53 protein-coding genes and 1 other RNA gene (1 of these 54 only partly in view) are annotated in these 57,671 nt (G+C 37.9%); 41 read left to right on the top strand and 13 right to left on the bottom strand.

Going from position 1 to position 57,671, the window contains the following annotated elements; genetic code table 11:
• The 3 genes from BMSHG_RS18640 to BMSHG_RS18625 all read left to right on the top strand — a co-directional run.
• A protein-coding gene (locus BMSHG_RS18640) for a DUF2515 family protein (protein WP_019155983.1) crosses the window boundary here: on the top strand, window positions 1-1,016 show its 3' portion. Its footprint begins 13 nt before the window's first position; 1,016 of the gene's 1,029 nt are visible here — the last part of the coding sequence; the start codon falls outside the window, past its left edge; it ends in the stop codon at window positions 1,014-1,016.
• Between the two features lie 373 nt (window positions 1,017-1,389).
• The gene (locus tag BMSHG_RS26515) at window positions 1,390-1,662 is read left to right on the top strand and encodes a hypothetical protein (protein WP_019155981.1); all 273 of its coding nucleotides are present in this window, start codon (window positions 1,390-1,392) and stop codon (window positions 1,660-1,662) included.
• Between the two features lie 64 nt (window positions 1,663-1,726).
• The gene (locus BMSHG_RS18625) at window positions 1,727-2,086 is read left to right on the top strand and encodes a YppE family protein (RefSeq protein WP_019155980.1); all 360 of its coding nucleotides are present in this window, start codon (window positions 1,727-1,729) and stop codon (window positions 2,084-2,086) included.
• Window positions 2,087-2,120: 34 nt separating this feature from the next.
• On the opposite strand, the gene yppF is transcribed toward BMSHG_RS18625, so the two are convergent.
• On the bottom strand, window positions 2,121-2,324 hold the full coding sequence (gene yppF / locus BMSHG_RS18620; protein ID WP_019155979.1) for a YppF family protein: 204 nt from the start codon (window positions 2,322-2,324) through the stop codon (window positions 2,121-2,123).
• 262 nt (window positions 2,325-2,586) lie between these two features.
• Between yppF and BMSHG_RS27775 the strand changes: the two genes are divergently transcribed.
• Window positions 2,587-3,117 (top strand): YppG family protein, encoded by a 531-nt coding sequence (locus tag BMSHG_RS27775; protein ID WP_019155978.1) that lies wholly within the window; start codon window positions 2,587-2,589, stop codon window positions 3,115-3,117.
• Window positions 3,118-3,174: 57 nt separating this feature from the next.
• Here BMSHG_RS27775 and BMSHG_RS18610 read toward each other — a convergent pair whose 3' ends face one another.
• Window positions 3,175-3,642 carry an Hsp20/alpha crystallin family protein gene (locus BMSHG_RS18610; RefSeq protein ID WP_019155977.1) on the bottom strand — a complete coding sequence of 156 codons (468 nt, stop codon included), beginning with the start codon at window positions 3,640-3,642 and terminating at the stop codon, window positions 3,175-3,177.
• Between the two features lie 211 nt (window positions 3,643-3,853).
• Here BMSHG_RS18610 and hcp point away from each other — a divergent pair, with 211 nt between their 5' ends.
• Window positions 3,854-5,143: a hydroxylamine reductase gene (gene hcp / locus BMSHG_RS18605; RefSeq protein ID WP_019155976.1), complete on the top strand. Its 1,290-nt coding sequence runs from the start codon at window positions 3,854-3,856 to the stop codon at window positions 5,141-5,143.
• 53 nt (window positions 5,144-5,196) lie between these two features.
• Here the strand turns inward: hcp and BMSHG_RS18600 are convergent, their stop codons facing one another.
• Window positions 5,197-5,889 (bottom strand): Crp/Fnr family transcriptional regulator, encoded by a 693-nt coding sequence (locus BMSHG_RS18600; protein WP_019155975.1) that lies wholly within the window; start codon window positions 5,887-5,889, stop codon window positions 5,197-5,199.
• A 188-nt stretch (window positions 5,890-6,077) separates the two neighbouring features.
• Between BMSHG_RS18600 and BMSHG_RS18595 the strand changes: the two genes are divergently transcribed.
• The 12 genes from BMSHG_RS18595 (at window position 6,078) to BMSHG_RS18545 (ending at window position 21,929) form a co-directional block, all read left to right on the top strand.
• The gene (locus BMSHG_RS18595) at window positions 6,078-8,342 is read left to right on the top strand and encodes a DEAD/DEAH box helicase (protein ID WP_019155974.1); all 2,265 of its coding nucleotides are present in this window, start codon (window positions 6,078-6,080) and stop codon (window positions 8,340-8,342) included.
• 26 nt (window positions 8,343-8,368) lie between these two features.
• On the top strand, window positions 8,369-9,640 hold the full coding sequence (locus BMSHG_RS18590) for a ribonuclease H-like domain-containing protein (protein ID WP_019155973.1): 1,272 nt from the start codon (window positions 8,369-8,371) through the stop codon (window positions 9,638-9,640).
• Between the two features lie 381 nt (window positions 9,641-10,021).
• Window positions 10,022-10,585 carry a DUF1273 domain-containing protein gene (locus BMSHG_RS18585; RefSeq protein ID WP_019155972.1) on the top strand — a complete coding sequence of 188 codons (564 nt, stop codon included), beginning with the start codon at window positions 10,022-10,024 and terminating at the stop codon, window positions 10,583-10,585.
• Window positions 10,586-10,686: 101 nt separating this feature from the next.
• On the top strand, window positions 10,687-10,998 hold the full coding sequence (gene gpsB / locus BMSHG_RS18580; protein ID WP_019155971.1) for a cell division regulator GpsB: 312 nt from the start codon (window positions 10,687-10,689) through the stop codon (window positions 10,996-10,998).
• 70 nt (window positions 10,999-11,068) lie between these two features.
• Window positions 11,069-11,476, top strand: an RNA gene (rnpB, locus tag BMSHG_RS27770) — RNase P RNA component class B.
• Between the two features lie 455 nt (window positions 11,477-11,931).
• On the top strand, window positions 11,932-13,662 hold the full coding sequence (locus tag BMSHG_RS18575) for a putative bifunctional diguanylate cyclase/phosphodiesterase (RefSeq protein ID WP_026073528.1): 1,731 nt from the start codon (window positions 11,932-11,934) through the stop codon (window positions 13,660-13,662).
• Window positions 13,663-13,672: 10 nt separating this feature from the next.
• Entirely contained in the window at window positions 13,673-14,815 is a 1,143-nt protein-coding gene (locus tag BMSHG_RS18570) for a THUMP domain-containing class I SAM-dependent RNA methyltransferase (protein ID WP_019155969.1), read from the top strand.
• 64 nt (window positions 14,816-14,879) lie between these two features.
• Window positions 14,880-15,056, top strand: coding sequence for a hypothetical protein (locus BMSHG_RS28300; RefSeq protein WP_019155968.1), 177 nt, complete (start codon window positions 14,880-14,882; stop codon window positions 15,054-15,056).
• Window positions 15,057-15,156: 100 nt separating this feature from the next.
• Entirely contained in the window at window positions 15,157-17,079 is a 1,923-nt protein-coding gene (locus BMSHG_RS18560; RefSeq protein WP_019155967.1) for an ATP-dependent DNA helicase, read from the top strand.
• 153 nt (window positions 17,080-17,232) lie between these two features.
• Complete coding sequence (locus BMSHG_RS18555; RefSeq protein ID WP_019155966.1) at window positions 17,233-19,041, top strand: sigma-54-dependent Fis family transcriptional regulator; 1,809 nt, start codon at window positions 17,233-17,235, stop codon at window positions 19,039-19,041.
• Window positions 19,042-19,185: 144 nt separating this feature from the next.
• Window positions 19,186-20,382, top strand: coding sequence for an iron-containing alcohol dehydrogenase (locus BMSHG_RS18550; protein ID WP_019155965.1), 1,197 nt, complete (start codon window positions 19,186-19,188; stop codon window positions 20,380-20,382).
• Between the two features lie 89 nt (window positions 20,383-20,471).
• Entirely contained in the window at window positions 20,472-21,929 is a 1,458-nt protein-coding gene (locus BMSHG_RS18545) for a CoA-acylating methylmalonate-semialdehyde dehydrogenase (RefSeq protein ID WP_019155964.1), read from the top strand.
• 62 nt (window positions 21,930-21,991) lie between these two features.
• Here the strand turns inward: BMSHG_RS18545 and BMSHG_RS18540 are convergent, their stop codons facing one another.
• Genes BMSHG_RS18540 through BMSHG_RS18525 form a run of 4 tightly spaced genes read right to left on the bottom strand, consistent with a single transcriptional unit; the run spans window position 21,992 to window position 24,026 of the window.
• On the bottom strand, window positions 21,992-22,309 hold the full coding sequence (locus BMSHG_RS18540) for a metal-sulfur cluster assembly factor (RefSeq protein WP_019155963.1): 318 nt from the start codon (window positions 22,307-22,309) through the stop codon (window positions 21,992-21,994).
• 12 nt (window positions 22,310-22,321) lie between these two features.
• Complete coding sequence (locus BMSHG_RS18535; protein WP_019155962.1) at window positions 22,322-23,566, bottom strand: hypothetical protein; 1,245 nt, start codon at window positions 23,564-23,566, stop codon at window positions 22,322-22,324.
• 14 nt (window positions 23,567-23,580) lie between these two features.
• Entirely contained in the window at window positions 23,581-23,787 is a 207-nt protein-coding gene (locus BMSHG_RS18530) for a DUF2249 domain-containing protein (RefSeq protein WP_019155961.1), read from the bottom strand.
• Entirely contained in the window at window positions 23,784-24,026 is a 243-nt protein-coding gene (locus tag BMSHG_RS18525) for a DUF2249 domain-containing protein (RefSeq protein WP_019155960.1), read from the bottom strand. The genes BMSHG_RS18530 and BMSHG_RS18525 overlap by 4 nt, the downstream gene beginning before the upstream one ends.
• Before the next feature lie 181 nt (window positions 24,027-24,207).
• On the opposite strand from BMSHG_RS18525, the gene BMSHG_RS18520 reads away from it, so the two are divergent.
• The 3 genes from BMSHG_RS18520 (at window position 24,208) to BMSHG_RS18510 (ending at window position 27,080) form a co-directional block, all read left to right on the top strand.
• Window positions 24,208-24,441 (top strand): DUF2249 domain-containing protein, encoded by a 234-nt coding sequence (locus BMSHG_RS18520; RefSeq protein ID WP_019155959.1) that lies wholly within the window; start codon window positions 24,208-24,210, stop codon window positions 24,439-24,441.
• A 159-nt stretch (window positions 24,442-24,600) separates the two neighbouring features.
• The gene (locus BMSHG_RS18515; protein WP_019155958.1) at window positions 24,601-26,118 is read left to right on the top strand and encodes a carboxypeptidase M32; all 1,518 of its coding nucleotides are present in this window, start codon (window positions 24,601-24,603) and stop codon (window positions 26,116-26,118) included.
• Window positions 26,119-26,177: 59 nt separating this feature from the next.
• On the top strand, window positions 26,178-27,080 hold the full coding sequence (locus tag BMSHG_RS18510) for a DMT family transporter (protein WP_019155957.1): 903 nt from the start codon (window positions 26,178-26,180) through the stop codon (window positions 27,078-27,080).
• Between the two features lie 228 nt (window positions 27,081-27,308).
• Here the strand turns inward: BMSHG_RS18510 and BMSHG_RS18505 are convergent, their stop codons facing one another.
• The 4 genes from BMSHG_RS18505 to BMSHG_RS18490 form a co-directional block, all read right to left on the bottom strand.
• Window positions 27,309-28,964, bottom strand: a complete 1,656-nt coding sequence (locus tag BMSHG_RS18505) for a b(o/a)3-type cytochrome-c oxidase subunit 1 (protein ID WP_019155956.1) — start codon at window positions 28,962-28,964, stop codon at window positions 27,309-27,311.
• 3 nt (window positions 28,965-28,967) lie between these two features.
• Entirely contained in the window at window positions 28,968-29,444 is a 477-nt protein-coding gene (locus BMSHG_RS18500) for a cytochrome c oxidase subunit II (protein WP_019155955.1), read from the bottom strand.
• A gap of 22 nt (window positions 29,445-29,466) precedes the next feature.
• Window positions 29,467-29,616, bottom strand: coding sequence for a hypothetical protein (locus BMSHG_RS18495; protein WP_019155954.1), 150 nt, complete (start codon window positions 29,614-29,616; stop codon window positions 29,467-29,469).
• A gap of 307 nt (window positions 29,617-29,923) precedes the next feature.
• Window positions 29,924-30,127, bottom strand: a complete 204-nt coding sequence (locus BMSHG_RS18490) for a hypothetical protein (RefSeq protein ID WP_019155953.1) — start codon at window positions 30,125-30,127, stop codon at window positions 29,924-29,926.
• A gap of 511 nt (window positions 30,128-30,638) precedes the next feature.
• Here BMSHG_RS18490 and BMSHG_RS18485 point away from each other — a divergent pair.
• Window positions 30,639-31,412 carry an SDR family NAD(P)-dependent oxidoreductase gene (locus BMSHG_RS18485; RefSeq protein ID WP_019155952.1) on the top strand — a complete coding sequence of 258 codons (774 nt, stop codon included), beginning with the start codon at window positions 30,639-30,641 and terminating at the stop codon, window positions 31,410-31,412.
• A gap of 60 nt (window positions 31,413-31,472) precedes the next feature.
• Here BMSHG_RS18485 and BMSHG_RS18480 read toward each other — a convergent pair whose 3' ends face one another.
• A complete protein-coding gene (locus BMSHG_RS18480) occupies window positions 31,473-31,931 on the bottom strand; it encodes a chemotaxis protein CheX (RefSeq protein ID WP_019155951.1) in 459 nt (152 codons plus the stop codon).
• A 317-nt stretch (window positions 31,932-32,248) separates the two neighbouring features.
• Here BMSHG_RS18480 and BMSHG_RS18475 point away from each other — a divergent pair, with 317 nt between their 5' ends.
• The 15 genes from BMSHG_RS18475 (at window position 32,249) to BMSHG_RS18400 (ending at window position 51,264) form a co-directional block, all read left to right on the top strand.
• Window positions 32,249-33,337, top strand: a complete 1,089-nt coding sequence (locus tag BMSHG_RS18475; RefSeq protein WP_019155950.1) for a type III polyketide synthase — start codon at window positions 32,249-32,251, stop codon at window positions 33,335-33,337.
• Window positions 33,337-33,894, top strand: coding sequence for an isoprenylcysteine carboxyl methyltransferase family protein (locus BMSHG_RS18470; RefSeq protein WP_019155949.1), 558 nt, complete (start codon window positions 33,337-33,339; stop codon window positions 33,892-33,894). Before BMSHG_RS18475 ends, BMSHG_RS18470 begins: the two co-directional genes overlap by 1 nt.
• A 296-nt stretch (window positions 33,895-34,190) precedes the next feature.
• Window positions 34,191-37,844 (top strand): dynamin family protein, encoded by a 3,654-nt coding sequence (locus BMSHG_RS18460; RefSeq protein WP_019155948.1) that lies wholly within the window; start codon window positions 34,191-34,193, stop codon window positions 37,842-37,844.
• Window positions 37,845-37,871: 27 nt separating this feature from the next.
• Window positions 37,872-38,603 carry a nucleotidyltransferase domain-containing protein gene (locus tag BMSHG_RS18455; RefSeq protein WP_019155947.1) on the top strand — a complete coding sequence of 244 codons (732 nt, stop codon included), beginning with the start codon at window positions 37,872-37,874 and terminating at the stop codon, window positions 38,601-38,603.
• A gap of 7 nt (window positions 38,604-38,610) precedes the next feature.
• Window positions 38,611-38,808, top strand: a complete 198-nt coding sequence (locus BMSHG_RS18450) for a hypothetical protein (protein ID WP_019155946.1) — start codon at window positions 38,611-38,613, stop codon at window positions 38,806-38,808.
• On the top strand, window positions 38,792-39,619 hold the full coding sequence (locus tag BMSHG_RS18445) for a sulfurtransferase (RefSeq protein WP_019155945.1): 828 nt from the start codon (window positions 38,792-38,794) through the stop codon (window positions 39,617-39,619). The genes BMSHG_RS18450 and BMSHG_RS18445 overlap by 17 nt, the downstream gene beginning before the upstream one ends.
• Before the next feature lie 155 nt (window positions 39,620-39,774).
• The gene (locus BMSHG_RS18440; RefSeq protein ID WP_019155944.1) at window positions 39,775-40,983 is read left to right on the top strand and encodes an MFS transporter; all 1,209 of its coding nucleotides are present in this window, start codon (window positions 39,775-39,777) and stop codon (window positions 40,981-40,983) included.
• Between the two features lie 520 nt (window positions 40,984-41,503).
• Window positions 41,504-42,493: a bile acid:sodium symporter family protein gene (locus tag BMSHG_RS18435; RefSeq protein ID WP_019155942.1), complete on the top strand. Its 990-nt coding sequence runs from the start codon at window positions 41,504-41,506 to the stop codon at window positions 42,491-42,493.
• A 24-nt stretch (window positions 42,494-42,517) separates the two neighbouring features.
• Window positions 42,518-43,708, top strand: a complete 1,191-nt coding sequence (locus tag BMSHG_RS18430; protein ID WP_019155941.1) for a pyridoxal phosphate-dependent aminotransferase — start codon at window positions 42,518-42,520, stop codon at window positions 43,706-43,708.
• A complete protein-coding gene (locus BMSHG_RS18425) occupies window positions 43,705-44,754 on the top strand; it encodes a hydroxyacid dehydrogenase (RefSeq protein WP_019155940.1) in 1,050 nt (349 codons plus the stop codon). Before BMSHG_RS18430 ends, BMSHG_RS18425 begins: the two co-directional genes overlap by 4 nt.
• Window positions 44,755-44,981: 227 nt before the next feature.
• Window positions 44,982-47,111: a hydantoinase/oxoprolinase family protein gene (locus BMSHG_RS18420; RefSeq protein WP_019155939.1), complete on the top strand. Its 2,130-nt coding sequence runs from the start codon at window positions 44,982-44,984 to the stop codon at window positions 47,109-47,111.
• A complete protein-coding gene (locus BMSHG_RS18415; protein ID WP_019155938.1) occupies window positions 47,080-48,732 on the top strand; it encodes a hydantoinase B/oxoprolinase family protein in 1,653 nt (550 codons plus the stop codon). Before BMSHG_RS18420 ends, BMSHG_RS18415 begins: the two co-directional genes overlap by 32 nt.
• Window positions 48,733-48,783: 51 nt before the next feature.
• Complete coding sequence (locus tag BMSHG_RS27185) at window positions 48,784-49,518, top strand: 5-oxoprolinase subunit B family protein (protein WP_019155937.1); 735 nt, start codon at window positions 48,784-48,786, stop codon at window positions 49,516-49,518.
• A complete protein-coding gene (locus BMSHG_RS18405; RefSeq protein ID WP_019155936.1) occupies window positions 49,506-50,459 on the top strand; it encodes a 5-oxoprolinase subunit C family protein in 954 nt (317 codons plus the stop codon). Before BMSHG_RS27185 ends, BMSHG_RS18405 begins: the two co-directional genes overlap by 13 nt.
• Window positions 50,460-50,496: 37 nt before the next feature.
• Window positions 50,497-51,264, top strand: coding sequence for a LamB/YcsF family protein (locus BMSHG_RS18400; protein WP_019155935.1), 768 nt, complete (start codon window positions 50,497-50,499; stop codon window positions 51,262-51,264).
• 67 nt (window positions 51,265-51,331) lie between these two features.
• Here BMSHG_RS18400 and BMSHG_RS18395 read toward each other — a convergent pair whose 3' ends face one another.
• Window positions 51,332-52,081: an IclR family transcriptional regulator gene (locus BMSHG_RS18395; protein ID WP_019155934.1), complete on the bottom strand. Its 750-nt coding sequence runs from the start codon at window positions 52,079-52,081 to the stop codon at window positions 51,332-51,334.
• A gap of 225 nt (window positions 52,082-52,306) precedes the next feature.
• Between BMSHG_RS18395 and BMSHG_RS18390 the strand changes: the two genes are divergently transcribed.
• The 5 genes from BMSHG_RS18390 (at window position 52,307) to BMSHG_RS18370 (ending at window position 57,622) form a co-directional block, all read left to right on the top strand.
• Window positions 52,307-53,329: a TRAP transporter substrate-binding protein gene (locus BMSHG_RS18390; protein WP_019155933.1), complete on the top strand. Its 1,023-nt coding sequence runs from the start codon at window positions 52,307-52,309 to the stop codon at window positions 53,327-53,329.
• A gap of 127 nt (window positions 53,330-53,456) precedes the next feature.
• Window positions 53,457-54,014, top strand: a complete 558-nt coding sequence (locus BMSHG_RS18385; RefSeq protein WP_235776411.1) for a TRAP transporter small permease subunit — start codon at window positions 53,457-53,459, stop codon at window positions 54,012-54,014.
• 39 nt (window positions 54,015-54,053) lie between these two features.
• Entirely contained in the window at window positions 54,054-55,352 is a 1,299-nt protein-coding gene (locus BMSHG_RS18380; RefSeq protein ID WP_019155931.1) for a TRAP transporter large permease, read from the top strand.
• 50 nt (window positions 55,353-55,402) lie between these two features.
• A complete protein-coding gene (locus BMSHG_RS18375) occupies window positions 55,403-56,365 on the top strand; it encodes a 2-hydroxyacid dehydrogenase (RefSeq protein ID WP_034659117.1) in 963 nt (320 codons plus the stop codon).
• A 36-nt stretch (window positions 56,366-56,401) separates the two neighbouring features.
• A complete protein-coding gene (locus tag BMSHG_RS18370) occupies window positions 56,402-57,622 on the top strand; it encodes a pyridoxal phosphate-dependent aminotransferase (protein ID WP_019155929.1) in 1,221 nt (406 codons plus the stop codon).
• The last annotated feature ends 49 nt before the right edge of the window (window positions 57,623-57,671 follow it).

The raw sequence follows: 57,671 nt of genomic DNA, 5'->3' as shown, positions 1-57,671 counted from the left end.
CTGTCAAAGTGTTTGAATTATCAGCTACTGAAAGAAAGATAATACACTCAATTCAGGACCTTGTAAAGCGAAACAACATTGATAATATTGCGCGGACAGAGGCTTATCTTCGTTATTTTCAAGAAAATCAAGAGATTAAATGGTCCTTTTTAGCTCATATGGTGTCTCGCAATGCAGGATGGAATATGTGTGACTTAGAAGGAAAATGGTTTCCAAAAGTCATTAGTAAGCATGAACGAGACGTTTTATTTCAAACATATGAAAAAGCAAATTGGCTTATATTTCAAGATGCGTTCCCTCAACTCCTTCTCTATCAATATTCGACGAAAAATAAGGAGGCTATGTTTCACCTTCTTCCATTTTTTCATGTTTCCAAGTTTATGGAGCAAGAGTGGAAGTACTACTGGCATTCGAAAGATCATGTACGAATATTAATAGCATTAATCATTAATGAACAAAATATGATTCAAAAACCAGTTATTGACAACCCCTTTTATAGAAAGAGTGTTTTTCGTACATCTTTATTTTCCTTCCAAGATTGGTTTCATTATAGTTGTGTCTTATTGCCTACAATACACGGCGAATTATTTGGTGCAAGCGTAAGTGGTTTTCGTTTTGTCGATAAAAGAATTGACTTAGGAAAAAGACTTGCCGCCATTCTTTTTCATAAAAACCTTTATCCATATTTCTATGAATTTGCAAAGAAAACCATACATACTGGTTCACGTGATGATTATGAACAGTATCTATATGACTATCCTAGAAGCAAGACCACACCTTTAAGGGAGTCGTTCCCAGTCATAAATCATTCCGATGAACGTTTTAAAGATTGGTCAAAGCTAAAAAAAATAAAGCCAAAATGGTTTTCGCATACGATTCACCATCGGCATCCAGTCGTCATTACGAAATGGTTTAAGGGAAAGCAAAAAACTTTGCATAAAGCCATTTTAATGAAGGAAATGTTCGTGAGGAAGTTACACTTTCATAAAAGGGAAGAAGAGATGATGGAGGATTAGACAATTCTCCATCATCTCTTCTTAAGTGGGTGTTATGTTGATGGTCTGTCTGGTCCTTCAAGTTTCTTATCGCCAAAGCCTGCTTTTGATTCCTCAAGTTTTTTCGGCTGAGCATTTGTTTGCTTCTTTTTCTTTTTCATTATTTAGCACCTCCATTTTTAGTGTGTTCAAACACGTACATTTCATTCATGTCGAATTAACGACAAAACCGTAAGAAATAGGACTATCTTTGCCGAATAACAACTAGTTTTGTCAATGTAGAAGGATGTATTTGATGAAGGGAGAATATAGTGCATATACATTAACGAAAATTCGAAAAAACGACCTTTAAAATAAGGAAAATGGTGAAGATAAGTAGGAGGAGGTAAGTAACATGGAAAAGGAACATGTACAGAAGGAAGAATTACTTGAAAAGTTAACGGAAATTTATGACCAGTTAGAGGAATTAGAAAAAACATTAGATACAAATTTAGCAGAAAACCGAAACAAGATACTAAATGATCAATTTTCAAGATTAATGAGCCTGGATAGTCGAATTACAAAACTTGAAAATGCTTTTGATAATGGTCCACTGCAATTTATTGAGAAGAGACGAAAGACGAGTTTAACTCAAAGCTCAAACATGAAACTTGAACTTGGTTACTAATGGAAATACAATAAAAATAAAGTGGCTTTTAGCTACTTTATTTTTTTGTAGGAGGAAAACAAGTTTGAATGAGACTTTATTAGAGTTGACCGAAAAGTTATTAGCATATATTGAACAAATTTCCGATAAATTTGAAGAGGTAAAAGAAACAAAAGTAAAGGGAGACTTTTTTCTTGAGGTGAAACCTTTTGCAGATGAAGTAAACGGAGTAAAAGAAGAGTGGCATCATTTGGCGGTAAAGTGGATTGAGGAGAATAAACCGAAGTATTTACATGTTAAACAAATTGAGTCGACATCAGAGCAAATGGAATTACTCTCAGTTCAAGCGTTTTTCCCTGATACGAGTAGGACCCGTTTTATCAATTATTGGCAATCTGCCCGTTTTATTTTAACGAGTCTTAAAGATTTGTTAAAGGGATCATAAAAAGGGAGAATGTGACAATTCTCCCTTTGAAAAATTAATACTGGGATTGGTTCTCGGTCTCTAGTTGAGGCATTTTTGCACCTTGAGATTCAAGCTCACGAACTAGTTTTTTATACTCACTCGACGTTATTTCATTCGATACATATGCCTTTTTAGCGAAATCTAATAATTCGTTGACGTCTTCAGTTTGATACTGCTTGTGGATTGAAAACTTTTCTTTCAGCTCGTGAACCAACATCCATATTCCTCCCTTTTTTCTTACAAATGCTTTTCCTATTTCTATGATTAATCGTATCATGAAATGAAACGGTCCTTTAATTTTTCTAAAATTGAAACTTCCGACAGTATATCTCATTGTTTGACAAGTTTTTCTAAAGACATAGAGAAAGACGACAATAGTCACAACATAGGCTGATCTATCATAAATTATCATGATGGATCAGTCTTATTTTGTTTAATTAGTCATTAAATACAGTTGAAGGTAAGGAGGGGAGATATAGATGTTTGGTCAAGTAAATTCAAATCATGTTTATCATCAAGCTAGTGTTCCATCCACATGGTCAATGGAGCAAGGGGGCGGGAATCCGATACGAAATCAAAACTATTATTACACACCATATGCGAATCAAGGGTGGCAGCCTTATGGACAAATGTATCAAAGCCAACAACAATACCCTTATGGACAGATGAACACTGGCCAATATCCTCCGCCCCAAGGAGAAGTACCATTTGGACAGGAGCAAACCTATCCTGTTGAGTCTATTTTACAAAATCCTCTTCAACCTAAGAAAAATCAAGGAGGAATGAATCCATATATGGGATATACGAACCCATATATGCATCCTTACCCAAAGCAAGGAATGGGTGGGAATCGACCACCTTCAGGAATAAACTCGTTCATGAACTCGTTTAAACAACAGGATGGATCATTAGATTTTAATAAAATGATTGATACAGCTGGCCAAATGATGAATGCAGTAAATCAAGTTTCTGGTTTGGTAAAGGGCTTAGGAGGAATATTTAAGGTGTAGTTATATAAAAACATAAAAAATACGACCTCAGTGCGGGTCGTTTTTTTATATGAAATATTACTCACCATCAGTAATAAAGATTTGTTTTCCTCTTGGTTTTGGTACGCGAATTTCTAATAGTCCATTTTGATAACTGGCTTTGACATTTTTTTCGTCAATTACATGTCCGAGATAGATGTTACGACTTAATTGTTGTGTCGATTGACTCTTTTTGTAAGTATTCTTTATTTCATCTTCTTCGATGACCATTTCGACGTTTTTTACGGAAATGTTGATAGAACGTTCAAGAATATCAATATTGATTTGCTCTTTTTTAACTCCAGGTAGTTCAGCTGTAATGATGATGTTCTCATCCAATTCCTTCACTTGGACAGGAAAGTTGCTAAAAGGTAGTTGGAAAAATTCGTCCATGCTTTGGAGAAAACCCTTCACTGGTCTTTTGTGAAAAAAATCATTCATGAGATTTCTGAAATCACCGAATGGATCTTGAAAATGGTCCGGCTCTTTAGGAAGCTTCGAAGACATGTTGAACAACTCCTCTTTCAAAAAATGGTCAGTATAGTGTATTCAGATGAGGCGGAGCTGTTCATGATTTCTATAAGCGTGTAAGAAAGATACTTTAAAGAGTGTAGGGGCAAATTCTGAACGTTTTATGAAGTGTGATTTGGCTCACTTGATCGCAACTAAATGAAAGTTATATTGATACCGTAATGTAAAGAGAGAGGGGAATTGCGCAATGTTTTGTTATCAATGTGAACAAACACCTACAGGTGGATGTAAGGTCATTGGAGTTTGTGGAAAAGATGAAACGATCGCGAGTTTGCAGGATACCATTATTTTTGGCTTAAAAGGAATTGCTGCTTACCGTACCCATGCCAATCAATTAGGAGCAACGGATGCATTTGTTGATGCAACAACACATGAAGCACTATACATGACATTAACAAATTCGAATTTCAATGTGCAAGAACATATTGAGATGGCAATGAAAGTAGGAAGATCAGCAGTACGAATGATGGAAGTTCTAGATGAGGCTCATACAAAGAGATTAGGAATCCCAGAACCGATTAGAGTCTCACAAAATAAGGTTGAAGGAAAGGCGATCATTGTGACAGGTCACAATCTATTCGCACTTGAGGAGCTTTTAAAGCAAACAGAAGGGAAAGGGATTAACATCTATACCCACTCTGAAATGTTACCAGCCCATGGCTATCCAGCTTTGAAAAAGTATCCTCATTTAAAAGGAAATCTAGGGAAGGCTTGGTATGACCAACGAAGATTATTTGAAAAATTCAACGGTGCTATTCTTGCGACGACAAATTGTGTAATGCCAATAAAAGGAAGTTATGCGGATAGAATGTTCTCTTATGAAGTAGCTGGACTTGAAAATGTTCAAAAAATTATCGGTGATGATTTCACTCCATTGATTGAGAGAGCGTTAGAGTTACCTGAAGCTTATATTGATTCGGAAGAAACATTATTAACTGGTTTCCATCATGAAACCGTGTTAGGGCTTGCTCCAGAAGTGATAGCCGCTGTGAAGGAAGGAAAGATTAAGCGTTTCTTTGTCATTGCAGGCTGTGATGCACCAGGTAAAGGTGGAGAATATTACCGTGAACTCGCCACTTCATTACCACCAGAAACCGTAATTTTGACCACTTCTTGTGGCAAATTCCGTTTTAATGATGTAGATTATGGCACAGTTCCAGGAACGGACATTCCTCGTTATATAGACCTCGGACAATGTAATAACTCTGGTTCGACGGTGAAGATTGCTAAAGCGTTAGCAGACGCATTCGAATGTGAAATAAACGAATTACCAGTTAGCATCGTCCTTTCTTGGTTCGAGCAAAAAGCGGTTGCGATTCTACTTGGGTTATTCAGTTTAGGAATCCAAGATATCCGAATTGGTCCAAAACCACCAGAATTCATCTCAGAAGGGGTCATGAACGTTCTTCAAGAAACCTTTAATTTGAAGCTAATTGGAACAGCTCAAGAAGATATGGCAGAAATGCTTGCCAAATAATAAAAACGTTCTCTTAAAAAAATCCACCAGTTAACAGGACTGGCGGATTTTTTTTATATTAATTCGTCCATTAGCGTATCTGGATTAAGTAGAAAGTTTCCTTTTTCATCGACTTCGATTGTACCTTCTTTTTTCATCTTCGTTAACGTTCGGCTAACGGTTTCACGAGTTGTTCCAATCATATTCGCTAAATCTCTATTTGTGAATTCCCCTTTTAAGAGAATAGTGCCATCTTCTAATTCCTTCCCGTGATTCTTTCCTAATCTAATCAGGAGCTTGACAATTTGTTCATATGTATTATTGATAATTTGTGATTCGAGTCTCTCTTGTAATTCAACAATTTTTTCCCCAAGAACTTTAAATACTTTAATCGAAAGTAATGGGTTTTCAATTAGAACATTTTCAAACTTAGAAATCGGGACCACAACTAATACTGCGTTCTCCACGACTTCAGAAAAAGCCGGATATCCTCCTTTTCTAAAGAAGCCAACATGTGGGAACATTTCGCCCTTTTTTAAGAATGCGACAATCTGTTCTTTCCCTGTGACATCACTTTTATATATTTTAATTTTGCCATCATAAATAAAATAAACATTTTCTAAAGGATCGTCTTGCATAAACACATAAGTTCCTTTTTTCCATTCTCTTGAAATGGAAATATCAACGATTTTGGCTAACTCATCCTCATTTAAATCACGAAAAAGCGTAAATTTTGATAAGATTTCTTTTATATCTTCCTGTCTCATACTACACCTCGAATTTAAGTCATCTCCCTCTATTGTACATAAAAAACATCCTCATTTCTAAAATCTTTAAGGCTGATTTCTTACAAATTTACTTCGAAAAAATTTGGTAATAAAAATATCAATCAAATCTCTTTTTCTACGAACGTTTATTCGATACAATAAAGAGATAACTAGTAGAGGTGAAAGCAATGAAGGTGCGAAAAAACCTACAGCATTTTTTAGAGGAATTAAAGCTAGAAGAAAATGTTAAAGAAAATATTGTCCATTGGCATACAATCGAAGAAAAGGAAGCTAAAACTGTCGAAATGCCTTTTCATATCAACGAGAATTTAATAGATGCTTTGCAAAAACGAGGCGTTAACGAATTATATACCCATCAGAGATCTGCCTTCGAAGCTGTACAGAGTGGAGAAAATATTGTTGCCGTAACGCCAACTGCATCTGGAAAAACACTCTGTTATAATCTACCAGTCTTGCAAGCTATTACCGAGAATCCTCAGGCAAGGGCTCTTTATATTTTTCCTACAAAAGCGTTAGCTCAAGACCAAAAAAGTGAAATTAATGAGCTTATTGGGGAAGCTGATCTCATGATTAATAGCTATACATATGATGGAGATACTCAAAGCTCGATTCGAGAAAAGGTTCGTAAAGCAGGACATATCGTCATTACAAATCCAGATATGCTACACTCAGCCATCCTACCGCATCACACGAAATGGGTATCTTTATTCGAGAATTTAAAATATGTCGTCATCGATGAACTTCATATTTATCGAGGTGTATTTGGAAGTCATGTCGCGAATGTCATTCGAAGATTGCAGAGGATTTGTCGATTTTACGGAACAGATCCAATATTTATCTGTACATCAGCAACCATTGCCAATCCGTTAGAGCTGGCAGAAAATCTGACAGGGAAGAAGATGACGTTAATCGATAATAATGGTGCACCGAGCGGAAAGAAACATTTTCTCTTTTACAATCCGCCAATTGTCAATAAGCCGTTGAATATTCGTAGAAGTGCTACTTTAGAGGTACGCAAACTGGCAGGGGAGTTGTTGAAGAATCGGATTCAGACGATCGTCTTTGCCCGGAGCCGTGTAAGAGTAGAAATTCTTTTAACCTATTTACAGGAATTAGTCAAAAATCAACTCGGCCCGAAGTCCATTCGTGGTTATCGAGGTGGGTATTTGCCGACTGAAAGACGTGCGATTGAAAAGGGACTACGTAATGGGGATATTTACGGTGTTGTTAGTACGAATGCATTAGAGCTTGGCGTTGACATTGGACAGCTTCAAGTGTGTATCATGACAGGATATCCAGGTTCGATTGCAAGCTCATGGCAGCAAGCAGGCCGGGCAGGGAGAAGACATAGCGAATCGTTAGTGATTATGGTAGCGAGCTCAAGTCCATTAGATCAATATATCATTGAGCATCCCGATTATTTTTTTACGAAAAGTCCTGAAACGGCAAGAATCAATCCAGATAATCTTATTATTCTTATTGATCATATAAAATGTGCCGCTTACGAGCTACCTTTTAAAAAAGATGAGCGTTTTGGTGCATTCGAAACAGAGGAAGTATTAGAGTATCTCGTAGAAGAAAGAGTCCTTTATCAACGAGGCGATAAATGGTATTGGATGAACGATTCCTTTCCCGCTCATAATATTAGTCTTCGTTCGGCTTCACAGGAAAACATCGTCATTATTGATCAATCAAATGTAGCCCATGTAAGAGTAATAGGGGAGATGGACCGTTTTTCTGCCATGACCCTATTGCATGAGGAAGCCATTTATCTTCACCAAGGAGTCCAATATCAAGTAGAAAAGCTTGATTGGGAGGAGAAGAAGGCTTTTGTTCGCGAGGTAGATGTCGATTATTTCACAGATGCCAATCTTGCTGTAGAACTTAAAGTGCTTGAAATCGATAAGAGTCGTTCGATAAATCATACAGAAGTTGCCTATGGTGATGTGAGTATTTTGGCGAAGGCGACGATTTTTAAAAAAATTAAATTTGATAGCCATGAAAATATCGGTTCTGGTCCAATCTTTCTTCCAGAGGAAGAGCTACATACGAGCTCTGCATGGATCTCGATTGAGGATAGTCTAGAGTTATCCGAATCAAGAATGGAGCAAGGGCTAATCGGTGCAGCTCATGCCTTGCGCTATATCGCTCCTATTTTTGTGATGTGTGATTCAGGAGATATTCATGTTGTGCCACAGGTGAAGGCGGTACACAATGAGAAACCAACGATCTTCTTTTATGATCGTTATCCTGGTGGGATCGGGTTAAGTGAGAAAATCTATGATGGGATCGAAAGTGTGCTTAAAGAGGCTAGAGGAATGATTAACCGTTGCCAATGTGAAAGTGGTTGTCCATCTTGTATTGGCACAGATCCAACGAGTGAACATGCCAAATATGATGCATTGCAAATTCTGGAACGATTTTTAAGGTGACGGAGTTAGAAGAGGGAAGTGTGAACATGTCTTTTCGTAGTAAGTTGAATCGCCTAAAACCGCATATACGAAGTGAAAAAACGGAAGAAATAAAGACTCCTTTACAAGGTGAGCAGTTGGAGGGAATGGTTCCACATCAAGAGCAATGGGAAAGAAATTTTGTTAGCCCTTACTATTATGATGGTGATTTTTGTTTGATCCGTGAAAAGGAATATCCGTTGGAACAAAAGTATGGGAGATATACTTTTGCTCAATTTCTAGAAGCGGTTCAAGCTTGGAATCAAACGTCTGTTCAGCATCCGTTGTCCGCTAATGGTTATTGTCATGAACAATTATTTTTCTTTGATACAGAGACAACAGGGTTAGGTGGCGGAACGGGGAATACGATCTTTCTACTAGGTTATGCCTCAGTTAAAAATGATAAGGTTATTTTGCGGCAGCACTTCCTTCCTCATCCAGGAGCAGAGGTACCCTTGTATCAAAGCTTTCTTGAGAGCATCGATTATCGAACACTCGTGACCTATAATGGCAAAGCATTCGATTGGCCACAGGTGAAAACAAGACATACACTAATAAGAGAACTTGTACCGAAGCTACCATCCTTTGGCCATTTTGATTTATTTCATGGGGCGAGACGATTATGGAAACATAAATTAGACAGGCTTAAACTATCAATTGTAGAAAAAGAAGTACTTGGAATTGAACGGGAGGAAGATGTACCTGGTTATCTTGCACCGATGATCTATTTTGATTTTGTTGAAACAGGTAATCCAGATGGAATGCTTGGTGTTTTGCAGCATAATGAAATGGATATATTGTCTCTTATTACATTGTATACTCATATCACCTTCCAGCTTTTAAATATTGATCAATCCAGAACAGTTTCAGAAGGCTACGAGGTGGGACGTTGGTATGCCTCATTAGGAGAAAGAGCAGGTGCATTAGAAAATCTTTCTTTAGTTGCAGAAGGGTCAGAAGATAATGCTTTAAAGGCAAAATGGGCCCTCTCTTTGGAACACAAAAAAATAAAGCAATGGGATTTGGCGGTTGCTCTTTGGCAAGAACTTGCCGATGCTAACAGCAAAAATATGGCAGTACAGGCTAGTATTGAGCTAGCGAAATACTTTGAGCATCGACAAAAGAATTTGCAGCAAGCTCTCTCATATTCTGAGCAAGCCCTTTGTATTTTGCAAGAAAAAAGGGCGTTGTGGAAAGAGAAGGATACTACTATATTTGCCGAAGTAGAAAAACGGATTGAACGAATTACAAAAAAACAGCGGCGAAGAAAAAACCACTAATTCCCTAGTTGTCTATTCACTTCGACACAGTTACAATATATATTGTGTGGTTAGCTTACAAGAGCTTGCTAATCAATAAAAATTAAAGTGAGTGAAGAGCATTGCAAAAGGTGATTTTACTTTTGTTTTTTATTGTCATTGGTCTAACAGCGATTATTTTTTCTAATATTAAACACTATGCGTTGTTTTAAAATAAGGATCCAGATTTTAGGATCTTTTTTTACATAGGATCTTTCAATACGGATTGGAATAGTCCTAATGCCGACGATTCCGATTTATACGTAGCACCGTACCACAGATGGAATAAGCAAGCTCTTTTCACTGTTATTTTGTAGCACAAGTAATTTGTAAAGAGCTTTTACATAAGGAGTTTCTAATATATTGAGTAAGGTAGCGGTTATTTCGGGATATAAGCCACATGAGCTTGGATTATTTAGTCATAATGATCCTAGCATTGAATACATTAAATTAGCGATAAAAAAACAATTGCTTTCACAACTTGATGAAGGACTAGAGTGGGTTATCGTTAGTGGCCAGCTAGGGACTGAACTTTGGGCAGCAGAAGTTGTTTTTGACCTACAGCTTGAGGGATATGACGATTTAAAACTTGCAGTGATTACCCCATTTTTGAATCAAGAGGAAAACTGGAAGGACGAGAAAAAAGAGTGGTATGAGTCTATCCTGATTCAAGCCGATTTTGTAGATTCGATTACGAAAAAAAAGTACGAAAATCCTTGGCAGTTTCGTTTGAAAAATCAGTTCTTAGTGGAAAAGAGTGATGTCCTAATTCTTTTATACGATTCTGAAAAAGACGGGAGTCCTAAATTTTTGTATGAAACCGCTCGGAAATATCAAGAGAATCAACCTTATGACATTCATTTAATTGATTTTTACGATCTTCAAGCCATTGTTGAAGAAGAACAGATGAAAAAGAGCGATTTTTAATGAAAAGACGGTAGAAAATGCCAAAATAGAAAAGAAAAATTGACAAAGTTGCATATTTTTGAAAAAATAATGATAACGATTGGCGTTTAGAGGTGAATAATTTGCATTCAGATAAAATTAAATTAACGGCAAAAGAAATTTTGGAAAAAGAGTTTAAAACAGCAATGAGAGGCTATAAACCTGAAGATGTAGATAAATTTCTAGATATTATCATCAAGGATTATGAAACGATGCAAGCAGAAATTGAAGAGCTGCAACAAGAAAACATCAGGCTCAAAAGGCTTGCGGAGGAATCGGCCAAGCGTCCAGCTCCTGCACCTGCACCACAAACAACGGGTACAACGAACTTCGATATATTAAAGAGATTATCGAATTTAGAGAAGCATGTGTTTGGAAGCAAGCTGTACGACTGATAGAAATTGAAACAATAATTTCCATTGCTATTCTTTTCATTCTTTCATATAATAATGCTTGTAGTTAATAACGTTCGGGTAATCGCTGCAATAAGTTTTGGCGAATTGTAGAGGAAAGTCCATGCTCGCACAGGCTGAGATGTCTGTAGTGTTCGTGCCTAGCGAAAAAATAAGCTAGGGCATTAAGGAAGAGGCCTTGCTTCTTCTTTTTTGACGGCAGGGAAAATGCCTAAGTCATTTATGATATGGCATGAATACCTTGAAAGTGCCACAGTGACGGAGCCTCCTCAGAAATGAGTAGGGTGGAACGAGGTAAACCCCACGAGCGAGAAACCCAAATTATGGTAGGGGCACCTTCTTTAAGGAAATGAACGAGAAAGAAGGACAGGTTCATTGTAATCTGTAGATAGATGATTACCACCGGAGTACAAGACGAAGGTCGTTTGCAGTACGAAGGAACAAAACATGGCTTACAGAACGTTATTAAGGACTTTAATACATTATTATAAAGTGAAAATGACTTGTTTGGAAAGCTCTCCACTTTGGGGGGCTTTTCTTATTGCTTTAGGAAATTATAGATTTCGCAGTTGTGTATAACTTTGTTACGAAGTGTATCTACGTCTAGCTTCAGCGCCTATCGCCTAACAAACTTCAGTTCCCCTCCCTACGATAAGTCAACCAAGAATTGCTATCGCAATTCAGGTTTCCTATATCTCAGTCGAGGCCCTTCCAGTTATGTACGGCGATGTTCAAGGCGCTTGCGCTTTTGTTCTGTATATTAAAAATTTGACTTTTTAATATAAATGACATACATATCTTTTATATTAACTCCGCATCTATGATTTAATAGAGATTGAATAGTAAAAATACAGCAAAGTGGATTCAGCAATGGGGGTTTTTTGTGTGGCTGAGAACAAAACTGGTTATTACTCGATGAATGATACTATTATTAAGGAGATGCCAAAACAAAAAGACGTTGAAACTGAAAGGCAAATCGCTGCCAAAGTATTAGAAAACATTAGTGAAGGTGTTATTGTTACAGATATAAAAGGGAATATCCTTGCTGTCAATCCTGCTTTTGAAAGTGTAACAGGTTATTTGGAAGCAGAAGTGATTGGACATAACCCCCGTATGTTTCAATCGGGAATTCATGGTCCAAGCTTCTACCAGGAGATGTGGAATAGTGTTTTGACATTTGGAAAATGGCAGGGGGAAATTTGGAATAAAAAGAAAAACGGGGATGTCTATCCCGAATGGATTACGATCAGTTCGATTAAGGATAAGTTGGGCGAGGTGACAAATTTTGTTGCCGTTTTCTCAGATATTACCGATCGAAAGCATGCAGAAGAAAAACTAAGGCAACTTGCTCATTTTGATTCTCTAACAGGAGTTGCGAATCGATACACATTGAACAAGCATTTGAACAGCCTAATTGAAACGGCATCAAAGTATAATCAGCAGTTAGCTGTTTTGTTTTTAGATTTGGACCGGTTTAAACAAATAAATGATACCCTCGGACATAACTATGGGGATCTGCTCTTAAAGGAAGTTTCTTTTCGGCTAAAAGGTTTAATTAAGAATAAGGATTTAATCGCAAGACTTGGTGGAGATGAATTTGTCATCGTCCTCTCAAATATTAAACATCCAAAAGAAGCTGTCAGTGTAGCAGAAGATGTCGTAGAAGCTCTTTCTTCATCATTTATTCTCAATCATCATGAAGTGTATGTAACGACCAGCATTGGAATCAGTTTGTTCCCACTTGATGGAAGTTCGCTCGAAACACTGTTACGAAATGCGGATAAAGCAATGTATAAAGCAAAATCCAATGGGAAAAATCAGTTTGAACTCTATCATGAAGAGATGCATAATGACGAATCGAAACAAATGAAAATGGAAGTTCATCTGCGGAAGGCTCTTGAACAAAATGAATTTTTCCTTGTCTACCAACCACAGATTAATCTAAAGACAGGAAATATTATTGGGATTGAAGCGTTAATTCGCTGGAAACAACATAATCAAGAGGTTATTCCACCATCTCAATTTATTCCATTGGCAGAAGAAACAGGATTAATTGTACCGATAAGTGAATGGGTGATGAATCAGGCGTTTTCGGATATACAAAAGATTCATTTACGTGGACATTCTAAAATGATGGTAAGTATTAATATATCTGCACTTCATTTTAATCAAGATCATTTTTTGAAATCAGTGGCAACGACTTTGCAGCATACAAACGTCCATCCACATTCAGTTGATTTTGAATTAACAGAGAGTATGATTATGCCGAACGCCTCAGAAACAATTACCAAACTGGTTAAACTTAAAAAATTGGGAATTAAGCTCTCGATTGATGATTTCGGGACGGGCTATTCCTCTTTAAGTTATTTAAACCGCTTTCCGTTGGATACACTGAAAATAGACAAAAGTTTTATTAAGAATATTAATAAATATCATGATGATTCAAGCATCGTAGAGGCAATTATATCGATTGCCCATCGATTGAATTTATCTGTGGTTGCGGAAGGTGTAGAAAGCAAAAAACAAATATCCTTCTTGAAAGCAGGAGGCTGTGATCATATACAAGGATTTTATATAACAAAACCACTCCCATTTGAGGAACTGCTCGACTTTCTTGAATATTGGGATGAAGATCAAATAAAATAAGGGTGAAAAAATGTCTAAATATCAATTAATTGCCACATCTGCAATGGGGTTAGAAGCAATAGTGGCAAAGGAAGTTAGAGAACTAGGTTATGATTGCGAGGTTGACAATGGGCGAATTAATTTTCACGGTGATGAGCTTGCCATTGTTCGGAGCAATTTATGGTTAAGAACTGCAGATAGAATTAAATTAGTAGTAGGTGAATTTAAGGCAACGACCTTTGATGAGCTGTTTGAAAAAACAAAGGCAATGCCATGGGAACAATTTCTCCCTGAAAATGCTGAATTTCCTGTTTCAGGGAAATCAGTCAAATCAAAACTGTTCAGTGTGTCAGATTGTCAGGCGATCGTAAAGAAGGCGATTGTAGAACGACTTAGAAAGCAATATAAAAAAACGACATGGTTTGAGGAAAATGGTCCACTTTTTAAAATCGAAGTCTCATTATTAAAAGATAAAGCGCTGTTGACCATTGATTGCAGTGGTGCGGGGCTTCACCGTAGAGGCTACCGTATTGGACAAGGGGAAGCACCCATTAAAGAAACGTTGGCAGCAGCTTTAGTGCTATTAACGAATTGGAGCCCTGATCGACCTTTTGTTGATCCATTTTGTGGATCTGGTACGCTGCCGATTGAAGCTGCGTTAATAGGTCAAAATATCGCTCCTGGTTTCAATAGAGAGTTTGTTTCAGAACAGTGGGGTTGGATATCAGAAAAACGGTGGGAAGAAGGGAGAATGGAAGCGGAAGATCTCGCCAAGTATGACCAGCCTATCGATATTACCGGAACAGATCTCGATCATCGAATGGTCAAAATTGCTAGTGAAAATGCAATTGAAGCTGGACTTGCTGATTTGATTGCCTTTAAGCAAATGCAAGTAAAAGATTTTACAACAACAAAGGATTATGGAGTCATTGTCGGTAACCCGCCTTATGGGGAGAGACTTGGCGACAAAGAGGCAGTGGAAAAAATGTATCGCGAGATGGGACAAGCTTTTGCTCCATATGATACATGGTCTGTCTACATGCTTACTTCAAATGAAAACTTTGAAGCTTGCTACGGAAAACCAGCGACAAAGAAAAGAAAGCTATTCAATGGCTTCATTAAAACGGATTACTACCAATATTGGGGGAAAAGACCACCAAGAAATAAGGATTAAGGTATAAACCAAGCATTGATAGAATAGAATACTATTGTCATTAATTGGATTTGGAGGAGTGGCAATGAGATATTCTACTATTGATTTTAATACGATTGAACGTGCTTTATCTTACTCGATTGAAGCTCTTGGAAATGAGCAAAATGAAGAGCTCCAATCACCAGCAATCGAAGAACTTGTGAATGCGAAAGAAGAATTGAAACGTGCGTTGTCATATTCTTTATCACGGATTAATGGATAAGTTGTTTAACATAAAAGACATACAGTCAAAGGACTGACTCTATACCGATTCAGAGTTAGTCTTTTTTCTTGTGGGTAGAGAAGAATAATGGAGGATGTTCATGCAAAAGACTAAATTGCCTTTTACGGTTTCAAAGACAGAAACCTTTATGGATAAACTAGGAGAATGGATTGGGGATGTCTTTTACGATATCTTACCTGAGGCAGGCTTTGAACTCAGGGACGAACAGGTGTATATGGCCTTTCAATTAGAAAAGGCTTTTAAGGAGAAAAAAGTAATTTTTGCAGAAGCGGGAGTCGGAACAGGAAAAACGATCGTTTATCTTCTTTATGCGATTTGTTATGCACGTTATATGAATAAGCCTGCTATCATTGCCTGTGCCGATGAAAATTTAATTGAACAGCTTGTCAAAAAAGAAGGCGACATTGCTCGACTTGAAAAAGCACTTAATTTAACGATAGATGTTCGATTAGCGAAATCAAGAGATCAATATTTATGTCTGAAAAAATTGGACAAGTCAGTTTTGGAGGGAGAGCCCTATAGCGAAGTATATGACCAGCTCCCAGCATTTGTCCATCGCGATAATTCCATGCAGGCATTTACTCATTATGGAGATCGAAAGGATTATCCGCAATTAACGAATGAGGAATGGATCAATATTGGTTGGGATCCGTTGCAAGATTGCTTTTCATGCGAAATGAGGCATCGTTGTGGCCAAACATTACACCGCGATTATTATCGGAACGCTACTGATTTAATTATATGCTCCCATGATTTTTATATGGAGCATATATGGACAAGAAATTCGCGAAAACGGGAAGGCCAGCTGCCGCTTTTACCAGAAAGCTCATCTGTTGTGTTTGATGAAGGTCATTTACTTGAATATGCTAGCCAAAAAGCCCTGACGTACCGGCTTTCAGAGCTAACATTGGAAACCCTCTTAACGAGATTAATGGAAAATGATGTACGTGAAAAAACACTTCATATTATCGATGAAGCGATTATGGAAAATGAGCGTTTCTTTGCAGAAATATCAAAAGCGACAAACAAAAACAGCGAATCGGAAAAACAAATGATCACAAAGACTCCAGCAGTTCTAGCGCAAGCAAAAAAACTGCAGTACCTACTTATGGAGCTTGAAGAAGAGCTTGTGTTTGAAAGTGAAATGTATGTCATTAACGAATACGATTTGAAAATTGTTGAGGAGTATTTAGAACAAATTACGTATTCTTTATCTCTATTTTTAAAAGAATTAAAAGGCATTATTTGGTTTGAGGAAACGAGTGAGGAAAGAACACTTGTGATCATGCCAAGAATGGTTGAAGACATTATGCGTGAGGATGTTTTTTCGCAAAAGAAACCATTTATCTTCTCATCGGCTACTTTATCAGAAAATGGTTCCTTCCAATATATGGCGAAGAGCTTAGGGATTGATGATTATCTTTCCTTTTCAGTTCAGTCCCCATTTGACTATGAGGAAAACATGGTGATCAAGATGCCTTCATTTAATCGAGAGAATCCTCAAGATAAGTGTGAGTATACATTGGAACAACTTCGTGCATCAAATGGTAGAGGACTCGTTTTGTTCACAACCGAAGAAGATTTGAAGCAATTTAAAACGATGTCAGCTGGAAAGACAGAGTTTCCGATTTATTTTGAGGGAGATGCCGAAATCAGTACTTTAGTTGCCCATTTTCAAAATGAGGAAGAATCTGTCCTTTGTGCGACTCATCTATGGGAAGGACTTGATATTCCAGGTAGCTCCCTTGAGAATGTTATCATATTTGATTTGCCATTCCCACCACATGATCCTGTATTTACAGCAAAGCGTGAAGGTTGCGAGGATTCATTTGAAGAAGTGGATATGCCATATATGCTGTTGCGTCTACGCCAAGGAATAGGGCGACTAATTCGCTCACACGAAGATAAAGGCATGGTCCATATCTTAATCGACGATGATTTAAAGGGAAATGTGTTGGAAAAAGTAAAGCAAGTTCTACCTGTTGAAGTAGCAGAAATTTAATGAAATAATGAATCCCTTTTCGAATTAGACGATGATTCCAGCTAATACGAAAAGGGATTTTTTAAGTGGTATCGTTTATTTGGAACAAAGCTTTTGTCTGATTAATCATGTTATAATTTTAGTAAGATGACAAAAATTTGGAGGGAGTAGGAAATGCACGTGTTCGTTTCTGAAAAAGAACAGAATTTACACAAGGATGAATTATTTCGTGTGAAAAATTGGATGACTCCAAGTCCATACTTTATGACGCCAGGACAAAGCTTGCGAGAAGCAGCAAATATAATCGTTCAGTTTCATTTAGACTATTTGCCTGTCATTGATGAAAACGATCACTTTATTGGAATTATCAGCTCAGGGAAACTTTTGAATTATTTTGCACAGGGGAATAGTGGGGATACTTTTGTCAGAAGTATTCCAAAGATAAATTTGCCGAAAATTCGGCCAAATGATTCCATTCTTGACGTCATTTCGCTTCCATATGATCACTTACCAGTAATCGACGACGATGGGACATTCTTTGGTGTTTTAACGACAAGAGATTTGCTTGATGGACTCTCTAAATATACATATCAATTGAAACAGCAACAAAATGTTGATGGAGTACTTGGAGCTATTTTGGAAAGTGCCTATGAAGGAATTGCTGTTGTAGATGAGAATGGAATTGTTCAGGAATTTAATGAGGCATATAGTCGCTTTACTGGGATTAAAAGAGAAGAAGCGATTGGAAGGCATGTTACAGAGGTCATTGATAACACACATCTTCATGAAACGGTGAAAACAGGTGTTGCTGAACGAGGCGTTCTTCAAAATATTCAGGGACATGATATGGTCGTGCACCGAATTCCTATTTGGAGAAATAATAAGATTGTTGGCGCCATTGGGATGTTGATATTTGAAGGGGTATCAGAGGTTTATAAAATTTATGAAAAGTTACAGAAAAACGAAAAGAGAAAATCGGACACTTTAACGAAAAAGCAGGAACGAGATAGTCGAATGACACTTGATCAAATCATTGGCACAAGTGAAGGGATTACAGAAGTGAAGCGTCTAGCAAGAAAGGCAGCTAGAACAGCAGCGACGGTCCTTATTACAGGGGAAAGTGGGACAGGAAAAGAGATGTTTGCTAAAAGCATTCACCACCTTAGTCCATTTTCTACTGGTCCATTTATAAGCGTTAACTGCGGTGCTATTCCTGAGCAGTTAATTGAATCTGAACTCTTTGGGTATGAAGATGGAGCTTTCACCGGTGCGAAAAAAGGTGGGAAGCCAGGGAAATTCGAATTAGCTCAGAATGGAACGATCTTTTTAGATGAAATGGGAGAAATGCCACTTGTGATGCAAACAAAGTTGTTACGTGTTCTTCAGGAAAAGGAAGCAGAAAGAGTTGGCGGGGTGAAAAAATATCAGATCAATGTAAGAGTTATTGCTGCAACAAACCGCAACTTAATGCAAATGGTTGAAAAAGGTGAATTTCGTGAGGACTTATATTATCGACTAAATATCATTCAGTTACACATTCCTCCCCTTCGAGAACGTAAAAAAGATATTCCTGTTTTACTTGTTCATTATTTGAAGGAAATCTGTGAGCGTTACGAAATGCCGGGGAAAACTTTTACATCAGAAGCGGTTGACGAATTAATCTCTTATCCTTGGAGAGGGAATATAAGGGAATTAGTAAATACGGTCGAACAACTCGTAACACTTGTTGATGGGAAAGTGATGGACGCACATCATCTCCCAGAATCCGTAAAAAAGACGGAATATTCCACAAATAAAAAAATGAAGCAATCGTCTACAATAGGGTCGATTGAAGAAGCAAAGTACCTCGGTAACAAAAAAGAGGTAGAACTGATTATTGATGCACTTAAGAAGGCTGGTGGCAATAAATCAAAAGCTGCAGCACTCCTTGGTATTCATCGCACCACTTTATATCAAAAAATTAAAAAGCATGGGATATCATAAGTGTAGTGGATTCACTACAAAAAATCTACAACTATAGTGTTATATCTACACAATCCGAAAGTTAGAAGATTGATATCACTAGATTTTGAAGTTGGCATACTCCTTGCAAGAATAAAAGTGATAATGCAAAAGGGGTGAAGTCTTATGGAGAAATCAGCCATTTTTCGTGCACCAGAAGCTGTTTTTTATGGAAGAGATTCTATGAAAAAAGTAGGAGCAGAGGCTGCACTAAGAGGAAAAAAGGCATTAATTATCAGCGATCAGATCATGAATCAGCTCGGATATGTAAGCGAGTGCATATCAAATCTACAATCGCAAGGCGTACAGAGTGAGGTATACCTCGGGGTGGCGTCTGAACCAACTGACCAGTACGTGGAGGAGGGTCTGGTGATTTTTCAGACAGAAAGCTGTGATCTCATTATTTCTCTAGGAGGCGGCAGTTGTATTGATACAGCGAAGGCGATTGCCGTGCTAGCAACAAATGGTGGTTATATTGGTGATTATATGGGGGGAAAGAAAATAGCCCAACATCAAGCCATTCCTCATATTGCGATTCCGACAACAGCGGGTACTGGTTCAGAAGCAACGGATGTAACTGTTATCACGAACACTTCTAGTTCTGTCAAAATGATGATTAAGCAGCCTGTCTTTATGCCGCGGGTAGCAATCGTTGACCCATTATTGACGATTTCCTCACCTAAAAGTGTTACATCGGCAACAGGAATCGATGCTTTAAGCCATGCGGTTGAAGCCTATCTATCAAAAAAGGCCCATCCGATGACGGATACGATGGCACTATCAGCAATGAAGCTAATCGTGAAAAATATTTTAACCGCTTACAATGATGGAGAGCATGTCGATGCTCGAGAGGCGATGAGTCTTGGTTCTCTTCAAGCAGGGATGGCATTTACAAATGCTTCTGTATGCCTAGTGCATGGAATGAGCCGTCCGATTGGGGCATTGTTTCACGTTCCACATGGGATTTCAAATGCGATGCTTTTACCGGCTGTATTAGAATTTAGCCAAAATGAATGTGTAGAGCGTTTAGCTGACATCGGGAGAATATTTGTAGGTAATAATGAAAACCTTTCGAATCAAGAAGCAGCAAATGTAGCTGTGAAATCAATTAAAGACTTATGCTTAAAATTAAATATTCCTAATTTAAAAGGCTGGGGAATGGATGAAGGGGCTTTTCGGACAGCTGTAGATAAAATGGCATATGACGCTCTTGATAGCGGGAGTCCGAGTAATAATCCAAGAGTTCCTTCCCAGCGTGAACTTGTAGAATTGTACTATAGGTGCTATGATTATCAATTTTCTTCTCCAATTAAGCAAGTATAGAAAAGGAAACAGAGGTTAAGGAGCTGTGTTTGCGAAAGCAGCTTTAATCTATGATTTATTTTCAAATTCTAAGAAAGGGGAATATGTGGATGACTACGATAACAACCAAAATATTAAAAAACTATATTGGTGGAAAATGGGTAGAAGCGAATACGGAAAAGTATGAGCTTGTACCAAACCCTGCGACTGGAGAGGAACTGGCACGGACGCCGATTTCAACACGCAAAGATGTTGATAAAGCAGTAGAAGTTGCAAAAGAAGCGTTCAAAACATGGAGCAAAACGCCCGTCCCTAAGCGGGCTAGAATTCTATTTAAATATCAACAATTACTAATCGAAAACTGGGATGAACTAGCGAAATTAATCACTCAAGAAAACGGGAAAAATTTTAAAGAAGCGTCTGGTGAAGTTCAACGTGGCATTGAGTGTGTAGAGTTTGCAGCAGGAGCTCCAACTCTTATGATGGGAAAACAGCTTCCAGATATCGCAACCAATATTGAATCAGGTATGTATCGCTATCCTGTAGGAGTCATTGGTGGAATCACGCCATTCAATTTTCCGATGATGGTTCCTTGCTGGATGTTTCCACTTGCGATTGCCTGTGGCAATACATTCGTTTTAAAACCATCAGAAAGAACCCCCATCCTTGCTAACCGTTTAGCTGAGCTTTTCGATGAAGCAGGTCTACCGGCAGGCGTTCTTAATATTGTTCATGGAGCCCATGATGTTGTGAACAGCTTAATTGACCATCAAGATGTACCGGCAATATCATTTGTTGGTTCACAGCCTGTTGCTGAATATATTTATAAATCTGCGACAGCAAAAGGGAAACGGGTTCAAGCATTGGCTGGAGCAAAGAATCATTCGATCGTTATGCCAGATGCAGACCTTGATGGAGCTGTCAAAGAAATCATTGGGGCAGCTTACGGTTCAGCAGGAGAAAGATGTATGGCTTGTTCTGTAGTTGTAGCAGTTGATTCTGTTGCTGAAGAACTTGTTGAAAAATTGAATGAGCAGGCGAATCAATTAAAGATTGGTAATGGATTGAATGAAGATGTATTTTTAGGGCCGGTAATTAGAGAGGAGAATAAGAAGCGTACAACGAAGTATATCGAAATTGGGGAGAAAGAAGGGGCAACCCTTATAAGGGATGGGCGTAAAGATGAGGCTTACCATGAAAAAGGCTACTTCGTTGGACCAACCATTTTTGATCACGTAAGCCCTTCTATGAAAATATGGAAAGAAGAAATTTTCGCACCGGTTCTTTCCATTGTCCGTGTTGACAGTTTAAAAGAAGCGATCGAGCTTACCAATAAATCTGATTTTGGAAATGGAGCATGCTTATTTACTCAAAATGGTAGCCATGTACGTTACTTCCGTGAAAACATTGAGGTTGGAATGCTTGGGGTTAATATTGGAGTACCAGCTCCAATGGCCTTCTTCCCATTCTCCGGCTGGAAAAATTCCTTCTATGGGGATCTTCATGCCAATGGAACAGACGGAGTGGAATTTTATACAAGAAGAAAAATGCTCACTGCCCGCTGGTAAGCGAAAGAAACCCGCATCTTGTTTTAGATGCGGGTGTTTCGTTGATCAAATTTATGAACTTGTTATCTCCCTATCGCTCTTAATCCATCCTCTGACATTCTATCAGGAGTCCATGCTGGTTCCCAAACGAGTTGCACGTTCACTTTTTCTATTTCATCAAGCTCTAATACACAATGTTTCACCCCGCCAACGATACTATCGTGGAGTGGACATCCAGGCGTCGTTAAGGTCATGGTGATTTCTGCCATATTTTCTTCAAGCAAGGAAATATCATATATTAGTCCAAGGTCGACAACATTTATATTTAGTTCAGGGTCCAATACTTTTTTTAACTGCTTACGAAGTTTCTCCACTAAGGCAATTTGTTCTTGTAAATTCATCATCATTTCCTCCTATTTTTTCATGACTAAAATAATGGCTATTCCGAATATGAGCGAAGCTATCGTAACGAGTGACTGTCCGATGTAGAAAAGTATTTGCCCATTTAATGCAATCCCCGCTGATACTAGTGCTATTCCTAATATAAAGGACATGAATATCGGAGAGGCTAGTTTTTCATTGATCATATCTTTTAAAGCTGGAACATCCTTTTTCCCAATGACCTGAGAGTATTTATGCGTCCACCATAAAAAAGGAACTATTTTATAGAGATATCCCATAATGCTAAAGGCAATCCACAGCATTAAATATGCAATAATAAGGGGTGCCGCATAAGTGGAGAATCGCTCGCTTATTACCGTGAGAAATGCTAGTAAATGGATTACTGCTCCAAAGATAATCGCAAGTAAGGCAAAACGAAATGGAAGATCAAGTGTTTTCTTGACCCGTTTCTGAATGATCAAGTAAATATGTGTTAAAAAACAACTAAATCCCAATAAAAGAAGAAGAAATCCACCTTTTAAAAGCCATGATGAATCGAAAATGAATGACATCCATACAGTTAATAACCCAGATGTATAGACACCATACACATATTTTGCAAGTTTCATAGTATAACCGTGGGCAAGGGCAAACATCGGTGCCATTTTATAAGAGAATCCAAAGATTAATAGTGTAAACCAACCGGCAATTCCAAATAATAAATGGCTATGAAATAAAATGGAATAATAATGACTTGCAAAACCAGTTCTCATACTAATGACCAAAGTGATTCCTATTACAATCGTTAGAAGTAAACAGAGTAAAGCGCTCCCTACGAAAAGGGTAAGAATAGTTGGTTTGCTCTGTTTTCTTAAGGTCATCCCCATTTGAACAAGAAACATAAGGATGCCAAGCAGCATCAAAATTCCTGGAATTAGCGCCTTACTTGGCATGATGTAAAGGGTGACAGCAAACCAAACAATTCCAATTGATGTTACGGCAAATTGGATAAACCCAAATTTCTCGTTCCAAATTGGGGTTAGAAAAGCTACAGGTACTAATTGGTACATGGATCCCATTGCGATCATTAATGCCCAACCTAATATGAATAGATGAGAAGCTGACCAAATGGCAGGAATACGAAAGCTTCCGTTGATAAGTGCTTCTCCATTGAAAAGTAGAAGGAATTGAGAAACGATAATGGCAATGATGCTGAATAGAATAAATGAAAAAGGTAATTTAATATTCGTTTCATGTCCCATATTTTTAGCTATCATGAAGCTCACTTTCCTTACTTCGTTATTTTTATCGTAAAGCTCCCATCTTCGTTCGGCTCAGTTCTATGTTTGAAGCCCAGCTCATCTAATTGTTCATAAAGAAACATAGGCCTGCGATCATTAATAATCTCTAATGTATCCCCCACCACTAATGTTTCAAGAGCTCGAAGGGTCCTCATCATCGGATTAGGAGGCTCTAGTCCACGATTGTCTAATTTCATTTTGTCCCCGCCTTTTTTGTGAACGTCACTTTCCAATGTTTCTTCCCTAGTTCTTCAGCCACATGCTCAAAACCTTTTGCCTTTAAGACCGCAAAGAGAGGAGTAGGTTTAAATGGGGCGTGAAGAATTAAGACATCTCCGCTTTTTAATGCTTTAGTCGCTTCCATAATTTTTTGGAAAGGTTCTATTTTATTTTTTAGATCTTCACGTACATCTAATTCGATCAGGTGATTATCCATCTTTATCTCTCCTTTGTCATTTCTATACTTTAATGATAATCATTTTCACTACGGTGCATCGTGATGTAAATCACAAGTTATGAAAAATTTTATTTTCTAGTGTGATGGTGTTCACTACACCATAAAATTGCAAGCTCTATACTACAAATGTAAGGACGAAATTTAAGAGGAGTGATTGAATATGATAGATTTTACAGCAGAAGTAATTGCGCCTAATTTTCCACCAAAAGAAAAACATCCGAAAATTATTGATACATTTGATGCCCTCCAGCAAGGGGAATTTATGCTATTAATCAATGACCATGACCCAAAACCATTAAGATATCAATTTATGGTCGAAAGAACGGACACATTCACTTGGGAGTATTTAGAAGAAGGACCGGACCTTTGGAGAGTAGCAATTGGAAAAATATAGAACTGTGGAAAAAGAGGTGTGCGTTTAAAAAACGACCCTCTTTTTCTATTTTTGAGGATTATTTTTCTGAAAAATATGATAAAATAAATTGGTATTTCGAAATTTGCATCACGTTACATTTAATAGAGACACGTTACTACAGTTTTGGGGGGACTAAAAGTGAGTGAAAAAATTAAGCAAATAGAGCAAGAGTTTACCGCTTATGTACAAAAAATGACTGCATATAATGAAGCACTTTCATTAGTTTATTGGGATTTACGTACGGGGGCACCAAAGAAAAGTGTAGAACAACGTTCGCAAGTAATTGGTACTTTGTCTTCAGAAGTATTCAAAATGTCTACATCTGAAGAAATGGCAGCATACATTGCAAATTTAACTACAGAAGAAGCGAAAGAGGTTATCTCTGAAATTACGAGTAAGACTGCTGAACACTGTAAAAAAGAATATGATCGTAATAAGAAAATACCGGCGGAAGAATATAAAGAATATGTCATTCTTCAGTCTAAGGCAGAGAGTGTATGGGAAGAAGCGAAGGATGGATCAGATTTTGAACTTTTCAAACCATATTTAGAGAAGTTAGTGGAAACGAATAAACGTTTTGTTACATACTGGGGCTATGAAGGGAATAAATATAATACATTGCTCGATATGTACGAGCCTGGAATAACAGTAGAGATTTTAGATAATGTATTTGGAGAATTACGTGAGAAAATCATTCCGCTTGTTAAGACGATTTCTGAATCAGCTAACAAACCAGAAACAAGTTTCTTATTTGAGCATTTTCCAAAAGATAAACAAAGAGATTTCAGCTTAAATATTTTAGAGCAAATGGGCTACGATTTCCAAGCAGGCCGTTTAGATGAAACCGTTCATCCATTTGCCATTGGTTTAAATCCTGGAGATGTCCGGGTCACGACGAAATATGATGAAAAAGACTATCGTGTCGCTGTATTTGGAACGATTCACGAAGGTGGACACGCCCTCTATGAACAAAATATTTCTAAGGATTTAGTGGGAACGCCACTATGTACAGGGACTTCTATGGGAATTCATGAATCTCAATCCTTATTCTATGAAAACTTTGTTGGACGAAATTTTTCTTTTTGGAAGAAAAACTATGATCTTTTAAAGTCGTACTCAAATGGTCAATTCGAACACGTTTCGATTGAAGATTACTACCGTGCGATCAACGAATCAAAACCATCACTTATTCGAATCGAGGCAGATGAGCTAACATATCCATTACACATCATTATTCGATATGAAATTGAAAAAGGGCTTATCAATGGTGAAATTGAAGTGAAAGATTTGCCACAAATTTGGAATGACAAGTACGAAGAGTATTTAGGAGTAAGACCTGATAATGACGCAAATGGTGTTTTACAGGATGTTCACTGGTCAGGTGGTTCATTTGGTTATTTCCCATCCTATGCTCTTGGATATATGTATGCAGCACAATTTAAAAATGCAATGCTAAAGGACATTCCAAATTACGATCATTTACTTGCAGAGGGGAATTTGCAACCAATTAGGGAGTGGTTAACGCAAAATATTCATCAATATGGCTCCTTGAAAAAACCTCTGGAAATTCTAACTGACGTAACAGGAGAAGGTTTAAATGCGCAATTCTTGGTCGACTATTTATACGAAAAATATGGCCAGGTATACAACTTATAGATGGTACAACAGTCTTAGGGATGACCTTTCATAGTCATCCCTTTTTAAGTGGAGGGGTTATGAGAAAAGGATTGCCATATATCATGATTGCTTTCGGTGCGGCATTATGGGGACTAATTGCCATTTTTGTTCGTGAATTAAAAACGGCTGGCTTAACAGAAATGGAAATTGTGACAGTACGGGTGACTTTTGCGGCTATTTTTCTCCTAATCATCGGAATGGTATCGTATAGAGATGAAATGCAAGTAAAGTTACGTAAACTTCCAGTTTTTATAGGGACAGGAATTTGCAGTATAGCATTCTTTAATTATTGTTATTTTTTTACGATAAATGAAATGAGTGTTTCGATCGCTGTCATTCTTCTTTATACTTCACCAGCATTTGTCACAATCATGTCGTTTATTTTCTTAAAGGAATCGATCCATAAAAAGAAAATCATTGCTGTAATTGGAACGATTTTAGGCTGTATCTTTATAGTCGGTGTCGGGGGTGAAAAAGGAACCCCCATTACACTACTCGGGATACTAACAGGTCTAGGTTCGGGGTTTGGTTATGCATTATATAGCATATTTGGAAAAGTTGCACTTAAAGAGATTAAGCCATTTACTGTTACGTTATATACATTTTTAGTAGCGGCTATTGCACTGCTTCCTTTTTCAGGAATATGGGGAAAGTTAGAGGTGATCTTATCGACAAAAGTACTTTTAGTTAGTGCTGGTCTAGGGTTAATCCCGACAGTTTTAGCTTTTTTAGCCTATACTTGGGGACTTGAAAAAACGGAGAGTAGTAGGGCCGCAGTAATTGCAACAGTGGAGCCAGTTGTTGCGATGTTGATTGGGCTTGTGATTTTTCAAGAAACATTAGGGCTGTCTCAAATGGTAGGAGCACTATTAATCTTCGCTTCTGTATTGATCGTAAACCTCCCTCATCACAAAGGGGCGTTATCAAGTGAAACAAAATAAAAACACTGGTTCAATTAGCTGAACCAGTGTTTCTTTTTATAAAGGCTCTCATCGCAAACATGGCTGCTCTTGGAAAGCAATAAGAAGCAACATGCCTGATTTAGGGAGCGAAAAGTGCCGTCGCACACTTCATGTATAGCCATAACCATGATATAAGGGTAAAAACCGACTGCTGAGTCTTTACAAATAACCACAATTTATATGCAAACAGCGTTTATAAAAATATAGTTACCATAGCTTATAGCCTTTTGCTCCTGGTGGTGCATTTTGAATTAAGTCGATAAGTGGAATTGTGTAGGCAAATAGAATTAAAAGTACGGTAATTCCAAGCCATAGCTTCCAGTTTTCGAACACCATTGGTGCTTTTTCTGCAGGGTTTGCAGCTTCACCAACTGGGAATTCTTCTTCTCCTTTTGGAGCAAAAAATGCAAGATTGACAAAGATATAAAGCATTAAGATGATCGCAATAAAGAGTATCGAACCACCAACAGCTTGGGCAATTTGATACGGAATCCACTCTGTAGCTTGTGCAGCACCACCGTATTCTGAGTAGGCTGAACGGCGAGGGGCGCCAAGTAGTCCTGCCGCATGCATGGCACCAGACATAAAGGTCATTCCGATTGCCCATAGATAACCTTGAATCAATGCAAGCTTATTGATTTTTTTCGTTAATTTTCTACCAGTTAAATGTGGTACAAGCCAGAAAGAAACACCAAAGAATGTTAGTACCACAGCTGTAGCAACCGTTAAATGGAAATGTCCAGTTACCCAAATCGTGTTATGAACAACTTGGTTCATTTGGTGAGAAGCGTTGACGATACCACCTGCACCAGCTGGAATGAAAGCAAGCATTCCGATAAATGGGACTGTAAAACGGGCATCCTTCCAAGGAAGTTTCTTAAACCATCCAAATAATCCAGTTGCCCCTTGTGAACGTCCATAACTTTCAAATGTTGCAAATAAAGAAAATGCAGTCATTAACGATGGAATGATAACTAAAAACGTAAGAACAACTTGTAAAAACTTCCAAGCAGGGTCAATTCCAGGCTCTAAAAGCTGATGGTGGAAACCTACTGGAATCGAGAATAATAAAAATAGAATAAATGACATTCTTGCTAATGAATCTGAGAAAATTTTTCCGCCGATAATCTTCGGAATCATGACATACCATGCCATATAAGCAGGGAGCAACCAGAAATAAACAAGTGGGTGACCAAAATACCAGAATAGGGTACGGCTCACACCGACATTGACGGTTTCAATTAATCCTAATGACCATGGTAATAATTGAATTAATACAGTAGCTGCCACACCGATTGTGGCTACAGTCCACATCATCGTATTTACAAGAGCCATGAAAGTTAACAATGGACTCGGTTGTCCAGGGTTTGCTCTTCTCCACTCTGCATACTTTAAAATAATCGTTGTACCAACAGCCCAGCTTCCTACGATGACAAGTGTCAATCCTAAATAGAAGACAAAGTGAGCTTGTAGCGGTGCATAAAACGTATAGAGCACAGATGCTTCATTTAATAGAATCATAACAGCAGCAGCAACAGTACCGATTGTCATAATCCAGAATCCAATCCAACCGATCAATCTTTGCTTATTTGTAAAAGTTCCAGCTGTTTTGCTTACGGCTGCAAGCTGAAATCCCATGATGAAAAATGTGGTTAAAACGAGTCCTAATACGACTCCGTGAACGGTTAAGATTTGATAATAACCAATTCCTGCAGGTAATTCGAATTTTCCTGAACGAACCAATACTTGTAAGAGTCCTGCAAGTCCACCGACTAATAAGGCAATAAATGCTACATAAAAATGTGCCATTACTAATTTGGCATCTCGACGATCAACTTTTAAATTTAAAGATGTTTTAAGCATTTATTATTCCACCACCTTAATCATTGAGGTCATCATATGGTGTCCTGATCCACAATATTCGTTACATAGAACAAGGTACTCACCAGCTTTATCAAATGTTGTTACAATCTCGCTGATATAACCTGGCTCCACCATCATGTTAATATTTGTACCGGCTACCCCAAAGCCGTGAATAACGTCTTTAGAAGTGACGATTACTTTCACTTTTGCTCCAAGCGGTACTTCAACTGTACCAGGAGTATAAGCAAAAGCTTGAGCTACATATACAAGCTCATAATCCCAATCTTTTCCCTCTACCTTTTTCAAACCTGGCTCTTTAAATGTGTCGTGTTCATCCACTTTTGTAGGATCAATAACAGCTAAACAGCTAGGAGGTTGATTACCAAGGTAAAAGGCACTTACTCCTAATACGGATAGGAACACAAGAAGAGCCGTAACCCCAAAAATCAGCCATATTTTTTCAAATTTATGGATATGCATGGCCTAAAATCCCCTTTCATTTTTAAAACCGATCTAAGTATAAGAAGTAAACGCCAACCCAAAGTACTATGATGAAAAAGCCGACAAAGAAAACGGAAGCCAACGTGCCTTTTAAAGAAGAGCTATCCTCAATCTCTGTTCTTGTATCGCTCTTCAATTCCGCTTTAGCCATAACACTCACTCCTTTCGGAAAAAAATAGAAAATGTAAATGATTACATCTACATCATACTAGACAATTTTTGATAATCCATATGGATGTAAGGATTTCACAAATTGTTCAATATTCGTATATCTACTATCTTAGTAGTGGAAAGTTAATTTCACAGTGATTTTTGTCACAAATCAATGCTAGTAAATGTGAACATTTTATGAATGCTAAAAAGACCCTTGAAGCCCCTCGCAAAAAAAAGGGGATTCAAGAGCCATAGGGATGCTCCGAAAAACGGATATTTTGTTAATTAATGGATTTTTTTGTTGCTTATTTACGAAAGAGATTGCTTGTGAGGTCATATTGAGATTTGTGTGGATGTTGTTTATCAAAGAAGTTTAATAACTCCTTTGTAATCGCTAGTCTACCTAGCCAATAATCGTTATTGTCCTCTTTAAATGATTGATGATAAGCGACCTGATGCTCTTCTTTTATTCGTTGGATTAAGATTTTAAGTGCAGTATTGTTATCCATCAAAACATCCTCATTTCTCAACTCTTTAAAAGGAATTGTAGCAGAAAAGTAAGTGAACCCATATGATTTACATCACTTTCAATTGTGAAATTAATATTGTAATAGAATCTCTTTTGTTCACATATTATAATTTTACCCCCTTCTAAACATGTGGTTTATTATGTGAAAATACGTTCCCTCGAACGTCACCAATTTTAGCAATTGAAATAAAATGGAGTATTACAATTATTTAGAAAGTTTGTCTAAATGGGACTGCTTTTCTTCATCTTTAGTGAAAGAAGTGAATAAGAAATGGAAAAGTACTACTGTGAAAATTGTAGAATACTATATGATGGAAAAGATACATGCAGAGTGTGTGGCAATACGGTTTTCAACAAAATATGGATAGAAGTTCAAAATCAAAATGGATCAAGTGAGATAGCGCCGGATTAACTGGTGCTATTTTCTTTCTTATTTGCCTTCATTTTGATATGTTGAAAGGGGTAGAAATATTTGGAGAAGGGTGATCATAATGTATTTGCCTTCATTTCGATTGGATGGGCAAAAGGTGCTAGTTACGGGAGCTGGAAGAGGAATTGGTAGGGCTCTTGCCATTGGATTGGCTGAGGCTGGGGCAGATCTTGCCCTGTTATCTAGAACAAAAGAGGATTTAGAGGAAACGGCTAGGTACATAAGAGAAATAGGAAGAGAGGCTCTAGTGATTCCGACAGATGTGACGCACCGGGATGAAATTCATAAAAGTCTAGAGCACATACTTGAAAAATGGGATCGAATTGATGTGCTTATTAACAACGCCGGTATAAACATCCGCTCAAAGGCTTTAGAAGTAACAGATGAAGAGTGGCAAAAAATTATGGATACGAATCTTAAATCCGCATTTATCATGTCTCAAGAAGTTGGAAAAGTGATGAAAGAAACAAATACAGAAGGAAGAATTATTTCGATCTCTTCTGTAGCTGGTACTGTAGCTTTAAGGACTGGAGTAGTTTATGCAGCTACAAAAGCAGCGATGATTCAAATGACGAAAGTATTGGCAATGGAATGGGGTCCATACAATATTCGCGTAAATTCGATTGGTCCTTGGTACTTTAGAACACCATTAACCGAAAAATTACTATCAGATCCAGAATATTTGCAAGAGATCTTATCGGTAACCCCGCTTAATCGTGTTGGTGAACTTAAGGAGCTTGTAGGCCCAGCTGTGTTTTTAGCCTCAGAGGCAGGAAATTATGTTACAGGGCAGACGTTATTTGTTGATGGCGGCATGACCATTAAAGGGTTTTAATGATAAATGGCAAATAGACAAGCGTTGCTTGTCTATTGCTATATTTTTTTTAAAAAACTTTTAAGAATCAAGTTCAACTGCTAGTATAATCCCCAATGAGCCTACATTTACCATATTAATAGGAAGAAGGAGGGCTCGATCAAAACCATAAATCTTTGTTTGACCAATCAAAACAGTTGGGGGAGTAATATCCATTTCGAAGCCTTTTTGGGAAATTGAAGTGGAGAGATTACCAGCAAGCATATTACCTAATTCACCTGCAAATGATTCCAGCATTTCTCCTTCGAGAAACATTCCAAACATGCCTTCGCCAATTTTTCCGAATGTCTTCTCTTCACCCTCAATTATAACGCGACCTCGAACATCTCCAGTCATTCCGATTAAAACACCGATTGAATGCTGGGTAAAAGATTGTGTAAACAATGATGGCTTTTCTACTGTTACTTCAAACGGTAGGACCGCTTTAACTGATTCGATCGTCCCATTTAAGATGTCTGTTACACTTTTAGTTAAAGTCACTAATCATTCCCCCACTAAATAATTACTTTTAATATTACCATAATTTCAACTTACGGAAAGACTAAATTCACACGAAAATTTAGGTCTAATGACCTAATGATGGACAATGATAGTAATTGGAAAAGTTTGTGTGATGAAGTTCGAACACATTCCCTTTATAATAAAAGAGCACAACAATCCTTCAAAACCATGCACTTCCTTCAATCTCAAAATTGGAGGAAGTTTTTTTATGCCTTTAAACATGGGGAAGTAAATATACATAGTTTTTATCAAAAATGGGAAAAATACCCTTACTTAACTAGAGGAGTGGTATTGTCATGCCTCAAATCGTCTCTGTTGCTGAAGTGCACCCACCATATGTGATCAAGCAACAAGAAATCATGAACTTTGCTCGTAATCTATTTAACAACTCCTTTAAAGATATCGAAAGGTTACTAAAGGTCTTTCAAAGTGGACAAATTGAAAAACGCCACTTCGTTAAAGGGTTAGAGTGGTTTGAGAAAGAGCACTCATTTGCGGAAAAAAATGATACTTTCATCGAGCATGCAGTTGAATTCGGAGCCAAAGCGATAAAGAAGTGCTTACAAAGTGAAACCTTTTTAAAGAAACAACTTGCTTATGATGAAATAGACGCAATCATTACGATTACAAGTACTGGAGTTGCAACACCTAGTATTGAAGCAAGGATCATGAATAGACTCCCATTTACACCTTTCACAAAAAGGATTCCGATTTGGGGTCTAGGGTGTGGGGGAGGAGCATCAGGCTTATCAAGAGCGTATGAATATTGCCTCGCTTTTCCAAATGCAAAGGTGCTGATATTGGCGATCGAATTTTGTAGCCTCACCTTCCAAAAGAATGATCGTTCAAAAAGCAATCTTATAGGAACTTCCTTATTTGCTGATGGAGTCGCATGTGCATTAATGGTAGGAGATGGAGTCGATAGACAAGCGTTTCAAAAAAAGTCATGCGTTCCCTCCGTACTTTCAACGCAATCGACAACTTTAAAAAATTCCCTCGATGTGATGGGGTGGCAGGTGAAGAATGAAGGTTTTTTTGTTGTATTCTCAAAGGATATACCGACCATTATTGAAAGAGAACTAAAGCCTGCCGTATATCATTTTCTAAAATTATCGGGCTATCATATGAGTGAAATGCAGCATTTTATCGCTCATCCAGGAGGAAGAAAGGTATTAGAAGCATATGAACAGTCCTTATCACTCTCTCCTGTTCAAACTGAAATTTCTGCGAATGTGTTGAAAGAATATGGAAATATGTCATCTGTTACCATCTTATATGTTTTAAAAAGATTTATGGAAATCGGAAAAGAAGATGAAGTGGGCTTGGCGACAGCATTAGGACCAGGTTTTAGTTCTGAAATGCTTTTACTGAGGTGGGTAAAATGATGAAACTACTGATTGTATTTATCATTCTTCAACGAGTAGTAGAGATGTTCATTGCGAGAAGGAATGAGAAATGGTTAAAGAACCAAGGGGGAATAGAGATTGGTCAGGCCCATTATCGTTATATGATTATCATCCATGTGTTATTTTTCGTCAGTTTGGTAACTGAAATCGTACGAGCGAATAGTAGTATCCATCCAATTTGGCCGTTGATATTGGTTTTATTTCTTCTCACACAACTTGGCAGGGTATGGGTAATCTATTCATTAGGACGTCATTGGAATACGAAGATCATTGTTATTCCTGAAGTACAAGTCGTGAGAAAGGGACCGTACCGTTTTTTAAAGCATCCAAATTACGTAATTGTGACGCTTGAATTGATGATCATTCCCTTATTATACGAAGCATATATAACCGGGCTGATATTTACAATATTAAACATCTGGATATTATCGATCCGCATTCCAGCAGAAGAAAAAGCACTCCATTCGTTAACGGAATATGAAAAAGTATTTATGGGACAGAATCGCTTTCTACCTTCATTTTTGAAAAAAGTTTGAACATTTTGAAGGGACTATTGAAAGTCGTCATGAATCATGATACATTGAGTATGAAAATTATTCTCAATTAAAAGGACGTGTTACATATGGTTTCGATTTTTATTATTTCGACCATTGCTGTCTATTCCTTTGTGATGAAATATGTGTTAGATCATGTATGTAAGCAAGTAGAAACTAAATAATGTATGTTCGCCAGGTCCAAAAGGGATCTGGTTTTTTCTTTGTCTATCTGATTTAAATATCTTGAAAAATCAGTTAAAATGGATGAGTAAACGAACATACAAGGGGTTATTAAAATGATGGAGACGGCTTCACAGCAAGATTTAAAAGAACTTACAGGTAAATTAGCAATGTTTCACCACTTTTTTTTGCATAATGATGATACTGAGCAAGCCGAGAAAACAAAACAGTTGCTAATGAAGCTTCATCATCAAGAGTATGCGCTTGCGTTCTGTGGGCATTTTTCAGCAGGGAAGTCGAGTATGATTAATCAGTTGATTGGTGAAAATCTACTCCCTTCAAGCCCGATTCCTACGAGTGCGAATTTAGTCAAAGTTAAAACTGGGGAAGAATATGCGAAAGTGTATTTTAAAGAGGGCAATCCCCGTTTATACCCAGCGCCATATGACTATGAAAAAGTAAAGTCCTATTGTAAGGATGGCGATGCCATTCAATCGATTGAAATTAGCCATCATACGAATGTTCTTCCAACAGACGTATGTATTATCGATACTCCAGGTATTGATTCTACTGATGATGCACATCGAATTGCAACCGAATCTGCTTTACATTTAGCTGATCTTGTCTTTTATGTAATGGATTATAACCATGTCCAATCAGAATTGAATTTTCTTTTTACAAAAGAGTTAACAGATGCAGGCAAAGAACTTTATTTAGTCATTAATCAGATTGACAAACATCGCAGTGAAGAGCTAAGTTTTGAAGACTTTAAAGAAAGTGTGAAACATTCCTTTTCTGATTGGGGTGTGGAACCTGAACGGATTTTCTATACCTCTTTACGGGAGGAAAAACATCCTTATAATGATTTCAATCGTTTGAAGCAATTCATTCGTTCAAAATTCGAGGACAAAGAGAATCTTTTAGCTCCTTCTATCTATCGATCATTGACCAATCTTGTCAATCATCATCAACAGTTTCTAAAAGATAAGGACCAAGCAGCTTTGGATAAATACGAAGAACAGCTAGACGGGATTCCAATAGAAATTCAAGAGCAGCTACCAGAGCAAGTAGAGAAGGCCCGTCAATCCTTACAACAAATTTCTTCTTTATTGAGAGAAAAGGAAAAAGAGTTTGAAGATGGACTTGATTCGATTTTGAAAAGTGCTTACTTAATGCCATTTGAAACAAGATCATTCGCAGAAAGCTATCTAGAAGCAACGGATCCGGATTTTAAAGTAGGGTTATTCTTCTCAAAGCAAAAAACAGAGCAAGAGAGAGCGGAACGGCTTGAACGATTTTCCCTTGATTTCCAAGAGAAAATCAATACTCAAATTACATGGCATCTAAAGGAATTTCTTTCGAAGAGGTTTAAGCAAGAAGAGATTGACGACATGGAAGTGCTAACTAAGGTTCAAGAGCTTTCAGTGAAATTCCCAAAAGAAATGCTTGCGAATGCTGTGAAAAAGGGTGCACGTGTATCTGGCCAATATGTTCTCAATTACACAGCGGATGTTGCTGAGTTGGCAAAAAAGTCTGCAAGGCAAGCCGTTAGAGAATTGAAAGAGAACTATTTAGAAATTGTAAAGAGCAAACTCCATCAGCAAGAACGGAGTCTACAACAAGAGTTTGATAAATGGAGCCACATACTTCATGCATGGAAAAAGCAAGAAGAGATTGTCAGTACTCAAACCACCCATTTTATCACGATGGAGCAAATATTAACTGGTGAAAAGCAACCATACAAAAAAGAAGATCTATTAACAATATTGTCCGAAGAAATGGAAACAGAGGTTATTACCGAGGCGACCTTTGAAGAGGAGACAGTGGAAAAGAAAGCAGTGAAGCAAGACGAAGCTGTAAAAGAGCAAAATAAGCCATTTCTAGCTAATAATACGGAGCGAATGGAAGCGGTAGTTAGGAAATTGCGTTTTACATCGCAAAAGCTTGAGGATGTACCAGGTTTTAAGAAAATCTCGTCGCACTTAAAGGATAAAGCAAAGAGATTAGAGGAAAAAGGGTTTACAGTCGCATTATTTGGTGCATTTAGTGCTGGGAAATCCTCTTTTGCCAACAGCTTAATCGGAGAGAAGTTATTACCAGTTTCTCCGAATCCAACGACAGCTGCCATTAATAAAATTATGCCAATTGATGAGAATCATCCTCATGGAATGGTGAAGGTCCAATTTAAACAAGCACAGGTTTTATATGAAGATATTAACCGTTCTTTAGGAGTATTTGAAGTACAAGCACATAGTTTTGATGAGGCGTTAACCCAAATTAAAGAGATTCTTGAACATAAAATCGAATTGGATGTCTACGAGAAAACCCATTATTCTTTCTTACGTGCATTCTTTCATGGGTTTGATGCATATCGCCATCAGTTAGGTAAAGTGTTAGAAACGGACTTAAAGAGCTTTCAAGATTTTGTGGCAAACGAAGAAAAATCATGTCTTGTGGAACGAATAGACGTGCATTATGACTGTGAGATTACCCGTAAAGGAATTACTTTAGTTGATACACCTGGAGCAGATTCCATCAATGCTCGCCATACCGGTGTAGCCTTTGATTACATTAAAAATTCAGATGCGATTCTGTTTGTAACTTATTATAATCATGCATTTTCAAAAGCAGATCGTGAATTTCTTATTCAATTGGGCCGTGTGAAAGACGCCTTTGAAATGGATAAAATGTTTTTTGTTGTAAATGCTGTTGATTTAGCAAACGATGGAGCAGAGAAAGAAGAGGTATTAAGCTATGTTAAAGAAGAGCTTGTTCGCTTCGGTATTCGAAATCCGAGCCTTTATCCCGTATCTAGCTTACTAGCGATCCAGGAAAAACTCGGACAATTGCCTTCATCACAGTCGGGGATTCACCTGTTTGAGGAACAATTTTATGCCTTTATTTCGAATGATTTGACCCAGATTGCCATTGACGCAGCTACTGCTGAGTGGGAAAGAGCGTTGGAGCAATTACGAAGCTATATTCATTCAGCAAAAGAAGATAAACATTTAAAGCAGGCAAGGATCGCTTCACTGAATGCTGAGATGGCTGAAGCAAAAAGAAGTATTTCCAATCAAACGGTAGAACGAATACGGCCAAGAATTACTCAGGAAATAGAAGAATTAATTTATTATTTGAAGCAAAGAGTGTTCTTGCGCTTTCATGATTTTTTCATAGAGTCATTCAATCCTTCCCTTTTGCGAGATGATGGACGTAACTTGAAGAAGACGTTGGAACGTGCGTTGGAGGATTTTCTCACAAGTATAGGTTTCGACTTTTCGCAAGAATTAAGAGCGACAACGTTAAGGATTGAGACATACATGGGGAAGTTGTTGGGAGAATCCTATCAGACAGTGACAAAGGAATTACTATTACTGAATGATGATTTATCTTTTAGTCAGTATCAGCTCGGACAGGTAGAAAGTTTGGATTTCCAAAACACTCTCGTTGCGTTGGATAGAGGGATGTTTAAAAAAGCGTTAGCATATTTTAAACATCCAAAGTCATTTTTTGAAAAAAATGAAAAGCGATTTATGGAGGAGTCACTTCAAGAAATCCTACAAGCACCAGTAGATACTTACTTAGAGAATGAGAAAAATCGACTCATGTCTCATTATGAAAATGCTTTAATTCATGAATTTTCGCTTCTCCTCCAGTTGATCCATGAAGATACAAAGGAATATTACCAAGGGATGCTGGCTACTTTGAGCAATCATCTCCCGATAGATACATTAATAAAGCTTGAGGAAGAGATTACCCATTTTGAATAAGAAAAACTTTAAAAGAGGGCCTAGACAATGGAAGAATGGTTTAAGTCACTAGAAAAGGAATGGAAGATCGAAATATTATTTGCCTGTGAAGCAGGGAGTCGTTCATGGAGGATAGACTCTCCTGTCTCTGATCAGGATGTACGCTTTATATATCGCCATCAGGAAATTCGTTCCTATCTTTCGTTAAGTAAACCAGTAGATGTTATCTCTATCGGTGTACCATATGATTCTCAAGGATGGGATATTTTTAAGGCGTTAGACCTGACCGCAAAATCAAATCCAAGCATGTATGAATGGGCCTATTCTCCAATCATTTATGTCGACAAAAATGATTTTTCTAGGACTATGAAAGCGATCATTTCCGAACATTTCTCAAGTTATTCATTGGTGAAACATTATTTAAGCTTAATGACAAGGAATCTGCGAGAGCTAAGTCGAAAAGAAGAGTTAGAAGAAAAACAGCAAAAACAGCTCATTCAAGTTTTAAGGGCAGAAGCTATGGTGAAGTCGATGATGGAAGTAGGAATTGATAAAGGACCGTACATTTTGGTGGAGAAGTATGGCGGAGAAGAATATCATTTATTAGTCGAGGCAAAGAAACAGGGGAAGCTCTTACCTGCTCATAAACTCCAAAAAATGATAGAGCGAGTAGAAGAAGAGTTGGTAGTACTCGAGAAAACATGTCTTCATCTTCCTAGACCAAAGCCCTTTAAAAAAGAACTGAATACGTGGTTGTGGAATCTTTTGGATTGTAGGTGAATGTGAAATGGGGAATCGATTCCATGCTTGTGCAAGCTGTCTTCATTTTCGAGCATCTCGAACAGAACAAGGTATGAAGTATCATTGTAGTCGATTAGGCTATGAAACGAAGCCGAATTTTCAATTCAATTGTTGGTCACCGAAAGAAAATGTGCGCAAATTAATGGAGAAAGAGAGGGGAAATGATCGTGAAAACCTTCATTAGTAAAAATGTCGTATTGGAAAAACTTCGGGAAAGTAATGTTCGTATCGTCGATTGTCGATTTCAATTAGGGAATCCAGACATGGGTCAATCTCAATATGTGATAAATCATATTCCAGGTGCGATTTATCTACATGTAGAAAAACAATTATCTGGTGTCGTGACTGAACATGGTGGAAGACATCCATTACCTCATATTGATGAGTTTAAGCGGATGTTGCAAGAGGCTGGCATTTCAAATGATACAATCGTTATTGCTTATGATGGGGGGGAAGGAGCCTTTGCAGCACGATTTTGGTGGTTGTTAAAATATGTTGGTCATCAAAATGTGTTTATTTTAGATGGTGGATACACAGAGTGGCTTGCCAGTGAATACCCCGTAAGTGAAGAGATTCATACATATCCTACAGCTAATTATGATATCCATATAAACGATGAAATGGTAGTAGATGTAGAAGCCGTTCGAAAAGCGATTTCTGACAATGTTACGTTAATCGATTCAAGAGATGAAAGTCGATATTTAGGATTAGTCGAACCAATCGATAAAAGGGGCGGCCATATTCCAACAGCTATTAATAAAGTATGGACAGAAGGTTTTAATAACGGACACTTTAAAGATAAAGCGGAACAAGAAGCAAGGTTTGCAGAACTAAAAAAGGATGAACCGGTGATTGTGTATTGTGGCTCAGGAATTACGGCGGCACCCAATTATATTGCTTTGAAAGAGGCGGGCTTTACAGATGTGAAACTCTATGCAGGAAGCTTTAGTGATTGGATTTCATATGTTGAAAACAAGATTATCACACGAGGCTAAATGTAAATTTTTTAGGCTTGCTAAATTTCGATGATCGGTGTAATATATTTACAACTAACTTGCGAAATAAGGATGTTAGAGCCTTCTATCCAGTGAAATGTTGGATGGGGGTTTTTTTTGATTGCATAGTTGAGGATGAAAAAAGGGGTGTCAATATGACGAACGATCAAAGGAAAAAATTATTTATTTTAATGATAAATATGTTTATTGCGATTGGGAGCTTTGGGATTATTATTCCTATTTTACCTGCATATTTAGAATCAATTAATCAAGGTGGGACGGCCGCTGGCTTAATGATTGCTATTTTTGCCGGTGCACAGCTCATCTTTTCTCCGATAGCTGGTAAGTGGGCTGACCAGTATGGACGGAGAAAAATGATCATTTATGGGCTAGTAGGTCTAACGGTGTCCATGTTCATTTTTTACTTATTTGATTCAATTTGGTTATTATATTTATCACGGGTTATTGGTGGGATTGGTGCAGCATTACTTGTCCCTGCTATCTTCGCTTATGTAGCAGATATTACAACGATGGCTCAGCGTGCCAAGGGAAACAGCCTTGTCTCAGCAGCCATGTCACTTGGAATCGTAATTGGACCAGGAGTTGGTGGATTTTTAGCTGATTTCGGCTTGAAGATGCCGTTCTTAATTTCCGCACTTGTTTCTGTTGTCGCTGTTCTATTTTCGATTGTCGTACTGAAAGAAAGCCAAGTTAAATCTACGGAAGAAGTGCAGAATTTCGTAGTCGATGAAGAATCAATGATTCGAAAGATGGCTCGCTCGGTTAAAATGCCTTATTTCGTTCCATTAATTATTACATTAGTTATGAGTTTTGGCTTAATGGCCTACGAATCTGTGCTCGGGCTATTTGTTGATAATCAATACGGGGCATCACCTCGTGATATCGCCATGATGATTACCTCAACAGGTATTATCAGTGTCATTGTCCAGCTTTTTATCGTGGATAAAATTGTGAATCGCTTTGGAGAAGGCTCCGTACTTGTGATATTTATTGGAGTTGCCGCAGGAGGATTTCTCTTCTCATTATTTGCGTCGAACTATTCATTGTTCTTCGGCATTACGCTTATTATCTTCTTGGCAACTTCCATTCTTCGTCCAGTCTTGAATACATTAATATCGAAAATGGCAGGAAATGAGCAAGGCTTTGCGATGGGGATGAACAATGCTTATATGAGTATTGGAAATGTAATGGGACCGACTTTAGCAGGTGTGTTATATGATGTAAACATTACGTATCCATTTATGCTTGGCTTAGTTCTATTAGTTCTGACATTTATTACAGCATTGATTTGGCAAAAAAGAGTACAACGAAATAATCAACCACTTAACGCAATGGAAAACTAGGTTTTTAAATACGATTAAAACAGGAACTCCCTTATTGGGGGCTCCTGTTTTTTAATTTTACAAATCCCCACGACTTAATGTTCGTATAAACCGTATCGGTATGAAATGATAACAGGAAAAATTCCGCTAAATGAGCAAGCATCGAAAAAAAGAGTCGAAATAACAGGAAAAATTCCTGCTAATCCCTCAAAAAATGCCAAAATAAACGATTTTGCTCTCCATAAGCGGAAAATCTTCCGTTATTTTCCCTAAAAGAGACTCCGGTGAGGAGATAACAGGAAAAATTCCGCTTAAGGGTGGGAGATGTTTGGATCGAATGAGACAAATCGAAGCTTCCTACATTTTGTAGGAGTTTTTTCTTATTTAAAAGTGTTTGAAAATACTTTGTTATATAATATGACAAAGGAGTATACATAAGAAGAATAGTATACTAAACTTCTAGTATCCCAAAAAACGATATTTATATTCCGAATTTCGGTATTGACTTTCGGAAATAGACAAACGAAAGAAGGCCCGTTTCATGTTTCGTCAATTGGATAATATATTAGTGAAAATTCTGCCTATCATGACTCCAGTATGTTTAATCATCGGGATAATTGTGGGGGAGCGCTTGGAGCAATTTACTTTTTTGATTGCATGGATATTTGCTTTTATGACATTTTCAGGAAGCTTAGGGTTGAATTTTAGGCAATTTAACCATGTAATCTACCATCCTTTTCCTCTGATTATAGCACTATTAATCTTACATATATTGGTCCCACTCTGGAATTGGGGATTGGGCCATCTGTTTTTCCCTGGTGATCCATGGATGATCACTGGATTTACTTTATTAGCCGTCATCCCAACGGCGATCACAAGCTTTTTGTGGACTTCTATTTATAAAGGGAATATCCCATTGGTTCTCTCTATTATTCTTATCGATACATTTCTTGCTCCGCTCCTAGTTCCGATTACGCTGAAATTGCTGGTTGGTCAAAGTCTCACGATTCAGTTAGGGGAGTTAGTTCAGGATTTAATTTTTATGATTGTGTTGCCTTCTGTTATAGCCATGACCTTGAATGGGCTGACGAAAGGAAAAATAAAAGAAGTGTGGGGTCCTAAGTTATCCCCTTTCTCCAAAATGGGCATTTTTGTCATTGTGTTTCTTAATGGCGGTGTCATCTCTGCTTACATGGCAACTTTCAGTTGGAAAATAATGTTGACCGTTATTGTGGGATTTATTGTTGTTTCTTCTGGATATTTATTTAGTTGGTTAATAAGTAAAGGGCTAAAAATGGAACATGAAACGAATGTTGCCCTTACATTTACCTCTGGAATGCGAAATAACGCGTTAGGATCGGTTCTGGCAGTCACTTATTTTCCATCAGCAGTTGTTCTGCCCGTTGTACTCGGCATGCTCTTTCAACAGGTGATGGCTTCGATTGTCGGATCCCTTCTCTATGGTAGGAAGCAGAAAGGTGTTTCGAAAGCTAAATCTCTGAAACTAGCGAAAAATAAAAATCTAGCCTAATGAAACGAATAGGGAGTGATGTATATGTTAGCTAACAGATTAGAGAATATTGGTTTCAGTGAAATTAGGAAAGTGTATGAGGAAGTTACAAAAAGACAAAAATTAGGCTTAGATACATTAAATCTTCTACTAGGTGAGCCAGATTTTGACACCCCCAAAAAAATTACTGAAGCTGCTATTCATTCTTTAAACGATGGAGATACGCATTATACATCAAACTTTGGCTTGAGCGAATTACGCTCTATTCTTGCAGAAAAACTAGTGAAGGAAAATAAAATCGATGCTTCTGTAAATGAAATTCTCATTACAGCTGGCGCTAGTGAAGCGATTTTTCTTGCAATGATGGCTTTAATCAATGAAGGAGATGAAGTTTTAATCCCGTGTCCTACATGGATGAATTATGCTTCTTCTTGCCGTATTGCTGGAGGAATTCCTGTTTTCGTTCCACTTGTTGGGGACAAAAGTGAATTTAGCCTAGATGTAAATTCTCTTGAGCAATATGTGACGCCTCGTACGAAAATACTTGTCATAGTGAATCCTGGTAACCCAACAGGAATGATTTTTAACAAAGAAGAGCTGGAGGCTATTTCTAAATTTGCAATCAAGAATGATCTGATTGTCCTTGCTGATGAAATCTATGAAAAGATCATTTTCGATGGTGCAGAACATATTTCGATTGCGGCATTTCCTGGCATGAAAGAGAGAACCGTTACTGTCAATGGTTTTTCAAAGGCGTATGCGATGACAGGTTGGAGACTGGGGGTTGTACATGCAACAGAAACGATCATCAATGGACTAGTGCGGATTCATCAAAATAATATTTCGAGTTTATCCGGTTTTTCTCAAAAAGGGGCGCTCACAGCTTTAAAGAATGCGGAGGGAGATGTTCACGAAATGAAGGCCCAGTTTAACCGAAGGAGAGACCTTGTCATTGATATTTTAAATCAATCTCACTGTTTCGATATTCACCCTCCAAAGGGAGCGATCTATTTATTTTTAGATATAAAAAATATGGGGAAGAACTCGAAAGAATTTGCCTCTCAATTACTGAAGGAAACTGGAGTGGCCGTTGTACCAGGGGATGCTTTTGGAAAATTTGGAGAAGGTTATGTTCGTCTTTCGTTTGCTGCAAGTGAAGCCGTATTACAAGAGGCTTGTCATCGAATCGTTGCTTTTGCCAAACAGCTCATGAAAGAAGAAAAGGCCGTACAATGAAGAAAAATCAGAGCGATGGAAAGAATTTAGGTAAAGTAGGGAAACCGACCATATTACAAGTGTTGCCTATGTATCATCATGACGGAGAACAATATTTACAAGAATATGCACATGTGATCCAAACAAATGATTATCGAGTCGAACATCTATGTACGCTAGTAAAAAGAGTAGACGCAATTGTACTGCGAGCACCTGCTCAAATTACGAAAGAAGTATTGGATGCGAATCCATATTTAAAAGTGATTTCAGGTGCTGGAGTAGGTTTGGATAATATCGATGTCAATTATGCAACTTTAAAAGGGATTCCTGTTGTCCACGCACCAAGAGTGAATAAAGTTTCTACAGCTGAGCATGCTGTCATGTTTATACTAGCATTAAGTAAATCGGTTATTTCGTTTCATGAGGAAATGAAAAAAGGAAACTATCATGCGCGCAATTTGCTTACCGCACTGGAATTAAGAGGGAAATCAGTGGGGCTCATTGGATTTGGGGGGATTTCACAGGAAGTAGCAAAGCGTATCATCCCCTTTGGTGTGAATGTTAAGGCATGGGTGCGTGTATATAATGAAGAAAAACAAAGAATGGCGAAGGAATTACAAGTAGAATTAACGACAAATATAGAAGAGATTTTTTCAGAATCTGATTTTGTCTCTTTGCATATTCCATTAAACGATGAGACAAGAGGATTAGTGAGCAAGTCATTACTTTCGCTTATGAAGCCTTCGGCATATTTGGTTAATACCGCACGTGGGGCTGTTGTCAATCAACAGTATCTTTATGAATTATTAAAGGAAGGAAAAATCGCAGGTGCAGCTTTGGATGTATTTGATCCAGAACCACCACCGAAAGATTTATCCTTACTACGATTACCGAACATTATCGTAACACCTCATGTCGGTGGGACAACGGTAGAATGCAATCAAATTTCTGCTACCGCCATTGCGGAAAATGTAATCAATATACTTAACGGAGAAGAGCCGATGTATTTGGCAAACCCTCAGTACAAAGAAACGTTATTTTCAAAAAAATTAAAAGGTGACGAATAAATGGCGATGGTTCAAAAACCGTTGCCATTTATTCGTTTACACCTGAGATGATGGATTATCCACGATACTTATATCGAAAATCGATTCAGAAAATATAGAAAAGGTTTGTCAGAATATTTAACACAATCATTTACAATCTGTCTTTATCAACCTACAATGATAATAATTCCATATTTAAGAATTATAATACCGAATTTCGGAATTTGAGTAATTAGGGAGGTTCGAGCTTGAGTAAACTAAAGGTTGGTATTGATATTGGAGGCACATTCACGGATCTAGTATTTTTAGATGAAAAAGGAAATCGCTATTACGGAAAAACATTAACAACCTATCCCGATCCTTCCAATGGTTTTTTAAATGGATTGGAACAATGTATACAGAAATATGGGTTCAAATATGAAGATATATCTTCCATCGTTCACGGAACGACATTAGTGATTAATGCCCTCATTGAGCGTAAAGGAGTGAAAACCGCATTAATTACGACAAAAGGATTTAGGGATCAATTGGAGATCGGAACGGAAAGCCGATACGATCTTTATGATTTATTTTTAGAAAAACCAGAACCATTGGTGCCGAGATTTTTGCGCTATACAGTCACTGAAAGACTGCTTTCTAATGGGGATGTGCTTACTGAATTAGATGAAGAGGAAGTAAAGACGGTTTTTGAAGAACTAAAAAATCAGCAGGTTGAGGCTGTTGCAGTTTGTCTACTACACAGTTACAAAAACTCTGTGCACGAGAAAAAAATCCGTGAAATTGCAGCTGTTGTCGCTCCTGACATGATCATTTCCATTTCCTCAGAGGTGTCACCGGAAATTCGAGAGTATCAACGAACTTCAACAACTGTTGCGAATGTTTATGTGAAGCCGCTAGTTGAAAAGTATTTAAGAAGATTAGAAAAGAAATTACAAATAAAAGGATTTGCAGGGAAGTTTCATATGATGCTTTCTGGTGGCGGAACATGTACGATAGATACAGCTTGTCAGTATCCAATCCGGATATTAGAATCAGGTCCAGTAGGCGGAGCGATGAACGCCGTTTTTTATAGTGAACTTTCTGATATTTCAAATCTTTTAGTCTTTGATATGGGGGGTACTACGGCAAAAGCAAGCATGGTGGATCGTGGAAAAGCGCTTGTCACGAATGAATTCGAAGTGGCCCGCTCCCATCGTTTTGCGAAAGGAAGCGGAATTCCAGTTAAGGTACCCGTAATTGAAATGATTGAAATAGGTGCTGGCGGTGGAAGTATTGCCTATGTAGATGAACTGGGGCTTTTAAAGGTAGGTCCAGAAAGTGCTAGTTCTCAACCAGGACCAGCATGTTATGGTCAGGGTGGGAAAAACCCAACCGTAACAGATGCGGACCTTGTTTTAGGATATTTAAATCCAGACTATTTCTTAGGAGGGGAAATGAAGCTGGATAAAGAGGCAGCAATTATGGCGATTGAAGAAAAAGTGGCAAAGCCTTTAGGGATTTCGGTTGTAGAAGCAGCTTGGGGAATTCACAGAATGGTCAATGAAAATATGGCGAGTGCGGCGAGGATTCACACTGTTGAAAAAGGGAAAGAAATTGCGAATTATTCCATGTTTGCCACAGGGGGCGCCGGTCCTGTACATGCTAGTAATGTAGCGACTATTTTAGATTTGAAAGAAGTTATTTTCCCAGCAGGAGCAGGTGTAGCATCGGCGTTTGGTTTTTTATCGTCCCCGATCTCTTTTGATTTTGTTAGAAGTTATCATTCCCAGTTAACAAGCATTGATTGGAATTATGTGATGAACATACTAAATGAAATGGAAAGCGAGGGGGAAACGTTACTTTTAGAATCAGGCATTAAAAAAGATGTGACAGAAATCGTCCGCACTTGTGAAATGCGATATGTGGGACAAAGTCATGAGATAAGTGTTCCTATACCAAATGGGGAACTAAATGAAAATTCGTTAGAAAACATGAAGAAGAGTTTTGAAGAAAAATATGAAGAGTTATACTCTGAATCTAATAACAGCTTTGCGATTGAGACATTGAACTGGAGAGTAGTTGTAAAGGGGCCTGAGCCAAAAATTTCTTTACATTATAGTCTTGCTGCGGCTGAAGCTAAGATTAGTGCAAAGGGTGAGCGAGAAGTTTACTATGGTGAATATAATCATTATCATGTAACACCAGTATACAGACTTTCTGATTTTCGTAATGGCCATGTGATCGAAGGGCCAGCGATTATTGAAGATGTTGAATCAACATTAGTGGTGAGTCCTGGCTTTAAAGTGACAGCTGATCCATTTGGGAATTTAATGATAAAGAAAAAGGGCTTAAAAGGAGGTATACAGAGTGACGAACAATTACAAAAAGACTACGTTTGATTCCGTTCAAGTTCAAATTATGTGGAATCGATTAATTACGATATTAGAAGAACAAGCAAAAACGTTAATTCGCACCTCCTTTACAAGTATTTTAGCAGATTCAGAGGATTTATCTGCAGGATTATTTGATACAAACGGAAATATGATTGCCCAAGCTAATACAGGAACACCTGGACATATTAACACGATGGCAATTGGGGTGAAACACTTCCTCGAAAAGTTTCCCCCTCATTCTCTAAAACCTGGGGATGTACTGATTGGAAATAATGCCTATGAAATTTCAGGTCATTTGCTGGATATAACGATTGTCACACCCGCTTTTTATAAAAATAGATTGGTAGGTTTCTTTGCATCAACTTGTCATACAGCTGATATTGGAGGAAGGGGGTATAACCCTGAAGCTGATAGTATTTTTGAAGAAGGATTACAGATTCCTTACTTGAAGTATTATGAACAAGGACAATTAAATGAAACGCTTCAGCGTATGATTGAGATGAATGTCCGTGCTCCATATGAAGTATTAGGGGATTTAAAAGCACAAGTGCTTGCAAATGAAGTTGCAAGAAATCGATTAGTTGAAATGTTGGAAGAGTTTCAATTAGAGGAAATTGACACGCTAGGCGAAGAGATTATGAACCGTTCGGAAAAAGGAATGCGTCAAGCCATTTCTAAGGTACCAGATGGTGTCTATGAAAATGAAATTTATACAGACGGTTTTGATGAACCGATTAAATTGAAATGTACTGTTACCGTGGTAGGTGATGAAATCACTGTTGATTATGGCGGATCTTCACCAGCAAGTTCTAAGGGGATTAACGTTTCATTATATTATGTAACAGCGTATACAACTTATGTACTAAAGGCGGCTATTGCTGCGAATATTCCAAATAATGAAGGGAGCTTCCGACCAGTACATGTAACTGCACCAAAAGGAAGTATTGTTAATGCAGAGCCACCTGTTCCGACGGCTGCAAGGCATGTGATCGGACATTTTGCCCCTGAGTGTGTATTGGGTGCTCTTTCCCAGGCGATTCCAGATCGAATAATTGCAGAGGGCGCTTCTTCTGTTTGGAGCTTGCCAATTAGTGGTGAAGGCTTTACGACTACCCCATTCACGGCAGGTGGAATGGGAGCAAGACCAAATAAAGACGGTTTATCGGCAACGGCCTTTCCATCTGGAATAAGGGGAGTGCCAATTGAGATTATTGAAACAACGAGTCCAGTAGTCTTCCTCCAGAAAGAGCTTCGAGTAGATTCTGGTGGAGCCGGAAAGTTCAGAGGTGGTTTAGGGCAAACGATTGAATTTACTGTCCGAACGGATCAAGATTGGACGTTCGCAAGTATGATTGACAGACTAAATAATGGAGCAAAAGGATTGCAAGAAGGAAAATCGGGAGCAAAAGCAGAAGCTTATATTAATGGAAAGAAAGCGACCCGTTCAAAAGCGATGTATAAATTAACTCCTGAGGCGGTTGTTAAATTACAGCTACCTGGTGGTGGAGGATATGGAAACCCAGCAGAGCGAGAGAAGAGTTTAATATCTCATGATCTCAAAAATGGCTATATTACACCTGCGGCAGCGCTTAAGGATTATGGAGTGAATATAGATCTCGATTCATGAAATCATTAGAAAGCTCTTTCTTTTTTTCTAGCGATCATGGAGGTGGTGTGAATGGCAAAGTTGGCGAAAAACGTTGCCTATACAGTAAGGAGAATGGGTGAGAGAATACTTATTCTTACTTATCCCCAAGAGATTTCGAATGAGATTCGTTTCCACATTAAATTTTATCATGATCTTTTTCACACCACTTCTTTAGCAGGTGTGCTTCAAGTAATCCCAGCAATGAACACGATCTCGATTCGCTACAATCCACTTATCATTACTGAAGCAGAAATACTTGATTTTATCGAAAAACATCCGCCTGGTAAAGAGAAGAACGATACGATGACTTCTAAACGAGTGTATGTTCCTATCGCTTTTGGTGAGGAGTACTCTTTAGATTTAAACGAAATAGCGATTAAATGTGGGCTCTCCCGAGATAGAGTGATAGAAAAAATGCTCGATCGAGATTTCTATGTTTATCTGACAGGCTTTATCGCAGGCACCCCGTATATAGGAGAAATTGACCCTGCTCTCGGATTACCGAGACGGGCTATGCCCAGATTGAAAGTATCTGAAGGGAGCATCGCGATTGCCAACAACATGTGTACGATCTACACAATTGAAAGTCCTGGGGGATGGAATATTATTGGCTGGACCCCAATGAAGCTTTTTAATCCTTTCAAAAGCATTCCTACCACGGCAAAAATGGGAGATTGCATTCACTTCAAAAGAATAACACCAGAAGAAGCAAAACACTGGGATGAAACTAGGCAAGAAAAGTGGGATCGTCAATGGAATCAATAACAATTGAAAAAAGTGGAATGCTGACAACCATCCAAGATTTAGGACGTGAGGAGTACCAATCATACGGAATTTCCATTGGTGGTGCGATGGATAAATGGGCATTTAGAATCGGGAATATTCTCGTTGGAAATGATGAAAACACAGCTGCCATTGAATTTGCTTTTATAGGGCCTAAATTAAGATTTCATGGAGAGGGATATTTGGCGATAAGTGGAGCGAATTGTTCTCCGAAATTAAATGGGAAGACAATATCGATGTGGAAAGTGATGCCTGTTGAAGATGGGGATATTTTATCCTTTGGAAGCAATAAGGATGGTTGTTATACATATGTGGCCATTGCTGGAGGAATTGAGGTTAAAGAAGTACTAGGAAGTAAGTCGACATCTTTACGAGCAGGATATGGTGGATATGAAGGTAGAACCTTGAGACAAGGGGATCGGATTGTATGCGGGAATGACGATGCTATCAAATATTTGAGATTAAAAGGAAGAAAGCTTCGTCCTGAGCGGATCCCAATCTACCAAAACAAAAATGTTATTCGTTTTATTTGGGGTCCTCATGAAGATTTTTTTGCGAAAAAGACGAAAGAGAATTTCACCTCTAACCCGTATAAAATATCAAAGGATTCGGATCAAATGGGCTATCGATTAGAAGGAATGAAGCTCGACCGGATCATCACATCAGACATTTTAAGCTATTATATTTCTCCTGGTGCCATCCAGATTCCTCGAGATGGAACGCCTATCCTATTGATGCCCCATTGTGGTATGTCAGGAGGCTATACGGTGATAGGGACAGTTATTGACGTGGATATGCCATTCGCAGCTCAAAAGAAACCAAATGAGACCATTTATTTTGAACCTATTTCGGTTGAGGAAGCACAATTAGAATTTAAAAAACAAGAAAAATGGCTCAGGGTATTAAAGCTAAACAACTTATAATAAAAAATTCGTCTATTAGAAAGGGGTATTTCAATATATGACCATAAAAATGGATATTTGTTCAGATTTAGGTGAAGGATACGGACGCTATGAATTGGCAAATGATGAAGCGTTAATGGAAATCATTTCTTCAGCGAATATCGCCTGTGGCTTTCATGCGGGTGATCCTCGAACGATCCAAAAATCGGTACAATCAGCGATTAAGACTGGAACGGGAATTGGTGCACATCCTGGATTTCCAGATCGCGTCGGATTTGGCCGTAGAGATATGATATTAAGCTATGAAGAGGTGTATACGGACGTCCTTTATCAAATTGGTGCTGTCTTTGCCTTTGCAAAAGCAAATGGAGCCAAACTCCAGCATGTAATGGCACATGGACAACTGCACAATATGGCGCAGTTTAATGAAGTTTATGCAGAAGCGATCACGGATGCCGTCTATGATTTTGATCCGAATACAATATTAATCTGTTTACCTGGGAAATTATTAGCTCTTGCTGAAAAAAAAGGCTTAAAACCAGCAACCGTTATTTTTGCTGACCGTCGCTATAATGATGATAAATCATTAGTATCAAGAAGAGAAAAGAATGCTGTCATAACAGATGAGAACGAAGTGATAGAGAAGGTGCTGGATTTAGTGATCCGTAAGAAAGCAACCTCAATAAATGGGAAAGATCTTGATATTGTTGGGGATACGCTGTTACTCCATGGGGATACTCAAGGTTCTCTTTCACTTGCAAAGAAAATTAAAGAAGCATTGTTAGACGCAGGCGTTGAAATCAGCCCACTAGGAAAATGGCTCTAAATGTAAAAGTTTTGCTAAGGAATCAAAAAACAGCCCTTCATGCTAGAGTAAGCATGAAGGGCTGTTTTTAACTGATTTCATATCCGAGTTTTACGGAAAGTTCCTTAGCTGTTTCCTTTACCTTTTCAATCACCATCGGGGTTTTCTCGTCTGTAAAATGAGTATGCAGGCCAGCAATAGATAACCCCGCTATGATCTTTCCATTATGATTAAAAATCGGTGCTGCAATTCCGACCCCGAGATTTTGAATTTCTGATAAGGAGTAGCAATATCCCTTTTCCCGCGCATCATCTAACGAACGTAGAAGTTCATTTTGATCAGTAATCGTATCGTCAGCGAGTTTTCTCAAACTGGTTCTTGCTATATATTCTTTTATTTCAACATCGTCTAGGAATGCCAGGATGATTCTAGATGGTGCTCCTGCGTAAAGGGGCGTTCGTTCGCCTATTTTAGAACGGATCTTTACTGGTTGATCAGATTCGATCGAGGCAATGTTGATCGATTCGTCTCCATCACGGATCGTTAAAATAATATTCTCCCCAGTTTGTTCGTAAAGCGATTTCATAAAAGGGTAAGCAACTTTGTGAAGATCGAGTCTTTCTAACACGAGCTGTCCATATTTCAAAAAGAGGAGGCCTAATTGATAAGAGCCTTCTTCATCCTGTTCAAAGAATCCAATTTCTTCAAACGTTTTTACAACTCTATGGATAGATGTCTTTGGTTTTCCAGATAATTCTACCATCTCATTTAAACTTAGTTTTGGATATTTTGTAAAAAGATTTAAAATATCCATTGATTTAATAATCGTCTTATTCATCGCTTCATCTCCTACCTATTTGGTTTTGTGTCATGATCTCACATATAAAAATTGTGAATATTCAAAATCTGTGTGAGATTATCTAACATGTTCGTTGTTTCATTCTGATTATTCATATAATATCGCATTATACCAAATATTAGAATAGGTATTCGTAAATTTGGAACGCAAAATCGTGAGGGAGCAATTTTTAAGGAAACAATTATATTTTGATGGAGGTAGAAGATGAGAAAATTTGGTTTGTTGGTAAGTATATTAATCTTGGTATCTAGTATTTTAGCTGCGTGTGGAAGTAGTGGACAGTCATCTTCTGGCTCTAGCGAATCCGTTACATGGCTTGTCAATTCTGGTTACCCAGAGAGCAATCATATCGGGCAAGGAATCGTATCATTTAGTAAAAAAGTCAATGAAGCGACGGACGGTAAAGTTAAGTTTGAACTGCGACCAGATGGACAGTTAGGATATGAAGGTTCTGAAATGTTAAAGGTAGTACGTGATGGAACAGTCGAAGCATCGGACGTTCTTTTAGGAAGTGTTGCAGGAGACGAGCCATTGTATGGACTAACAACATTACCGTCCCTCTTTCAAAATATGGAGGAAGCAAGAATATTATTTGACATAGCTCGTCCTTATTTTGAGAAAACAGCTGAAGAAAAATGGAATCAAAAGTTACTTTATATTGCTCCGTGGCCATTATCAGGCTTTTGGACAAAAAATGAAGTAAAATCTTTAGCTGATTTAAAAGGGTTGAAAATGAGATCTTTTGATGAAATGAGTACTCTTGCGGTGCAAGCTGTTGGCAGTACGCCAGCACCGTTGGCTTTCAGTGAAGTGTATTCTGGTTTATCTACAGGTGTTATAGATTCAGTGCTAACTTCATCTGTATCTGCGGTGGATGGTAAGTTCTGGGAAGTTCTAGGATATCATGTCCCTGCTGGAGTATTGGCTGGTTCAAATGCTCTTACAATTAATTTAGACAAATTTAACGCATTAGATAAAGAAACACAAGATGCCATTATTCAGGCAGCCAAGGAAGTGGAAGAAGAAATTTGGAATGAAGTAAAAGCAACAGATGAAGAGATGCTTACAACTGTAAAAGAGAATGGAATCACGATTTTAGAACCTAGCGACCAATTATTAAGTGATATTGGCGAAGCAACGAAGAGTATTAGAGAAGAGTGGTTAAAAACGGCTCCAGATGAAGCAAAAGAAATAGTTGAAAAATTCTATCAAGAAGTAGGTAGATAAATTGATAGCCAGCCGTTAAATCACCTTTTTAACGGCTGATATTTTTAAAGTCATGATATCCTAAAATTCTGTTTTGATGCTGACAATCTCTTATTTTTAAATGGAGAATCCTACTTAGGAGGAATGGATGATGGAAAACTTTGTGAGGATGGTTCATCGAATCAATAAATTTTTTGCAAACATAGCAGGGATTCTCATGATTTTGAGTGTCCTTTTGATTATAACGGAGACGATTGTTCGAACCGTTTTTAATAGTACAATTTACATCACTTCAGAATACACCGGTTATTTTCTTGTTGCGATGACCTATTTAGGACTTGCCTATACGTTAAAAGAGAAAGGACATATAAAGATGGCATTTCTTTCCAAAGTCCTAAAAGGTGAAAAAGGTCGTATATATTTAGACTTATATACTTATATCATAGGATTAGTAGCCTTCTCAATTATTTTAGTTGCCACTTTTCAATTCTTTATGGATTCAGTAATTTCAGGTACACAATCGATGCAAATTTCGAAAACTTATTTGATGATTCCGCAATCGATCCTTCCAATTGGATCATTATTAATGATTTTACAGTTTTTATCTGAAATGATCCAATCGCTACAAAAGTTAAAATCAGGAAACATCCAGCAGATGGACGAAGCGAAAAGCGAGTTTGATGAGTTTGAAGCATTAGGTCGATAACAAGGATCATTATTATTTAACGTAAGGGGTGCATCAAAGATGGGTGTAGGAGTTATATCTTTAACGATATTAGGATTGTTGATTTTGTTTTTAGGTAGTGGTATTTGGGTAGGTCTTTCTCTTTTTCTAGTGGGTTTCTTTAGTTTTCTTTTTTTTACCGACACCCCTGCATTAAATGTTTTAACCAATATTTTATGGAACGAAACAAACAGCGCAACGATGGTATCTCTACCACTATTTATTTTTATGGGAGAACTTCTTTTTAGAAGTAATATTAGTGTTAATTTGTTCAAAGGACTAACTCCATGGATGTCTTTTTTGCCGGGAAGATTACTTCATGTCAATGTGGTAGCAAGCGCCTTGTTTGCGGCAGTTAGTGGTTCATCTGCTGCGACTACTGCAACGGTTGGGAAAATTACAATGCCGGAATTGACAAAGCGAGGCTATAATCCTTCTCTAAGCATTGGAAGTCTTGCAGGAGCAGGCACTTTAGGGTTTTTAATTCCGCCAAGTATGCTGATGATTGTTTATGGTATATCTGCAAATGTTAGTATCGGCCAATTGTTCATTGCTGGGGTTATTCCAGGTTTTTTGTTGGCTTTAGCATTTGGAAGTTATATCGTCATACGATGTCTTATTAATCCCGATCTTGCACCTAAAGGGGAAACCTATTCATGGTCCGATCGTTTTAAGGCACTTCCTCTTATTGTGCCTGTCCTCTTTTTAATGGCATTGGTTCTAGGGAGCATTTATTTAGGATGGGCCACGCCGACTGAGGCAGCAGCAATTGGAGTCGCAGGAGCAGTTATCATCGGAGTTTTAACGAAAAGCTTAACAAAGGAAAATTTTTGGGACGCTGTGATCGGATCAATTAAAACGAATTGTATGATCATGCTAATCGTTATAGCAGCAGCTTATGTGTCAGTGGCCGTTGGATATTTAGGTCTTCCTGCAAAATTGACTGAATTTATCGGTACACTGGGTCTTTCAAAATACGAACTTATTATCATCTTAGTCATTATGTATATCATTCTTGGCTGTATTTTAGATGGATTCTCGATGATTTTAATGAGTTTGCCATTAGCACTGCCTTTAATTATAGCAGCTGGTTTTGATCCACTTTGGTTTGGCGTTTTCTTAATCATCCTAATTGAGATTGCACAGATCACCCCACCTGTTGGATTTAATCTCTTTGTTATTAACGGGCTAACAGGTATCAATGTAGGGAAGATAGCAAAATATAGCCTTCCATCTTTTGTCATCATGTTGTTCATCGTTATCGTGATAACAGCTGTACCTGAAATCGTGACATTTATTCCTAAATTAATGGTTGGTTAATGGGAGATGAATTCATCATCATCAAGGAGATATACGGAGGAGAGAGAATCGTGAAAATTTTATTTATGCTTCGTGACCCTTTTTATGAAGCGTATCCTACTTTTATTGAAGCGGCAAGAGAGTTAGGGGAAGTGGAGACTCTTTATCCTGATCGTGGGATTGAGAAAGCTGAAATCATCAAAGAGATTGCTAATACCGATATTTTGGTTGTTGCTAAGGTGAAAATTGATAAAGAAGTAATAGATGCTGGAGCAAGGTTAAAATATATCATTAAATATGGTGCAGGTTATGACAATATTGATATTGACTATGCTTATGAGAAGGGAATCGCTGTTACAAATTCTCCTGGACAAAATGCAGAATCGGTAGCCGATAACGTATTTGGTTTAATGTTGGCAACTTCAAGAAATATTACCAAAAAAGATCATGAAATGAAGAGTAATCATTGGGAGTTATCGGTTGGCCATGAAATTTACATGAAAAAGATCGGGATCATTGGCTTTGGTGCAATCGGCAAAGCGGTAGCTAAGCGAGCAATGGGCTTTAGTATGGAGGCAATCGCTTATGGTCATTACCTTGATCCGCTTGCAGCTAAAGAACTAAATGTCCGATTTGTAACATTAGAAGAGCTATTAACAACTTCTGATTACATCATTATATCAACATCATTAACGGAGAAAAATAAGGGGTTGATAAACCAGAATACAATCCGTTTGATGAAACGATCAGCCTATATCATCAATGTTTCTCGTGGTGGATTAATTAATGAAGTTGATTTAATGGAAGCATTAAATCAGAAACAAATTAAAGGTGCTGGATTGGATGTCTTTTCTGCAGAGCCACCTCAAAATGCGTTGCCGTTATTAGATAATGTGGTCGCAACACCACATATTGGTGGTGCAACCTATGAAGCGCTTGTGAGGATGGCAGATGTCACTATGACGAATATTAAAAGATATTTGGCTGGTGAGGAATTGCTTTATCGCGTGTATCCTCAGGAAGTTCGAAAATAATCAAACATGAACAAACTTAAAAATGGGAGAGTTGTTATGAATTCGAAGTTATCTGATAGGGCAGCCAGGGTAGAAGGCTCAAAAACTTTAGAGTTGACGATGAAAGCGCGAGATATGCGAAAGCAAGGAATGGATATTTGTATTTTTGGGTCCGGGGAACCAGATTTTGATACCCCTAAACATATTTGTGAAGCGGCTTTTTCAGCCATTCATGAAGGGCAAACGAAATATACTCCTGCTGGTGGGATTATGGAGCTTCGTCAAGCCATTAGCGATAAGCTGTGGGAGGAAAACGGTTTGAAATACTTACCTACTCAAATCGTCGTATCTGCTGGAGCTAAACATTCCTTATCAAATATTTTTTTTACCATTTTAAATCCTGGAGATGAAGTGATTATTCCAGTTCCCGCTTGGCTTAGTTATTGGGAACAAGTGAAACTGGCAGGGGGAATGCCCAATCTAATAAAAACAAAGCCAGAAAACGAATTTAAACTTACTCCTGAAGAATTAGAAATAAACATTACTGATAGAACGAAAATGGTCTTATTAACATCACCTGTTAATCCAACAGGTTCTGTCTATACACGAAGTGAGTTAGAAAAACTCGCTGAAGTGATTGTCAAGTATGACCTAATGGTAATTTCAGATGAGATTTACGAGAAGCTGATTTATGATGGGGAAGAGCATGTAAGTATTGCAAGCATTGGTCAGGACATATTTGAGCGAACCATAGTCGTAAATGGTTTTTCGAAAGCTTTTGCGATGACAGGATGGCGTATGGGCTATGCTGCTGCATCTCCAGAGATTGCGAAAGCGATGTTTGATATTCAAAGTCATTTGACGAGTAACCCTACAACCTTTGTTCAAATCGCCTCGATCGAAGCTTTGAAAGGTAGTCAAGAACCGGTGGAAAAGATGCGAAACGAATATGATTTACGGAGAAAACGTATCGTTGAATTGTTACGCGAAATACCGGGAATAACATGCCCAATGCCAAAAGGAGCGTTTTATGTATTTCCAAGTGTAGAAGGATTGATTGGAAAACGTGCTTTTGGAGTGACGATTGACAGTGACGACACCTTGTGTCAATTATTGTTAGAGCATGCGCAAATACTTATCGTCCCTGGCAGTAGTTTTGAAATGGAAAATTATGTTCGCTTGTCGTACGCCACAGACATGGAAACGATCGAAGAAGGAATGCGAAGGTTTAAAGAATTTGTCGTACAGCATGTAGCAGAGTATACTACAAACACATAATTGTACTTGATAAACTAGATTTTGAAATGTAAAAAACTCCTCTTGTGAT

The organism is Robertmurraya massiliosenegalensis JC6 (assembly GCF_000311725.1).
Lineage (GTDB): Bacteria > Bacillota > Bacilli > Bacillales > Cytobacillaceae > Robertmurraya > Robertmurraya massiliosenegalensis.
The sequence above is the reverse complement of the archived record's forward strand: the minus strand, read 5'-3'. Positions and strand labels throughout refer to the sequence as shown.

Bases quoted from the DNA above. Each gene is read 5' to 3' on its own strand.
- BMSHG_RS18525 (WP_019155960.1), bottom strand. From the start codon at position 24,026: ATGGATAATCACCTGATCGAATTAGATGTACGTGAAGATCTAAAAAAT.
- BMSHG_RS18425 (WP_019155940.1), top strand. From the start codon at position 43,705: ATGAAGAAAAATCAGAGCGATGGAAAGAATTTAGGTAAAGTAGGGAAA.
- BMSHG_RS18545 (WP_019155964.1), top strand. From the start codon at position 20,472: ATGACTACGATAACAACCAAAATATTAAAAAACTATATTGGTGGAAAA.
- BMSHG_RS18475 (WP_019155950.1), top strand. From the start codon at position 32,249: ATGCCTCAAATCGTCTCTGTTGCTGAAGTGCACCCACCATATGTGATC.
- BMSHG_RS18495 (WP_019155954.1), bottom strand. From the start codon at position 29,616: ATGGCTAAAGCGGAATTGAAGAGCGATACAAGAACAGAGATTGAGGAT.
- BMSHG_RS18500 (WP_019155955.1), bottom strand. From the start codon at position 29,444: ATGCATATCCATAAATTTGAAAAAATATGGCTGATTTTTGGGGTTACG.
- BMSHG_RS27775 (WP_019155978.1), top strand. From the start codon at position 2,587: ATGTTTGGTCAAGTAAATTCAAATCATGTTTATCATCAAGCTAGTGTT.
- BMSHG_RS18540 (WP_019155963.1), bottom strand. From the start codon at position 22,309: ATGAATTTACAAGAACAAATTGCCTTAGTGGAGAAACTTCGTAAGCAG.
- BMSHG_RS18430 (WP_019155941.1), top strand. From the start codon at position 42,518: ATGTTAGCTAACAGATTAGAGAATATTGGTTTCAGTGAAATTAGGAAA.
- BMSHG_RS18450 (WP_019155946.1), top strand. From the start codon at position 38,611: ATGGGGAATCGATTCCATGCTTGTGCAAGCTGTCTTCATTTTCGAGCA.
- BMSHG_RS18505 (WP_019155956.1), bottom strand. From the start codon at position 28,964: ATGCTTAAAACATCTTTAAATTTAAAAGTTGATCGTCGAGATGCCAAA.
- BMSHG_RS28300 (WP_019155968.1), top strand. From the start codon at position 14,880: ATGAGATATTCTACTATTGATTTTAATACGATTGAACGTGCTTTATCT.
- hcp (WP_019155976.1), top strand. From the start codon at position 3,854: ATGTTTTGTTATCAATGTGAACAAACACCTACAGGTGGATGTAAGGTC.
- BMSHG_RS18520 (WP_019155959.1), top strand. From the start codon at position 24,208: ATGATAGATTTTACAGCAGAAGTAATTGCGCCTAATTTTCCACCAAAA.
- BMSHG_RS18460 (WP_019155948.1), top strand. From the start codon at position 34,191: ATGATGGAGACGGCTTCACAGCAAGATTTAAAAGAACTTACAGGTAAA.
- BMSHG_RS18600 (WP_019155975.1), bottom strand. From the start codon at position 5,889: ATGAGACAGGAAGATATAAAAGAAATCTTATCAAAATTTACGCTTTTT.
- BMSHG_RS18535 (WP_019155962.1), bottom strand. From the start codon at position 23,566: ATGATAGCTAAAAATATGGGACATGAAACGAATATTAAATTACCTTTT.
- BMSHG_RS18370 (WP_019155929.1), top strand. From the start codon at position 56,402: ATGAATTCGAAGTTATCTGATAGGGCAGCCAGGGTAGAAGGCTCAAAA.
- BMSHG_RS18570 (WP_019155969.1), top strand. From the start codon at position 13,673: ATGTCTAAATATCAATTAATTGCCACATCTGCAATGGGGTTAGAAGCA.
- BMSHG_RS18590 (WP_019155973.1), top strand. From the start codon at position 8,369: ATGTCTTTTCGTAGTAAGTTGAATCGCCTAAAACCGCATATACGAAGT.
- BMSHG_RS18560 (WP_019155967.1), top strand. From the start codon at position 15,157: ATGCAAAAGACTAAATTGCCTTTTACGGTTTCAAAGACAGAAACCTTT.
- BMSHG_RS18440 (WP_019155944.1), top strand. From the start codon at position 39,775: ATGACGAACGATCAAAGGAAAAAATTATTTATTTTAATGATAAATATG.
- BMSHG_RS18395 (WP_019155934.1), bottom strand. From the start codon at position 52,081: ATGAATAAGACGATTATTAAATCAATGGATATTTTAAATCTTTTTACA.
- BMSHG_RS18385 (WP_235776411.1), top strand. From the start codon at position 53,457: ATGATGGAAAACTTTGTGAGGATGGTTCATCGAATCAATAAATTTTTT.
- BMSHG_RS18575 (WP_026073528.1), top strand. From the start codon at position 11,932: ATGAATGATACTATTATTAAGGAGATGCCAAAACAAAAAGACGTTGAA.
- BMSHG_RS27185 (WP_019155937.1), top strand. From the start codon at position 48,784: ATGGCAAAGTTGGCGAAAAACGTTGCCTATACAGTAAGGAGAATGGGT.
- BMSHG_RS18435 (WP_019155942.1), top strand. From the start codon at position 41,504: ATGTTTCGTCAATTGGATAATATATTAGTGAAAATTCTGCCTATCATG.
- BMSHG_RS18390 (WP_019155933.1), top strand. From the start codon at position 52,307: ATGAGAAAATTTGGTTTGTTGGTAAGTATATTAATCTTGGTATCTAGT.
- BMSHG_RS18490 (WP_019155953.1), bottom strand. From the start codon at position 30,127: ATGGATAACAATACTGCACTTAAAATCTTAATCCAACGAATAAAAGAA.
- BMSHG_RS18485 (WP_019155952.1), top strand. From the start codon at position 30,639: ATGTATTTGCCTTCATTTCGATTGGATGGGCAAAAGGTGCTAGTTACG.
- BMSHG_RS18510 (WP_019155957.1), top strand. From the start codon at position 26,178: ATGAGAAAAGGATTGCCATATATCATGATTGCTTTCGGTGCGGCATTA.
- BMSHG_RS18405 (WP_019155936.1), top strand. From the start codon at position 49,506: ATGGAATCAATAACAATTGAAAAAAGTGGAATGCTGACAACCATCCAA.
- BMSHG_RS18550 (WP_019155965.1), top strand. From the start codon at position 19,186: ATGGAGAAATCAGCCATTTTTCGTGCACCAGAAGCTGTTTTTTATGGA.
- BMSHG_RS26515 (WP_019155981.1), top strand. From the start codon at position 1,390: ATGGAAAAGGAACATGTACAGAAGGAAGAATTACTTGAAAAGTTAACG.
- BMSHG_RS18595 (WP_019155974.1), top strand. From the start codon at position 6,078: ATGAAGGTGCGAAAAAACCTACAGCATTTTTTAGAGGAATTAAAGCTA.
- BMSHG_RS18470 (WP_019155949.1), top strand. From the start codon at position 33,337: ATGAAACTACTGATTGTATTTATCATTCTTCAACGAGTAGTAGAGATG.
- BMSHG_RS18610 (WP_019155977.1), bottom strand. From the start codon at position 3,642: ATGTCTTCGAAGCTTCCTAAAGAGCCGGACCATTTTCAAGATCCATTC.
- yppF (WP_019155979.1), bottom strand. From the start codon at position 2,324: ATGTTGGTTCACGAGCTGAAAGAAAAGTTTTCAATCCACAAGCAGTAT.
- BMSHG_RS18380 (WP_019155931.1), top strand. From the start codon at position 54,054: ATGGGTGTAGGAGTTATATCTTTAACGATATTAGGATTGTTGATTTTG.
- BMSHG_RS18555 (WP_019155966.1), top strand. From the start codon at position 17,233: ATGCACGTGTTCGTTTCTGAAAAAGAACAGAATTTACACAAGGATGAA.
- BMSHG_RS18400 (WP_019155935.1), top strand. From the start codon at position 50,497: ATGACCATAAAAATGGATATTTGTTCAGATTTAGGTGAAGGATACGGA.
- BMSHG_RS18455 (WP_019155947.1), top strand. From the start codon at position 37,872: ATGGAAGAATGGTTTAAGTCACTAGAAAAGGAATGGAAGATCGAAATA.
- BMSHG_RS18530 (WP_019155961.1), bottom strand. From the start codon at position 23,787: ATGAAATTAGACAATCGTGGACTAGAGCCTCCTAATCCGATGATGAGG.